General features: G+C 73.9%; 52 protein-coding genes and 1 tRNA gene (1 of these 53 running past the window's edge). 27 read left to right on the top strand and 26 right to left on the bottom strand.

What is annotated here, in order from left to right; all coding sequences use genetic code 11:
* The 3 genes in view from narI to ACZLMO_RS15215 are tightly spaced (each overlapping or abutting the next) and all read left to right on the top strand, a layout consistent with a single transcriptional unit that may run on beyond the window.
* Positions 1-469, top strand: partial view of a respiratory nitrate reductase subunit gamma gene (narI, locus tag ACZLMO_RS15225; protein WP_463654201.1) — the 3' portion only. Its footprint begins 257 nt before the window's first position; only the last 469 of its 726 coding nucleotides appear in the window; its start codon lies off the left edge, out of view; it ends in the stop codon at positions 467-469.
* Positions 469-1,389, top strand: a complete 921-nt coding sequence (locus ACZLMO_RS15220; protein WP_463654200.1) for an NTP transferase domain-containing protein — start codon at positions 469-471, stop codon at positions 1,387-1,389. Before narI ends, ACZLMO_RS15220 begins: the two co-directional genes overlap by 1 nt.
* The gene (locus tag ACZLMO_RS15215) at positions 1,386-2,711 is read left to right on the top strand and encodes a molybdopterin molybdotransferase MoeA (protein ID WP_425715879.1); all 1,326 of its coding nucleotides are present in this window, start codon (positions 1,386-1,388) and stop codon (positions 2,709-2,711) included. The genes ACZLMO_RS15220 and ACZLMO_RS15215 overlap by 4 nt, the downstream gene beginning before the upstream one ends.
* Before the next feature lie 33 nt (positions 2,712-2,744).
* On the opposite strand, the gene ACZLMO_RS15210 is transcribed toward ACZLMO_RS15215, so the two are convergent.
* Entirely contained in the window at positions 2,745-4,568 is a 1,824-nt protein-coding gene (locus ACZLMO_RS15210) for a glycoside hydrolase family 15 protein (RefSeq protein ID WP_463654199.1), read from the bottom strand.
* 315 nt (positions 4,569-4,883) lie between these two features.
* On the opposite strand from ACZLMO_RS15210, the gene ACZLMO_RS15205 reads away from it, so the two are divergent.
* The 4 genes from ACZLMO_RS15205 to ACZLMO_RS15190 all read left to right on the top strand — a co-directional run bounded on the left by ACZLMO_RS15205 (position 4,884) and on the right by ACZLMO_RS15190 (position 6,823).
* The gene (locus ACZLMO_RS15205) at positions 4,884-5,450 is read left to right on the top strand and encodes a hypothetical protein (protein ID WP_463654198.1); all 567 of its coding nucleotides are present in this window, start codon (positions 4,884-4,886) and stop codon (positions 5,448-5,450) included.
* A 143-nt stretch (positions 5,451-5,593) separates the two neighbouring features.
* Positions 5,594-6,076, top strand: a complete 483-nt coding sequence (locus ACZLMO_RS15200) for a hypothetical protein (protein ID WP_425715882.1) — start codon at positions 5,594-5,596, stop codon at positions 6,074-6,076.
* Positions 6,069-6,287: a helix-turn-helix transcriptional regulator gene (locus ACZLMO_RS15195; protein WP_425715884.1), complete on the top strand. Its 219-nt coding sequence runs from the start codon at positions 6,069-6,071 to the stop codon at positions 6,285-6,287. Before ACZLMO_RS15200 ends, ACZLMO_RS15195 begins: the two co-directional genes overlap by 8 nt.
* Before the next feature lie 131 nt (positions 6,288-6,418).
* The gene (locus tag ACZLMO_RS15190) at positions 6,419-6,823 is read left to right on the top strand and encodes an antitoxin (protein WP_425715885.1); all 405 of its coding nucleotides are present in this window, start codon (positions 6,419-6,421) and stop codon (positions 6,821-6,823) included.
* 146 nt (positions 6,824-6,969) lie between these two features.
* Here ACZLMO_RS15190 and ACZLMO_RS15185 read toward each other — a convergent pair.
* A tRNA-Leu gene (locus ACZLMO_RS15185) sits at positions 6,970-7,054 on the bottom strand.
* 494 nt (positions 7,055-7,548) lie between these two features.
* Between ACZLMO_RS15185 and ACZLMO_RS15180 the strand changes: the two genes are divergently transcribed.
* The 14 genes from ACZLMO_RS15180 to ACZLMO_RS15115 all read left to right on the top strand — a co-directional run bounded on the left by ACZLMO_RS15180 (position 7,549) and on the right by ACZLMO_RS15115 (position 22,218).
* Complete coding sequence (locus ACZLMO_RS15180; protein WP_463654197.1) at positions 7,549-8,790, top strand: substrate-binding domain-containing protein; 1,242 nt, start codon at positions 7,549-7,551, stop codon at positions 8,788-8,790.
* Between the two features lie 79 nt (positions 8,791-8,869).
* Positions 8,870-9,682, top strand: a complete 813-nt coding sequence (locus ACZLMO_RS15175; RefSeq protein ID WP_463654196.1) for an ABC transporter ATP-binding protein — start codon at positions 8,870-8,872, stop codon at positions 9,680-9,682.
* A complete protein-coding gene (locus ACZLMO_RS15170) occupies positions 9,679-10,452 on the top strand; it encodes an ABC transporter ATP-binding protein (RefSeq protein WP_463654195.1) in 774 nt (257 codons plus the stop codon). Before ACZLMO_RS15175 ends, ACZLMO_RS15170 begins: the two co-directional genes overlap by 4 nt.
* Complete coding sequence (locus ACZLMO_RS15165; RefSeq protein WP_425715769.1) at positions 10,449-11,324, top strand: branched-chain amino acid ABC transporter permease; 876 nt, start codon at positions 10,449-10,451, stop codon at positions 11,322-11,324. The genes ACZLMO_RS15170 and ACZLMO_RS15165 overlap by 4 nt, the downstream gene beginning before the upstream one ends.
* The gene (locus ACZLMO_RS15160; RefSeq protein WP_425715770.1) at positions 11,321-12,586 is read left to right on the top strand and encodes a branched-chain amino acid ABC transporter permease; all 1,266 of its coding nucleotides are present in this window, start codon (positions 11,321-11,323) and stop codon (positions 12,584-12,586) included. Before ACZLMO_RS15165 ends, ACZLMO_RS15160 begins: the two co-directional genes overlap by 4 nt.
* Positions 12,586-14,229, top strand: coding sequence for a class I adenylate-forming enzyme family protein (locus tag ACZLMO_RS15155; RefSeq protein ID WP_425715771.1), 1,644 nt, complete (start codon positions 12,586-12,588; stop codon positions 14,227-14,229). Before ACZLMO_RS15160 ends, ACZLMO_RS15155 begins: the two co-directional genes overlap by 1 nt.
* Entirely contained in the window at positions 14,226-14,894 is a 669-nt protein-coding gene (locus tag ACZLMO_RS15150; protein WP_425715772.1) for a TetR/AcrR family transcriptional regulator, read from the top strand. Before ACZLMO_RS15155 ends, ACZLMO_RS15150 begins: the two co-directional genes overlap by 4 nt.
* Entirely contained in the window at positions 14,891-15,637 is a 747-nt protein-coding gene (locus ACZLMO_RS15145; RefSeq protein WP_425715773.1) for a 3-hydroxybutyrate dehydrogenase, read from the top strand. Before ACZLMO_RS15150 ends, ACZLMO_RS15145 begins: the two co-directional genes overlap by 4 nt.
* Positions 15,634-16,536 carry an alpha/beta fold hydrolase gene (locus tag ACZLMO_RS15140; RefSeq protein WP_425715774.1) on the top strand — a complete coding sequence of 301 codons (903 nt, stop codon included), beginning with the start codon at positions 15,634-15,636 and terminating at the stop codon, positions 16,534-16,536. Before ACZLMO_RS15145 ends, ACZLMO_RS15140 begins: the two co-directional genes overlap by 4 nt.
* Entirely contained in the window at positions 16,533-17,585 is a 1,053-nt protein-coding gene (locus tag ACZLMO_RS15135; protein ID WP_425715775.1) for an alpha/beta fold hydrolase, read from the top strand. Before ACZLMO_RS15140 ends, ACZLMO_RS15135 begins: the two co-directional genes overlap by 4 nt.
* Positions 17,586-18,525: 940 nt before the next feature.
* A complete protein-coding gene (locus ACZLMO_RS15130) occupies positions 18,526-19,581 on the top strand; it encodes an ABC transporter ATP-binding protein (RefSeq protein WP_425715776.1) in 1,056 nt (351 codons plus the stop codon).
* The gene (locus ACZLMO_RS15125) at positions 19,578-20,342 is read left to right on the top strand and encodes an ABC transporter permease (protein ID WP_425715778.1); all 765 of its coding nucleotides are present in this window, start codon (positions 19,578-19,580) and stop codon (positions 20,340-20,342) included. The genes ACZLMO_RS15130 and ACZLMO_RS15125 overlap by 4 nt, the downstream gene beginning before the upstream one ends.
* Positions 20,339-21,616, top strand: coding sequence for a sensor histidine kinase (locus ACZLMO_RS15120; protein WP_425715780.1), 1,278 nt, complete (start codon positions 20,339-20,341; stop codon positions 21,614-21,616). Before ACZLMO_RS15125 ends, ACZLMO_RS15120 begins: the two co-directional genes overlap by 4 nt.
* Positions 21,613-22,218 carry a response regulator transcription factor gene (locus ACZLMO_RS15115; protein WP_425715782.1) on the top strand — a complete coding sequence of 202 codons (606 nt, stop codon included), beginning with the start codon at positions 21,613-21,615 and terminating at the stop codon, positions 22,216-22,218. The genes ACZLMO_RS15120 and ACZLMO_RS15115 overlap by 4 nt, the downstream gene beginning before the upstream one ends.
* 46 nt (positions 22,219-22,264) lie before the next feature.
* On the opposite strand, the gene ACZLMO_RS15110 is transcribed toward ACZLMO_RS15115, so the two are convergent.
* The 10 genes from ACZLMO_RS15110 to ACZLMO_RS15065 all read right to left on the bottom strand — a co-directional run bounded on the left by ACZLMO_RS15110 (position 22,265) and on the right by ACZLMO_RS15065 (position 35,613).
* A complete protein-coding gene (locus ACZLMO_RS15110) occupies positions 22,265-23,020 on the bottom strand; it encodes a hypothetical protein (protein WP_425715783.1) in 756 nt (251 codons plus the stop codon).
* Between the two features lie 12 nt (positions 23,021-23,032).
* Positions 23,033-24,250, bottom strand: a complete 1,218-nt coding sequence (locus ACZLMO_RS15105; protein ID WP_425715784.1) for a gamma-glutamylcyclotransferase family protein — start codon at positions 24,248-24,250, stop codon at positions 23,033-23,035.
* A gap of 387 nt (positions 24,251-24,637) precedes the next feature.
* Complete coding sequence (locus ACZLMO_RS15100; protein WP_463654194.1) at positions 24,638-25,960, bottom strand: hypothetical protein; 1,323 nt, start codon at positions 25,958-25,960, stop codon at positions 24,638-24,640.
* 125 nt (positions 25,961-26,085) lie between these two features.
* Entirely contained in the window at positions 26,086-26,565 is a 480-nt protein-coding gene (locus ACZLMO_RS15095; protein ID WP_425715786.1) for a hypothetical protein, read from the bottom strand.
* A 114-nt stretch (positions 26,566-26,679) separates the two neighbouring features.
* Positions 26,680-27,903 (bottom strand): MFS transporter, encoded by a 1,224-nt coding sequence (locus ACZLMO_RS15090; protein ID WP_425715787.1) that lies wholly within the window; start codon positions 27,901-27,903, stop codon positions 26,680-26,682.
* Positions 27,904-27,985: 82 nt separating this feature from the next.
* Complete coding sequence (locus ACZLMO_RS15085; protein ID WP_463654193.1) at positions 27,986-31,489, bottom strand: error-prone DNA polymerase; 3,504 nt, start codon at positions 31,487-31,489, stop codon at positions 27,986-27,988.
* Between the two features lie 225 nt (positions 31,490-31,714).
* Positions 31,715-32,338: a hypothetical protein gene (locus ACZLMO_RS15080; RefSeq protein ID WP_425715789.1), complete on the bottom strand. Its 624-nt coding sequence runs from the start codon at positions 32,336-32,338 to the stop codon at positions 31,715-31,717.
* Positions 32,339-32,451: 113 nt separating this feature from the next.
* Complete coding sequence (locus tag ACZLMO_RS15075) at positions 32,452-32,685, bottom strand: ribbon-helix-helix protein, CopG family (RefSeq protein ID WP_425715790.1); 234 nt, start codon at positions 32,683-32,685, stop codon at positions 32,452-32,454.
* Positions 32,686-32,785: 100 nt separating this feature from the next.
* Positions 32,786-34,675 carry a Y-family DNA polymerase gene (locus ACZLMO_RS15070; protein ID WP_463654192.1) on the bottom strand — a complete coding sequence of 630 codons (1,890 nt, stop codon included), beginning with the start codon at positions 34,673-34,675 and terminating at the stop codon, positions 32,786-32,788.
* On the bottom strand, positions 34,672-35,613 hold the full coding sequence (locus ACZLMO_RS15065) for a hypothetical protein (RefSeq protein WP_463654191.1): 942 nt from the start codon (positions 35,611-35,613) through the stop codon (positions 34,672-34,674). Before ACZLMO_RS15065 ends, ACZLMO_RS15070 begins: the two co-directional genes overlap by 4 nt.
* Positions 35,614-35,790: 177 nt before the next feature.
* Between ACZLMO_RS15065 and ACZLMO_RS15060 the strand changes: the two genes are divergently transcribed.
* Together ACZLMO_RS15060 and ACZLMO_RS15055 are read left to right on the top strand one after the other, a co-directional pair.
* A complete protein-coding gene (locus ACZLMO_RS15060) occupies positions 35,791-36,318 on the top strand; it encodes a YbhB/YbcL family Raf kinase inhibitor-like protein (protein WP_425715793.1) in 528 nt (175 codons plus the stop codon).
* A 223-nt stretch (positions 36,319-36,541) separates the two neighbouring features.
* Complete coding sequence (locus ACZLMO_RS15055; protein WP_463654204.1) at positions 36,542-36,955, top strand: tRNA (cytidine(34)-2'-O)-methyltransferase; 414 nt, start codon at positions 36,542-36,544, stop codon at positions 36,953-36,955.
* A gap of 40 nt (positions 36,956-36,995) precedes the next feature.
* Here the strand turns inward: ACZLMO_RS15055 and ACZLMO_RS15050 are convergent, their stop codons facing one another.
* From ACZLMO_RS15050 to glgA, 8 genes are all read right to left on the bottom strand, one after another.
* Complete coding sequence (locus ACZLMO_RS15050; RefSeq protein WP_425715795.1) at positions 36,996-37,841, bottom strand: TrmH family RNA methyltransferase; 846 nt, start codon at positions 37,839-37,841, stop codon at positions 36,996-36,998.
* A 53-nt stretch (positions 37,842-37,894) separates the two neighbouring features.
* Entirely contained in the window at positions 37,895-38,935 is a 1,041-nt protein-coding gene (locus tag ACZLMO_RS15045; protein ID WP_425715796.1) for an LLM class flavin-dependent oxidoreductase, read from the bottom strand.
* A 174-nt stretch (positions 38,936-39,109) separates the two neighbouring features.
* The gene (locus tag ACZLMO_RS15040) at positions 39,110-41,068 is read right to left on the bottom strand and encodes an ABC transporter ATP-binding protein (RefSeq protein WP_425715797.1); all 1,959 of its coding nucleotides are present in this window, start codon (positions 41,066-41,068) and stop codon (positions 39,110-39,112) included.
* A complete protein-coding gene (locus tag ACZLMO_RS15035; RefSeq protein WP_425715798.1) occupies positions 41,065-42,804 on the bottom strand; it encodes an ABC transporter ATP-binding protein in 1,740 nt (579 codons plus the stop codon). Before ACZLMO_RS15035 ends, ACZLMO_RS15040 begins: the two co-directional genes overlap by 4 nt.
* 211 nt (positions 42,805-43,015) lie before the next feature.
* Positions 43,016-44,431: an SPFH domain-containing protein gene (locus ACZLMO_RS15030; RefSeq protein WP_463654190.1), complete on the bottom strand. Its 1,416-nt coding sequence runs from the start codon at positions 44,429-44,431 to the stop codon at positions 43,016-43,018.
* Positions 44,432-44,479: 48 nt separating this feature from the next.
* A complete protein-coding gene (locus ACZLMO_RS15025; RefSeq protein ID WP_425715800.1) occupies positions 44,480-45,034 on the bottom strand; it encodes an NfeD family protein in 555 nt (184 codons plus the stop codon).
* 45 nt (positions 45,035-45,079) lie between these two features.
* On the bottom strand, positions 45,080-45,865 hold the full coding sequence (locus ACZLMO_RS15020) for an ABC transporter ATP-binding protein (protein WP_425715801.1): 786 nt from the start codon (positions 45,863-45,865) through the stop codon (positions 45,080-45,082).
* A 126-nt stretch (positions 45,866-45,991) separates the two neighbouring features.
* Complete coding sequence (gene glgA, locus ACZLMO_RS15015; protein WP_425715802.1) at positions 45,992-47,218, bottom strand: glycogen synthase; 1,227 nt, start codon at positions 47,216-47,218, stop codon at positions 45,992-45,994.
* A gap of 109 nt (positions 47,219-47,327) precedes the next feature.
* Between glgA and glgC the strand changes: the two genes are divergently transcribed.
* Entirely contained in the window at positions 47,328-48,569 is a 1,242-nt protein-coding gene (glgC, locus tag ACZLMO_RS15010) for a glucose-1-phosphate adenylyltransferase (protein WP_425715803.1), read from the top strand.
* Positions 48,566-49,633 (top strand): phosphoserine phosphatase SerB, encoded by a 1,068-nt coding sequence (gene serB / locus ACZLMO_RS15005; protein WP_463654189.1) that lies wholly within the window; start codon positions 48,566-48,568, stop codon positions 49,631-49,633. The genes glgC and serB overlap by 4 nt, the downstream gene beginning before the upstream one ends.
* Before the next feature lie 85 nt (positions 49,634-49,718).
* Here the strand turns inward: serB and ACZLMO_RS15000 are convergent, their stop codons facing one another.
* From ACZLMO_RS15000 to fabG, 3 genes are all read right to left on the bottom strand, one after another.
* Complete coding sequence (locus tag ACZLMO_RS15000; RefSeq protein ID WP_425715805.1) at positions 49,719-50,222, bottom strand: SixA phosphatase family protein; 504 nt, start codon at positions 50,220-50,222, stop codon at positions 49,719-49,721.
* Positions 50,222-50,989 (bottom strand): enoyl-ACP reductase FabI, encoded by a 768-nt coding sequence (fabI, locus tag ACZLMO_RS14995; protein ID WP_425715806.1) that lies wholly within the window; start codon positions 50,987-50,989, stop codon positions 50,222-50,224. Before fabI ends, ACZLMO_RS15000 begins: the two co-directional genes overlap by 1 nt.
* Before the next feature lie 87 nt (positions 50,990-51,076).
* Positions 51,077-51,802 carry a 3-oxoacyl-ACP reductase FabG gene (gene fabG, locus ACZLMO_RS14990; RefSeq protein WP_425715808.1) on the bottom strand — a complete coding sequence of 242 codons (726 nt, stop codon included), beginning with the start codon at positions 51,800-51,802 and terminating at the stop codon, positions 51,077-51,079.
* Positions 51,803-51,940: 138 nt separating this feature from the next.
* Between fabG and ACZLMO_RS14985 the strand changes: the two genes are divergently transcribed.
* Entirely contained in the window at positions 51,941-52,354 is a 414-nt protein-coding gene (locus ACZLMO_RS14985; protein ID WP_463654188.1) for a DUF3099 domain-containing protein, read from the top strand.
* The gene (locus ACZLMO_RS14980; protein WP_425715811.1) at positions 52,351-53,400 is read left to right on the top strand and encodes an SURF1 family protein; all 1,050 of its coding nucleotides are present in this window, start codon (positions 52,351-52,353) and stop codon (positions 53,398-53,400) included. Before ACZLMO_RS14985 ends, ACZLMO_RS14980 begins: the two co-directional genes overlap by 4 nt.
* Here the strand turns inward: ACZLMO_RS14980 and ACZLMO_RS14975 are convergent.
* The 3 genes from ACZLMO_RS14975 to ACZLMO_RS14965 all read right to left on the bottom strand — a co-directional run bounded on the left by ACZLMO_RS14975 (position 53,373) and on the right by ACZLMO_RS14965 (position 56,623).
* Complete coding sequence (locus ACZLMO_RS14975) at positions 53,373-54,989, bottom strand: ABC-F family ATP-binding cassette domain-containing protein (protein WP_463654187.1); 1,617 nt, start codon at positions 54,987-54,989, stop codon at positions 53,373-53,375. The two genes, ACZLMO_RS14980 and ACZLMO_RS14975, sit on opposite strands and share 28 nt — an antisense overlap.
* A 252-nt stretch (positions 54,990-55,241) precedes the next feature.
* Complete coding sequence (locus tag ACZLMO_RS14970; RefSeq protein ID WP_463654186.1) at positions 55,242-56,186, bottom strand: cation diffusion facilitator family transporter; 945 nt, start codon at positions 56,184-56,186, stop codon at positions 55,242-55,244.
* Entirely contained in the window at positions 56,183-56,623 is a 441-nt protein-coding gene (locus ACZLMO_RS14965) for an ArsR/SmtB family transcription factor (protein ID WP_463654203.1), read from the bottom strand. Before ACZLMO_RS14965 ends, ACZLMO_RS14970 begins: the two co-directional genes overlap by 4 nt.
* Positions 56,624-56,939: the final 316 nt, after the last annotated feature.

The raw sequence follows: 56,939 nt of genomic DNA, 5'->3' as shown, positions 1-56,939 counted from the left end.
CGCCTACCACCTCATGGCGATCACCATCGGGCTCGCGGCGGCCGTCGCCTGCGTGGGAGGGCTGTTCCTGCTCATCTACCGGCGACGCACGAACCGGCGGGTCTTCGGCGCGACCACCGTGATGGACAAGGTGATGTACCTGCTCCTCACGGTGACGATCCTCGCCGGTGCGGCCGCGACGATCTTCGACTCCGCGCTCGGCGACTACGACTACCGGCAGGGTGTGTCGATCTGGTTCCGCCAGTTCTGGACGCTGCAGCCCGACGTCGAGCTGATGTCCGCCGCCCCGGTGCTGTTCCAGACCCACGTGTTCTCGGCCGTCCTGCTGTTCGCGCTGTGGCCGTTCACGCGGCTCGTCCACGTCTTCAGCGTGCCGCTCGGCTACCTCACCCGCCCCTACATCGTCTACCGCTCGAAGTCCGGCGCCGCCCCGCAGGGCCGCCGGGGCTGGGAGAAGGTGAACTTCTGATGCCGGCCGCGATCGTGCTCGCGGGCGGCGAGGGCCGGCGCCTCGGGGGTGTCTCGAAGCCGGACGTCACCGTGGGCGGGCGCCGCATGCTCGACCTCGTGCTCGACGCCCTCGCCGGGGCGCACCCACGGGTGGTGGTCGCGTCCGACGCGGTCGAGGTACCGGCAGGCGTGCTGCGCACCCTCGAGGACCCGCCGCTCGGAGGGCCGGCCGCGGGGATCGCCGCCGGCCTGCGCGCGCTCGACGGCGGGGCGAACCGCACTCTCGGCAACGAAGGCTCGGCGACGCCCGACACGGCTCCCAACCGCACTCTCGACGACGAGGTGCTGGTCCTCGCGTGCGACCTGCCCGGGGCCGCGGCGGTCGTGGCCACGCTCGAGGCAGCGGGGCCGTTGCCCGACGGCGTCGACGGCGTGGTCCTCGAGCGACCCGACGGCCGCCGGGAGTGGCTCGCCCTGCGCGCCCGTACGGCGTCGCTGCGCCGGGCGGTGACCGAGCTCGGCTCCCCCCATGACAGGTCGGTGCGCGACCTGCTCGCCCCCCTCGTGCTCGCCGGCGTCCCTGCCCCGGGGGCACAGGCCGACGACGTCGACACCCCCGCGGACCGTCGCACGTGGGAGCGTCGCGCGCGCGGGTCCGGCCGTCCGCCGGTGACCGAGCAGGAGGACTGGGACACGCACCTGCGTCCGTGGCTCGAGGCGGCATGCCGCGAGCTCGGCCTATCCACCGCCGGGGAGGCCCCGCTCGTCGACCCGGCCGGCGACGTCGACACCGTCCACGTGCTGACCGGCGAGGTCGCCGAGGGCGTCCAACGCTCGATGGCCCCGGTCTCCTCCTACCTCGTCGGGATCGCGGTGGGGCGGGGCGCCGCCCTGCCCGACGCGATCGACGCCGTCCGGCGCACCCTGGAGCGGTCGTGAGCACCTCGACGTGGGGGCGGGCCAAGGTCGCCGAGCAGGACCACGACCACGACGCGTGCGGGTCGGGCCCCGCGGTCCCGGTGGAGCAGCACCTCGATCTCCTCCTCCGCCTCGGCCGCGACGCCGTCGCCGCCCGCGGACCCGTCGCGGCGGAGCACGTCTCCCTCGCGGACGCGCCGGGCCGGGTCCTCGCGGGCGAGGTGGCCGCCGTCGTCGCCGTGCCGCCCTTCACCGCGTCGGCGATGGACGGCTTCGCGGTGCGCACGTCCGACGTCGACCTGCTGCCGGACGGCGCGCTCGAGCTCGTCGTCGCCGGGGACCTTCCCGCCGGCTCCGGCCCGGCCGTGCTGCCGCCGGGAACGGCGATGCGGATCATGACCGGGGCGGCGCTGCCGGCGGGCGCGGACGCCGTGGTCCCGGTCGAGTGCACCGACCACCGCGCGGGTGCCGGGCCGGCGCCGGCCCGGGTCCGTCTCGACGTCCGGCCGGGCGCCTGGGCGCACGTGCGCCCCGCCGCCGAGGACGCCCGGGTCGGGGACGTCGTGCTGCCGGCGGGCGAGCGCGTGACCCCCGCCCACGTCGCTGCCGCCGCGTCGGTCGGCCACGCGACCCTCGCCGTCGTGCCCCGCCCGCGGGTCCTCGTCGTCGCCACCGGGGACGAGCTGGCCGAGCCCGGCACGCCACCCGGACCGGGCGAGGTCCCCGACTCGGGCGGGCCGCTGCTCGCCGCGCTCGTCGCGCAGGCCGGCGGGATCCCCACCCTCGCGCGCTGCGCCGACGACGTATCGGCGCTCCGTGCCCTCCTCGCCGGCGCGCACGCCGATCTCGTGCTCACTGCCGGCGGGGTGTCGCAGGGCGCCTACGAGGTGGTCCGGGAGGCACTGGGGGACGACCTCGTGCTCGAGGACGTCGCCATGCAGCCCGGCCGCCCGCAGGGCGCGGGCGCGGTCGAGGTCGGTGGCCGCGCGGTGCCGCTCGTCGCGCTGCCCGGCAACCCCGTGAGCTCGTTCGTCGGGTTCCACGTGCTCGTGCGCCCCCTGCTCGCGCTGCTCGCGGGCACCGAGGCCCCCACGCGCACGCTGCCGGTCGTGGCGGGCCGAGCGTGGCGGGCCCGCGCGGGTCGACGCCAGTACACGCCGGTCGCGCTGCGCCGCACGGGCGACGAGCTCGTCGCCGAGCCACCGCACCCGCTCGGCGCCGGCTCGCACCTCGTGGCGAGCCTCGCCCGCGCGGAGGCCCTGGCGATCGTTCCGGCGGAGGTCGACGGGGTACGCGCGGGTGACCGACTCGAGGCGCTCCCGGTCCGCGACTGGACCGCCTGAGCCGCCCGAGCCGCCCGAGCCGCCCGCGCGAGCTCAGTCGTCGTCGGCGTCGTCGCTCTCGCGCGGGGTCGCGGGTGCCCGGGGCGTGAGCGCGTCGGCCGCGCGCACGAGCCCGAGGTGGCTGAACGCCTGCGGGTAGTTGCCGGCGAGGCGCCCCGCGCTCGTGTCGTACTCCTCGGCGAGCAGCCCGAGGTCGGACGAGACCGCCACGAGGGCGTCCATCGTGCGCCGCGCGTCGTCCGTGCGCCCGGAGCGGGCGTACTGCTCGACCAGCCAGAACGAGCAGATGAGGAACGGGTACTCGTCGCCCGCGAGGCCGTCGAGTCCCGAGGCCGTGCGGTAGCGGTGGAGGAAGCCGTGCTCGTCGAGCAGGTCGGCCTCGATCCGCGCCACCGTCGAGAGCATCATCGGGTCGTCGTAGGCGACGAACCCGATGTGCGCGAGCTGGAGCAGCGAGGCGTCGACCTCGCGCGAGCCGTAGGTCTGGGTGAAGGAGCCGATCTCGGCGTTCCAGCCGTGGGCCAGGATCTCCTCGCGCATGAGGTCACGGCGCTCGCGCCACGTCTCGACATCGCCGTCGAGCCCGTACCGCTCGACCGCGCGGACGCCCCGGTCGAACGCCGCCCACATCATGGCCCGGCCGTGCGTGAAGAACGCGGGCTCGCCGCGCATCTCCCAGATGCCGTGGTCCTCGTCGTCCTTCCGCTCCCACGCGTAGTCGAGCAGCGCGCGCTGGAGCCCCCAGGAGAACTCGGTCTCCTCCAGCCCGGCCTCGCGCGCGAGCTCGAGGGCCACCATGACCTCCCCGACGACGTCGGCCTGGAACTGGTGGGCCGCCCCGTTGCCGATCCGGACGGGGCGGGACCCCTCGTAGCCCTCGAGGTGCGTGAGCTCCAGCTCGGGCAGGTGCCGCGAGCCGTCGAGCCCGTACATGATCCGCAGGTCGTGCGGGTCGCCGGCCATGGCGCGCAGGAGCCAGGTGCGCCAGGCGCGGGCGCCGGTGACGAAGCCGTGGCTGAGCAGGGCCTCGATCGTCAGCGCGGAGTCGCGCAGCCACACGAACCGGTAGTCCCAGTTGCGCTCGCCGCCGAACTCCTCCGGAAGCGAGGTGGTCGGGGCCGCGACGATGCCGCCGGTGAGCCTCTCGGTGAGCGCGCGCAGGACGAGCAGGGACCGGCGCACCTCGGCGGCGTAGGGGCCGCTCGCGTCGATCCGCCGCGCCCACGCCCGCCAGTAGGCGATCGTGGCGACCGGGGTGAGGGTCTCGGGCCGCGGCTGGGCGTCGGGCAGGTAGGACGGCGACCAGGACAGGACCCAGGTGAGCGTCTCGCCCTCGCTCATCGCGAAGGTGCCTCGGCACGAGCCGTTGACCTGGGCGAGCGACGGCCCGCGCAGGGCGAGCGAGTCGGGGCCGGCGATCGCGTGGATCTCGGAGGCGCCGTCGACCTCCACGGTCTGGAGCCAGGGGGTCGCGGCGCCGTAGTCGAAGCGGAGCCTGAGGTCGTGCTCGACCTCGACGTGCCCGGACGTGCAGGTCACGGAGCGCACGAGGTCCGCCGTCGGGGCGGCGGGGTCCTCGTCGATCGGCAGGAAGTCCGTGACGGTGAGCGTGCCGGTCGGCGTGGTCCAGTGAGACTCGAGCACGAACGTGTCCTCGACGTACTCGCGCGAGTCGAGCTCGCCGCCCGGCGGGAAGAGCCGCCACCGGCCGTCGCCCGGCGTCCCGAGGATCGCGGTGAACACCGCGGAGGAGTCGAAGCGGGGGAAGCAGAGCCAGTCGATGCTCCCGTCCCGAGACACGAGAGCGGCCGTGCGCTGGTCGGACAGCAGGGCGTAGTGCTCCAGGGGTGTACTCACGGGTCAGGCCTTCTGGGTCGGGGGCGTGTCGGGCTGATCGACGGGAGTGTCCTCGTCAGCGTGTCGCGGCTACGGCCACGACCTGCACCGGGACCGGAGCGGGAGCGGACCGGCGGCACGGCGATCGTCCAGGCTAGCCGCATGCCCGGGTGCGCGGCGCAGGACGGGGCCCGCGCGTCGGGCGGTTCGGTCGATGAGGTCACGATCCGACGACCGCCGGTCACCGATGCGCCACGAGGCGCCCGCCGCGCCGGGCAGGCAGCCATCATGGTGGGCACCGCCCCGGCCCGGGCGGTCCGTGACCTGGAGGGCACCGTGCGACGACCGACCACCACGTTCGCCGCCCTGGCCGGCGCGAGCCTGCTCGCCGGATGCTGGTCCGCACCGGTCACGGACGGGACCGCTCCCCCGGACGGCTCGCCCTCAGCCGGGGCCACCTCCGACGGCTCGCCAACGGACGACCCGGTAACGGACGGACCGACAGCCGACGGCTCGCCATCGGAGGGAACCGGGTCCGACGGCTCTGACGCATCCGACCAGGACACCTTCGCCGTTCCCACCTGGGCGCACTCGCCGGGACAGATGGTGATGGAGGCGCTCATCATCGGCGACCTCGTCGCGTCGCCGGAGGGATGCCCGGTGATGACGGGCGAGCACGGCTACGACGGGGACGGGACAGGGATCATGCTCCCCAACGCCGTCGGGCGTCGGACCGAGGACGGCCTCGTGGTCGAGTACGAGATGGAGGGCGAGCACCACGTGGCCCGGCTCGACGGCAGCGAGCAGAGCTTCGGCGGCGGGGGCGGCACCCCGGAGAACGAGGCCGAGTGGGAGCGGGTGTGCCCGCACACTCCTGTCAGCGACATCTGGCAGGGGTACTGACCGGCGTGGGATCGCTCACGCACGGAGACATCAGCCCACCGGCCTTCTCGACCAACCGTCCACGCTCTTGTCCGCCACACGCGACATGATGTACATTCTGTTTGTCATTCTGTTGAATGCGCTGGACACGAGGAGCTGGGGCCATGTCCTACCGGAGCAAGCGGTCGATCGCCTACATCGTCGGCGTCGTCGCACTCGTCGCGGCCTACGTCGTCGTCGCGCTGGGACGGAGCGGGACGGGCGCCGACCTACGGTCGTGGGCCACACTCATGCTGATCTTCGCCGGCCTGTGGGTGGTGGTCCTCGTCGTCGTGCAGATGGTCTTCCACGTCGGGCTCGCCGTGGGGGTCGCCGCCACGGAGGCCCGCGAGGACACGTCGCAGGTCGAACGCATCATGCGCGCATCGATGGCGGACGACGAGCAGAACTCGCTCATCGAGCTGCGCGCGGGGAGGGTCGACGCGATCGTCGTCGGGCTCGGACTTGTCGTCGCGCTTGCCGCGATGGCGCTCGGGGCGTCCGCAGTGGCTGGGCTGCACGTCCAGCTGGCGGCGGTCGCGGTCGGCTCTCTCGCCGAGAACGTGTGGACGATCGTGGCCCACGAGGGCGGGGGCGCTCGTGGCTGAGCGGCTGCGCATCACGAACAACATCCGGCGCCTGCGATTCTTCGCCGACGAGATGACGCAGCTCGAGCTCGCCGAGCGGATCGGCGCCTCTCGGCAGACGATCGTCAACCTCGAGGCGGGGAAGTACTCGCCGTCGCTCGAGCTGGCCTTCCGGATCGCCGACGCGTTCGGCGTGCCGATCGGCGAGGTGTTCGCGCACGAGCCGGCCTGAGCACCGCGGCGCCCGGCCGGATCGCCGCGAGCGGGCGTCATCCGTCAGACTGTCTCCCCGACCGTCGACCGGCCCCGCGGACGCGGCGCCAGGTCGAGGAGCACGCAGGACACGACGACGAGGAGACCGGCATGGGGCTCGACAAGTACCTCAACAAGGCCAAGGACGCGCTGCGGGGCGAGCAGGGCGAGCAGCTGCTCGACAAGGTCGAGGGGGCGGCGCGCAAGGCCACCGGCGGCAAGCACGACGGCATCATCGACAAGGCGCGCGATGCCGCCGGGAACGCCCTCGGGCACGACGGCGACGCGCAGGACGCGGCGGCCGACCGCGCGCCGGAGGGCGGCGACCGCGACCGGGAGGCAGGCGACCGCGCGCCGGACTCCCCCGGCGCCGGCACCTCAGGCGGCGCCGCGGCGGGCGGTTCCGAGGCCGGTGGTTCCGGGGCCGGTGGTTCCGGGGCCGGCACGGATGCGACTGGCACCGACTCCGGGACTGCGGAGACGCGCACCCAGACGGAGCCCGGGACCCGCAGCTGAGCGGCCGTCGGGGTCGACCAGGGCCCGGGACCCGCAGCTGACCGGCCGTCGGGGTCGACCAGGGCCGACAGTCGGCGGCCGACCGGCCCTGACGCGCGAACCGACGAGAACGGCCGGCCCCCTCGAAGGGGGCCGGCCGCATTCTGTGTCCGGAGGGGGACTTGAACCCCCACGCCCTAATACGGGCACTAGCACCTCAAGCTAGCGCGTCTGCCATTCCGCCACCCGGACAGGGTGTCTGTTCGGCTTCCGGAAGGCTCCCGGTCACCTGAACAACGACGGAAACTCTAACACGCAGCCCCCGCCGTTCCGACGCCCGATCGACCTCCTCGAACGTGAGTCGCGGCACGCTCCGGCGAGGTGCCCGACGAGCTACCAGGCGAGCCGCGGCGGCCGTCGCGCGACAAGTCGCGATGTCGACGGACCTGAGCCGCACTCTCGACCAATGCGTGGCGACCTCGGCAGCCCCCCGCCGCACGGCCGACCGATCCACGCCGCACGCTCGGCAGTTCGCCGCCTCTCACCCGCACGCTCGACCAGTCCCCCGCTCCCAACCGTAATCTCGGTGAGCACCAACCGCAATCTCGACGAACGGGGCGGTCGGCGGGTCGGGCTTGACACGCGGGCTCGCCGTCCGCACCATACTGACACCTGAATCACTCGTCAGGTTCTGCGGTCGGACAGCCCCCGTCGGTCCGCACCTCTCCACCAACGAAGGCGGAATCATGCGAGTAGGCACGAAGATCCTGGCCCTGGCTGCGGGCGTCGCGACCGCGACCGCTCTCGCCGCGTGCGCCCCCAGCGAGGACGACGCCGAGGCGGACGGCGGTTCCGAGTCCGGCGGCGAGTCGGGCTCCGGCGGCGGCGAGGCCACGGGCGACCCCGTCCCCGTCGCGCTCATCACCTCGACCACCGGCCCCCTGGCCGCCTACGGCGAGGCGTTCGTCGACGGCTTCGAGGCCGGCCTCGACTACGCCACCGACGGCACCGGCGTCGCGGGCGGCCACGAGATCGAGGTCGAGATCCTCGACGACGCCGGCGTGGTCGACACCGCGCTCGGTCACACCCGCGACGTCATCGGCGCGGGCACGCAGATCATCACCGGCACGGCGTCGTCGGGCATCGCCCTCGCGCTCGCCGAGCAGGCCGAGCAGAACCAGATCCTCTACGTCTCCGGCCCTGCCGCGGCGGACCCCGTCACCGGCATCAACGAGTACACCTTCCGCTCGGGCCGCCAGTCGCTGCAGGACGTGGCCACGGCCGGCCAGTTCACGGACGTCGACGGCCAGACCGTGGTCGTGCTCGCCCAGGACAACGCGTTCGGACAGGGCAACGTCGCCGCCGTCGAGGCCGTGCTCGGCGAGCAGGGCGCAGAGGTCGTGCCCGTGCTCGTGCCCGAGGACGTCACCGAGTTCACGCCGTTCACCACGCAGATCCAGGGCGAGGAGCCGAACATGGTGTTCGTCGCCTGGGCGGGCGCCACCTCCGGCGCCATGTGGCAGTCGCTCTCGCAGCAGGGCGTCCTCGAGTCGACCACGGTCGTCACGGGACTCGGCGACGTCTCGACCTACAACGCGTTCGGCGAGGGCTCGGGCGAGATCGACTTCCTCAACCACTACTTCGCGGGCGCCGGCGGCAACGACATCGAGGCCGCGATGATCGAGCACGTCGAGGCGGCCGGCGGCACCGTCGACCTCTTCACGCCGGACGGCTTCACGGCCGCCCAGATGATCGTCCAGGCCATCGAGGAGGGCGCGGCCGACGACGTCGACGCGATGGTCTCCGCCCTCGAGGGCTGGGAGTTCGAGGGCCCGAAGGGCGACTACTCGATCCGCCCGGAGGACCACGCGCTGCTGCAGCCGATGTTCCACGCCCACCTGGTCGACCAGGACGGCGAATGGGTCCCCGAGCTCGTCGACACGATCTCCGCCGAGGACGCGGCCCCGCCCGTGGCCGAGGGTTCCTGACCGACCGCGTCGGGGGCGGCGCAGCACAGCGCGCCGCCCCCGTCCCGCGCCCTCCCCGTACCCGCCAGAGAGGCAGCCGATGAGCACCCCCACGGACACCGGTCCGGACACCGATCCGTACGCCGCACCGACCACCCCGGACGACGTCGCCCTGCGCGTGGCCGGCCTCTACTTCCAGGTCGGCGGCGCGAAGATCCTCACGGACATCGACCTCGACGTCCCGCGCGGCCAGATGCTCGGGGTCATCGGCCCCAACGGCGCCGGCAAGACCACGCTGTTCAACATGATCTCGGGGATCCACCGGCCCACCGCGGGCCGGATCCTGCTCGACGGCACGGACATCACCCGCGCCCGCGTCCACACCCGCGCCCGGGCCGGGATCGGCCGGACCTTCCAGACCTCGAGCCTGTTCCCCGCGCTCACCGCACTGGAGAACGTGCGCCTCGCGGCCCAGACGTCGATGGGTGGCGGCCTGTCGGTGCTGCGCTTCCCCACCCGGAACGACGCCGCCACGAAGGTCGCGCTCGACCGCCTCGACGAGGTCGACCTCGGGCACCGCTCGGCGGTCCCCGCCGGCGGCCTGTCCCACGGCGACAAGCGCAAGCTCGAGATCGCCGTGCTCCTCGCGATGGAGCCGAAGGTCATCCTGCTCGACGAGCCGATGGCCGGCGTCTCCCGCTCCGACGTCCCCTCGCTGGTGGAGGTCATCCGCCGGCTGCACCGCACGCGCTCGACCACGGTCCTCATGGTCGAGCACCACGTCGACGTCGTCATGGGCCTCGTCGACCGCGTCGCGGTCCTCCACCAGGGCTCGGTGCTCGCCGTCGACGAACCGGAGACGATCATGAACGACCCCCGAGTGAAGTCCGCCTACCTCGGAGGTGCCGCATGAGCGCGGTCCTCACGGTCGAGAAGCTGCGCGCCCACATCGGCGGCCAGCAGGTCGTCGAGTCCGTCTCCTTCGAGGTGCCCGCCACCGGCGTGACGGCGGTCCTCGGCCGCAACGGCGTCGGCAAGACCTCGACGATCAAGGCGGTCATGGGCCTCATCGAGCGCAGCGGCACCGTGACCTTCGCCGGGGAGCGGATCGACCGGCTGCACACGCACGCGATCGTGCGGCGCGGCATCGGCTACGTCCCCGAGGACCGCGAGGTCTTCGGCACCCTGACCGTCGCCGAGAACCTGCGCCTCGCCGAGCGCGACGGCGGCAACCCCGAGCGCCGCGAGCTCGTCGACGAGCTGTTCCCCGACCTCGTGGCCCGCGCCGGCCAGCGCGCCGGCACGCTCTCGGGCGGCCAGCAGCAGATGGTCTCCCTCGCCCGCGCCCTGCTCAACGACAACCGCCTCCTCCTCGTCGACGAGCCGACCAAGGGCCTCGCCCCGCGGATCGTCAACGAGGTGGCGGACGCCCTGGCGATCGCCGCGCGGACCGTCCCGGTCCTGCTGGTCGAGCAGAACCTGCCCGTCATCGAGCAGCTCGCCACGGACGCGATCGTCATCGACGCCGGGCACGTCGTCCACACCGGCCCCGCCGCCGAGCTCCTCGCGGACCCCGACGCCGTCTCCCGCCTCCTCGGGGTCGGCTCGCACGAGCAGCCCGCCACCGCCGGCGCCGGAGCAGGCGCCGGCGCCACCCACGACCGGGCGGAGGCCCCCCGATGAGCACCCTCGTCCTCCTGCTGTTCACGGGCCTCGGCCTGGGGGCGCTGTACTTCCTCGCCGCCTCGGGGCTCTCCCTCATCTACGGCCTCATGGGCGTGCTCAACTTCGCCCACGGCGCGTTCCTCTCCCTCTCGGGCCTCGTCGGCTGGGAGGTCGCCAAGATCGTCGGCGCGGGCACGTGGGGCGGCTTCCTCGTCTCCCTGCTCGCGGGCGTCCTCGTCGGCGCCGTGTTCGCCACGCTCACCGAGCTCCTGCTCATCCGGCCCCTGTACAACCGCCACATCGAGCAGGTCCTCGTCACCGTCGGCCTCGGACTCGGCGGGATCGCCCTCTTCGAGGGCATCTGGGGCTCGAACGCCGACTTCTCGCTCACCTCGCCCGCGTGGATGACCCGCACGACGTCGATCCTCGGCGCGAACGTCCCGAACTCGATGTTCGTCTTCATCGTGGCCGCGGGCCTCGTCCTCGCGGCCCTCGCCCTGTTCCTGCGCTACACCCGGTACGGGCTCATCATCCGCGCCGGCGTCGAGAACCGGTCGATGGTCACGGCGCTCGGCATCGACGTGCGCCGCTCGTTCACCCTGATGTTCGCGATCGGCGGCGCCGCGGCCGGGCTCGGCGGCGTCCTCGCCTCGCACTTCTACCAGTACACGTCCGCGCACCTGGGCCAGACGATGCTCATCTTCGCCTTCATCGTCACCGTCATCGGTGGCATGGGCTCGCTCCTGGGCGCGGCGATCGCCGCCGTCCTCGTCGGGGTGCTCCAGCAGCTGGCCAACGCCTACCTCGGCGTGGGCGACCTCGTCGCGGTGCTGCTGCTCGCCGTGGTGCTTCTCGTCCGACCGGCCGGCCTCATGGGGAGGACCGCATGACCACCGATCCCACCGCCACCGGCGGCACCACCGGAGCCACCGCGGCCACCACCACCCGCGACCGCGGCGAGGACGCGTCCGCCACGACCGGACCGGCGACAGCGCCCACGACCGGCCCCGACGGCGCCACCCGCTCCGGCGCCACCGCCGCCACGCCCACCAGCGTCCCGCCGCGCACCGGCGTGCGCCGTAGTTGGGTGGCGCCCGCGGTCGTCGGGGTCGTCCTCGTCGTCTTCGCCGGCCTGCTGCCGCTGCTCAACATCAGCGTCCCCGGCGTCCTGCCCGGGCCGACCTACCTCCCCGGCGCCCTCGGCCTGCTCGCGCTGTGCTTCCTCTACGCCGCGCTCGCGCTGAGCTACCACCTCGTCTACGGGGTGGCGGGCATGCTGAGCTTCGGCCACGCCCTCTACTTCGGCGCCGGCGCCTACGGGCTCGCCCTGCTGCTCAAGTACGAGATCGACTTCGCCGTGGCCATCGTCCTCGTCGTCCTCGGCGTCGCGGTCCTCGCCCACGTCGTCGGCGCGGTCTCGCTGCGCGTGGCCGGCGTGTCCTTCGCGATGGTCACCCTCGCGTTCGCCCAGGCCGGCAACGTCGCGGTGCGTCGCGGCTCCGCGATCACCGGCGGCGAGGAGGGCCTGCGCCTCGAGACCGCCGACGTGCCCGACCTGCTCGTCGGGGTGCTCAACACCAAGCACATGTTCTGGCTGGCGCTGGCGATCCTCGTCCTCGTCTACGTGGTCGTCACGTGGTTCCAGTCCTCACGCGCCGGCCACGTCGTCGAGGCCACCCGCGAGAACGAGACCCGCGTGCGCGTCATGGGCCAGGGCCCCTACCCGATCCGCGTCCTCACCTTCGGCCTCGCCGGCGTGCTCGCCGCGATCGTCGGCATGGCGTACGTGCTCCTGCAGTCCACGGCGACCCCGCACACCACGAGCGCGGACATGACGATCTCGGTCCTCATCATGGTGGTGCTCGGCGGCGTCGGGTCCCGCTGGGGCGCGATCACGGGCGCCATCGTCTACACGCTGCTCGTCAGCCGGCTCTCGACCCTCGCGGCCACGGAGTCGATCCAGTCCCTCCCGGCCTGGCTCGAGATCCCGCTGTCCGAGCCGAACTTCATCCTCGGGGCGCTGTTCATCCTCGTCGTCCTGTTCACCCCCGGCGGCATCGCGGGCGGTCTCACGCGCCTGTGGGCCCGCCTGACGGGTCGCCGCACCGGCGGCGCACGCGCCTCCCGCGCCCGGCTGGAGGACGTGGCCTGATGCCCACCCGCCCGCTCGACCACACGCGCGCACCCGCGCCCGGCGGACACACCGTCGGCCGCTGGGTGAGCGCCTCGGCGCGCCTCGCGCCGGGGCGCATCGCGGTGGACGAGCGGGGCCGGCTGCTGACGTACCGCGAGCTCGACGACCGCTCGAGCGCCCTGGCCGAGGCGCTGCGGGCGGCCGGCTACCGGCGGGGCGACCGGGTCGCCACGCTCACCCGCAGCTCGACCGACCACGTCGTCGCGTTCTTCGCCTGCGCGAAGGCCGCCCTCGTCCTCGCGCCGCTGTCCTGGCGGCTCGCCGGCGCGGAGCTCGCCGACCTCGTCGCGCACTGCCGGCCGGCCCTCCTCCTCGCCTCCGCCGAGCTCGAGGGGGCGGCGCGGGCCGCGGCCTCGGCCTCCCCGACTCCCCCGCCGCTCGCGCTGCTGGGACCGGACGGCGTCGAGTCCGCCGTCCCGGCGCGGGGAGCCTCGGTCGGTCCGGCCGGCGCGGACGCTCCCACGCCCGACGACGACGAACCCCGCACGCCCGACGACGAACCCCCCGGCGCGTCCGTCCCCGCCGACGAGGACCCCGTCCTGCTGCTGTACACCTCGGGCTCGACGGGCCGCCCGCGCGGCGTGCTGCTCACCCACGCCAACTGCTACTGGACGAACGCGTCCCTCGGCGACGCCACCGGCATGACCAGCCAGGACGTCGTGCTGGGGATCATGCCGCAGTTCCACTCCGGCGGCTGGAACGTGCAGCCCCTGCTCGCCTGGCGCACGGGCGCCACCGTCGTCCTCGAGCCCGACTTCGACCCCGGCGCCGTCATCGACCTGCTCAGTCGCCGCCGCGTGACGACGATGATGGGCGTCCCGGCGCACTACCGGATGCTCGCCGAGCACCCCGACTTCGCCTCGGCCGACCTCCACGGGCTCACCCATGCGATCGTCGGCGGCGCCCCGATGCCGCACGACCTGCTCGCCGTCTGGCAGTCGAGGGGCGTGCGCGTGTTCCAGGGCTACGGGCTGACCGAGGCCGCGCCGAACGTGCTCGTGCTGCCCGCCGAGGAGGCGGGCGACCACGTCGGGTCCGTCGGGCGCCCCTACGCCCACGTCGAGGTCGCGCTGCTCACCGGCGGCGAGGTCCACCACGGCGCCGGGACCGGGGAGCTGCTCGTGCGCGGCCCCGCCGTGTTCGCCGGCTACGCGGACGACCCCGAGGCGACCCGGGCGGCGTTCCACGACGGCTGGCTGCGCACCGGCGACCTCGCCGAGCGCGACGACGCCGGGTACGTGCGGATCGTCGACCGCCGCTCGGCCATGTACATCACGGGCGGGGAGAACGTCTCCCCCGCCCAGGTCGAGTCCGTCCTGCGCGCGCACCCGGGGATCGCGGACGTCGCCGTCGTCGGGGTCCCGGACACCGACTGGGGCGAGGTCGGGCACGCTGTCGTCGTCGCCCGTCCCGGCGCGGACCTCGACGCACGGTCCGTGGTCGCGCACGCCCGGGAGAGCCTCGCGGCGTACAAGTGCCCGAGGTACGTGACGTTCGTCGACGAGCTGCCCCGCATCACGCTGCTCAAGGTCGACCGCGCACGACTTCCCCTGCCGTCCGGCGACCCGGTCGGCCCCCGAGAGACGAGGAGCGACGCATGAGCACCCGCCCGACCACCGCCCGCGGCACGCGCACCCGGGCCGCGATCCTCGCCGCGGCGACGGACGTGTTCGCCGAGCACGGTTTCCACGACGCCTCCGTCGCACGCATCACCGACCGCGCGGGCGTGGGCCAGGGGACGTTCTACCTCTACTTCGACACCAAGCTCGCGGTGTTCGAGGAGGTGGTGCGCGACCTCAACTCGCGCGTGCGCCGCGCGATGTTCACCGCGTCCTCCGAGCACACCGACCGCATCGCCGCCGAGCGCGCCGGGTTCGCCGCGTTCTTCCGGTTCACCGCGGAGAACCCGGCCCTCTACCGGATCATGCGGCAGGCCGAGTTCGTCGCCTCGGACGTCCTCCACATGCACTACGAGACCATCGCCCGCGGCTACACGACCGGGCTGCGCGCCGCCCAGGAGGCCGGCGAGGTCGCCGAGGACCTCGACCCGGAGGCCGTGGCCTGGGCCCTCATGGGGGTCGGCGAGCTCGTCGGCATGCGCTGGGTGATGTGGGAGCGCGAGACCACCTCCGACGACGAGGAGCGGTCCGTCGAGCACGGGCTGCCCGAGAAGATCTTCGACTCGACCATGGCCATGGTCGAGCGCGGGCTCCGGCCTCCCGCCGGGCCCGGCACCACCCCCGACACGCAAGGAGACACCCCGTGAGCAGCATCAACGGCAAGCGCGCAGTGGTCACCGGCGGTGGCTCCGGCATCGGTGCCGCGGTCGCCCGCCGCCTCGCCTCCGACGGCGCGACCGTCGTCGTCGCCGACCGGGACGAGGCCGCCGCCGAGCGGGTCGCCGGCGAGATCGGGGGCGAGAGCTGGGTCGTCGACCTCGACGACACGCGCGCCCTCGACGACCTCTCGCTCGAGGCGGACATCCTCGTCAACAACGCGGGCATCCAGGTGGTCCGGCCCATCCACGAGTTCGACCCCGAGGCGTTCCGCCGCATCCAGCGGATCATGCTCGAGGCGCCCTTCCTCCTCGTCCGCGCCGCGCTGCCGCACATGTACGCCGCCGGCTGGGGCCGGATCGTCAACCTCTCCTCCGTCCACGGGCTCGTCGCCTCCCCGTTCAAGAGCGCCTACGTCACCGCCAAGCACGGGCTCGAGGGCCTGAGCAAGGTGACCGCGCTCGAGGGCGCCGAGCACGGCGTGACGTCGGTGTGCGTGAACCCGGGCTACGTGCGCACCGCGCTGGTGGAGAAGCAGATCGCCGACCAGGCCGCCACGCACGGCATCGGCGAGGACGAGGTGCTCGAAAAGGTCCTGCTCAAGGAGGCGGCGGTCAAGCGGCTCGTCGAGCCCGAGGAGGTCGCCTCGCTCGTGTCGTGGATCGTCGGCGCGGACGGCTCGATGGCCACCGGCGCCTCGTTCGTGCTCGACGGCGGGTGGCACGCGAAGTGAGCCGCAGCCCCGTCCGCAGCGACGTCGCCGTCACCGGCGGCGCGCTCGCGGTCCACACGTGGGAGGCGCCGTCGAAAGCCCCCACCGTCGTCGCCGTCCACGGCGTCACGTCCTCGCACGCCGCCTGGGCGTGGCTCGCCGACGCCCTGCCGGACGTACGGGTGGTCGCCCCCGACCTGCGCGGACGGGGACGCTCCTCGGGCCTCGGTGGCCCCTACGGGATGGCCGCGCACACCGACGATCTCGCCGCCGTGCTGCGGGGGCTCGACGACGGGCCGCACCTCGTCGTGGGCCACTCGATGGGCGCCTTCGTCTCGCTCGTCCTCGCCCACCGGCACCCCGACCTCGTGGCGGAGCTCGTCCTCGTCGACGGCGGTCTCCCGCTGCGGGCGCCGGAGGGGATCGATCCCCAGGACGCGATGGACGCCACGCTCGGGCCGGCGGCCGACCGGCTGCGCGCCACGTTCGCCGACCGCGCCGGGTACCGCGACTTCTGGCGGGACCACCCGGCCTTTGCCGGGGTCGAGGACGAGCGGTTCGACGCCTACACCGACCACGACCTCGAGCCGACGCCGGACGGGCGTCTGCGGCCGGCGACCGCGGTCGAGGCGCTGCACGCGGACCAGGTCGAGCTCGTGGGCGGGACCTCGGTGCGCGAGGCCCTCGACGCGCTCGACCCCGCCGCGCGCCCGACGACCTTCGTCCACGCCCCGCGCGGGCTGCTCGACGCCGAGCCGCTCTACACCGCGGACGAGGTCCACCGCTGGTCCGCGGAGCTGCCGGGCGTCCACGTGGTGTGGAGCCTGGACACCAACCACTACACGGTCGTCATGTCCGACCGGGGTGCGACGGACCTCGCCGAGATCCTCCGCCCCGCCCTCGAGGGAGCCCTGCGATGACGATCCACGAGCACGACGTCGGTACGGCGCGGATCCGCGTCCACGTCCGCGACACCGACCCCGAGGGGGCGTCGGAGCACCTGCCCGTGCTGATGGTCCACGGCAACTGTTCGTCGTCGGCGTTCTTCCACCACCTGCTCGGCGCCCTGCCGGGCGGGCGCCGCGGCATCGCCCCGGACCTGCGCGGCTACGGGGACACCGAACCGGCACCGATCGACGCCACGCGCGGGATGCGCGACTTCTCCGACGACCTCGTGGCGCTGCTCGACGCGCTCGGGATCGGCCAGGTCGACGTCGTCGCCCACTCCGCCGGCGCCGGCGTGGTCATGCAGCTCGCCGTCGACCACCCGGGACGCGTGGGTCGCATGCTGCTCGAGGCCCCCGCCTCGCCCTACGGCTTCGGGGGCACGAAGGACGTCGCGGGCACGCCGCACTGGCCCGACTTCGCGGGGTCCGGCGGCGGCACCGCGAACCCGGACTTCGCCGCCGCGATCGCCGCCGGCGACCGGTCGACCGACACCCCCGTCTCCCCGCTCAGCGTGTTCCGCCAGACCTACGTGGCCGCAGGCGCACAGGTCGAGGACGAGGACCTCCTCCTGGACTCCGTGCTGTCCACGCGGATCGGCGAGGACCACTACCCCGGCGACACGACGACGTCGGAGAACTGGCCCGGCGTCGCGCCCGGCACCGCGGGCATGAACAACGCCCTCTCGCCGAGGTACTACGACCTCTCGACGTTCGCCGACGTGCGGGGCGTGGGGCCGGTGGCCTGGGTCCGCGGGGACGCCGACGTCATCGTCTCCGACACGTCCCTGCTGGAGTTCGGGCACCTCGGCAGCCTCGGCGCGGTCCCCGGCTGGCCCGGCCCGGAGGTCTACCCCGCCCAGCCGATGGTCGGCCAGACCCGGGCCGTGCTCGACGCGTTCGCGTCGAACGGCGGCAGCTACGAGGAGATCGTGCTGCCCGGGATCGGCCACAGCCCCCACCTGGAGGACCCGGAGCGGTTCCGCGCGATCCTCGCCGACCTGCTCGACCGGCCCGCCGCCTGACCGGCGCTCGCCCGACCGTAGGATCGGGGCATGCCCACCCCCGCGACGACGCCACCGGTGCGCGCCCGCGCGCTCCGGGCGCTCTGAGCCGTGCTGCCCGAGGAGATCGAGGCGCTGCGGGACGCCGACGGTCGGCGCGCGCGCCGGAACTGAATCGTCGTCGCCGTCCTCACGGTGCTGCTCGCCCTCGTCCCGATCGGCGTCTACGCGGCGGCCACCGGCAGCCTCGACCACCTGCTCGGCCGGAGCCAGGAGGTCACCGCGCGGGTGGAGCAGGTGACGACCGACGGCAGCTGCCGGGGGCGGTCGACCGACCGCCTCGACGTGACCGTGAGCTGGACGGTCGACGGCGTTCCCGGTCGCGACTCCTACTCCCGGTGCGACGACCCGCTCGCCGTGGGCGACCCCGTCCAGGTCTGGGTGGCACCCGACGGGAGCATGTCGCCCGACTCCCCCACCTCGATCCGGGTCGGTCTCGTGCTCGGCAGCGTCGCTCTGGCGCTGGCCGCCGCCGGGAGCGGTGCACTGACCATCGTCATGACCCGGAGGTGGCAACGGCGGCTGCTCGGCGCGCCGACCACGCCGCTCGGCCCACCCGTCCGCGTCCGGGTGAGGTCCGCGGGGCGCGGTCGGGCGCGCATGCACCTCGTCGATCCCGCGCCCGGGGTACCCGACCCGAGGCCGGGCGTCTCGCCGGTGGTCCGTTTCCGCGCCGGGCACGGGCCTCGACCGGCGCCACGGTGTCCTCGTCCGCGACGACGACCGCCTCTGGATCGAGCTCCGCGCCCGCGGGCCGAAGGACCGGTGATCCCAGCCCCGTCGGGACGACGCCGCAGCTCCCGGCACCGCGTCCCCCGACCGCCCCGACTGACAGGTGTCACACGGACCTCGTGACACGACCCCATGGTGGGAGCACGCGCGGTCCGGCGATGCTCGGGCCATGACCACACCTGGGACCGCCGTACCACCGGCCGTCGAGCTCGTCGGGCTGCGCAAGACCTTCGGATCGGGAGCCTCGACCGTCCGCGCCGTCGACGGGCTCGACCTGACGATCAGCCCCGGAGAGGTCGTCGCCTTCCTCGGCCCCAACGGCGCCGGCAAGACGACGACCCTCGACATCGTGCTCGGCCTGACCGAGGCGAGCGCCGGCTCCGCCACGGTGTTCGGGCGCTCCCCGCGCGAGGCCGTCGCCGCCGGCCGGGTCTCGGCGGTCCTCCAGTCCGGCGGCCTGCTGCGCGACCTCACGGTCCGCGAGACGGTCACGCTCATCGCCTCGACGTTCCCCACCCACGAGCCGGTCGACGACGTCATGGCGCGCGCCGGCATCGAGGGCATCGCGGGGCGACGGATCTCGAAGTGCTCGGGCGGCGAGCAGCAGCGGGTCCGGTTCGCGCTCGCACTCCTGCCCGACCCCGACCTCATCGTCCTCGACGAGCCGACCGCGGGCATGGACGTCTCCGCGCGACGCGAGTTCTGGGCCACCATGCACGCCGACGCCGACGCCGGCCGCACGATCGTGTTCGCCACCCACTACCTCGAGGAGGCCGACGCGTTCGCCGACCGCATCGTCATGGTCGCGCGCGGTCGGGTGGTGGCGGACGGCTCGACCGAGGAGATCCGGGCACGGGCGACCGGCCGGACGGTGAGCGCCGCCGTCGACCCGGCCCGCCTCGAGGCCGTGGCCGGGGACCTGCGGAAGCGGCCCGGCGTGCGCACCGTGACGACGTCCGGCAGCCGGCTGAGCGTCGCCGCGGCCGACTCCGACGCGGTCGCGCGCCTCCTGCTCACCGAGCTCGGCGGATCGGAGCTCGAGATCACGGCGGGCTCGCTCGAGAGCGCGTTCGTCGCGATCACCGGCGACGACGTCGCTGCGGCCGACGAGATCGACGACCTGTTCTCTCCCACCGGAACGACGAGCACGACGACGGCGCACACCGGCGCCTCCACCGACCCCGCCCCAGGGACCGCCACCACCTCGATCGGAGCGACCCGATGAACGCGACATACTTCCGGATCGAGATGACGCGGCTGAGCCGCGACGTGACGACGCTCTTCTTCGTCGGCATCCTGCCCGCCCTGCTCTACGTCATCTTCGGGGCGGTCCAGTCCTACGGGGAGGTCGAGCTCGCCCACGGCAACGTGGCGATGACCGTGATGATCGCGATGGCCGCCTACGGCGCCGTCACCGCCACGACCTCGCTCGGCGGCATGGCGGCGGTCGAGCGCATGCAGGGCTGGGGCCGCCAGCTCGGGCTCACACCGATGACCGACGCAGGGTTCGTCGCGGTCAAGGCCTCGGTCGCACTGGTGGTGGCGCTCGTCCCCGTCGCCCTCATCTACCTCCTCGGTGCGCTGACCGGCGCGTCGGGCGACCCCACGGCATGGGCGCTGTCCGCCGTGGTCATCGTCGTCGGGGCCGTGACGTTCGCGTTCTTCGGACTCGCCGTCGGCCAGATCTTCCGCAGCGAGGGATCGGTGGGCGCCGCGTCGGGCATGCTCGTCGTCGTCGCGTTCCTCGGCAACGTCTTCTTCCCGCTGTCCGGGATCATGCTGCAGATCGCGAAGTTCACCCCGATGTACGGCTACGTCGCCCTGGCCCGCCGCCCGGTCACCGACGGGGTTCCCCTGCAGACCGGGATCGGCGACCCTGGCCCCGCGGAGCCGCTCTGGGTCCCGGTGGTTAACCTCCTCGTGTGGACGATCGTGTTCGCCGCCCTGGCGGTGTGGAGCGTGCGCCGCGGACGGTCGCGGCAGTGACCGACGACCCGTTCGCGCGGTCCGGGACGGCGACCGCCCCGGGCCGCGGCCGCACGCCCGAGGCCGACGGCGCGGTGACGCCGGATCCCTCCGCCCGGCCGCACAGCGACGCCGGCACACGAGCCGCACCCGACGCCGGTGCGTCGACGGTCGCCGGAGGGCCGACCGACGCCGGCGCCGGTCCCTCGCGGGCCGTCGCCGCCTCCGGTGACCCGTGGGACCGGATCGGCTGGCTCATGGCCGCCATCTGGCTCGTCTTCCTCGCCTTCCCGATCGGGGCCCTTCTCGTGGAGGGCCACGCACCCTGGGTACAGGTGGCCGGCCTGGTGCTCATCGTCGCGTTCGCGCTGGTCTACGTCCACGCGTTCCGGAACCTGCCCGAGCGGGCCGGCCCGGAGCGCGTGCGGCACGGCCTCGTCCACCTCGCGATCCTCGTCGGGATCGGTGCCCTCGTGGCGATCCCGCTCGGCGTGGACGCGATCGCGATGGCGACCTACGTCGTCGCCCTCGTCACCTTCACGCTGCCGCCACTGGTCGCGTGGACCCTGACCGCCGTGACCATCAGCGCCGCGATGGTCGTGCCGTGGTTCTTCGGCGCGGCCGACGACGCCCCGTGGTGGCTCTACGGCCCGATCATCCTGCTCGTCGCGGTCGCGTGCTCGATCCCCGTGGCGCTCGACGAGCGCTCCGCACGCCAGCACGAGCTCGAGGCCGAGCTGGCGCTGACCGAGGAGCGCGACCGCGTGGCGCGCGACGTCCACGACGTCCTCGGCCACTCGCTCACCGTCATCACCGTGAAGTCCGAGCTCGCCGAGCGGCTCGTCGACCGGGACCCGGTGCGCGCGAAGGAGGAGATCGCCCAGGTGCGGTCCCTCTCCCGGCAGGCGCTGGCCGAGATCCGGGCGACGGTCGCGGGCCTGCGCGTCGCGCGGCTCACCGACGAGCTCGACGCGGCCGCGGTCGCCCTGTCCGGTGCCGGCATCGCCGCCGACCTCCCCGACGACCCGGACGTCGTCGACCCGAGGCACCGCATCACCATGGCGTGGGCGCTGCGGGAGGCCGTCACCAACGTCGTGCGGCACTCGGGGGCGGCCACGTGCACGGTGCGCTGGAGCGACTCCGGACTGACGGTCGACGACGACGGAAGAGGCGTCTCCGGGCGCGAGGGCAACGGCCTGCGGGGCCTGCGCGAGCGCGTCCGCCAGGCCGGCGGCACCGTCGAGGTAGGCGCCGGTCCGGACGGGGCCGGCACGAGACTGGAGGTCCACCTGTGATCCGGGTGCTGCTCGCCGACGACCAGGCGCTCGTCCGCGGCGCTCTCGCCGCCCTGCTCGACCTCGAGACCGACATCGAGGTGGTCGCCCAGGTCGGCCGCGGTGACGAGGTGGTCGACGCCGCCCGTGCCGCCGACGTCGACGTGTGCCTGCTCGACATCGAGATGCCGGGCCTCGACGGGATCGAGACCGCCAGGGAGCTCGCCGCCGGCCTGCCGGGCACCCGGTCGCTCGTGGTGACGACGTTCGGCCGGCCCGGCTACCTGCGCCGGGCGCTCGAGGCCGGGGCCAGCGGCTTCGTCGTCAAGGACACGCCGGCGGGCGAGCTCGCCGAGGCCGTGCGCCGCGTGCACGCCGGGCTTCGAGTGGTCGACCCCTCGCTCGCGTCGGAGTCGCTCGCCGCCGGGGCGAACCCGCTGACCGAGCGGGAGCGGGACGTCCTGCGGGCCGCGCTCGACGGCTCCCCGGTCGCCGAGATCGCCGCGTCCGTCCACCTCTCCCCCGGGACGGTGCGCAACTACCTCTCGAGCGCGATCGGGAAGACGTCGACGTCGACGCGCGCCCAGGCCGCGCAGGTCGCCCGCGAGCACGGCTGGCTATAGCGAACGGATCCGTGGCCGGCACACGGCCGGCCACGGATCCGTCTCGTCAGTACTCCCAGGCCCAGCCGCTGCCGGTGCCGGACGGGTCGTAGACGAGCGTGCCGGTCTCGGAGGCTACGTCGAGGACGACATAGCCGGAGTCCGTCTCCCCGGGCAGGAGCGACGGAGCCACGAGCTCGTCGATCGTGTAGCAGGACCACGACGCGTCGGTGAGCGTGCCGGGCTGCTCGGCGCCGTCGGGCCCGAGCACCGTGAAGAAGTCCGCCGCGAGCGGCAGGAACACGTCCTCGGGGTTCTCGGCGTCGGCGCCGGCGGCCTCCGCCATGGCGGCGGTGATCTCGACGACGAGGAAGTGCCCGTTGACCGGGTCGAACTGCTCGTCGACCCGGCTCGGGCAGGTCTGCGCCGTCTCGATCGACGTGACGACGAGCTCGACCAGCGGCTCACCGGCGTCGTCGGCCAGGCCCGCGACCTGGCCGACCTCGCGCAGCAGGTGGTCGCCCACCAGCTGGGGCGCGGCGTCGTCGGGCCCGGGGTCCGGCCCGTCGGTGCTCGAGTCGGTGGACGACCCGCTCGTGTCGGTCCCGGGCAGGGTGCCCGTGGTGGTGGCCACGCCGTCGGGCAGGAGCGAGCCGGCGTCGTCGGGCACCTCCTCGGCGAGCGAGAGCGGGACGGGGTCGCCCGCGGCGTCGACGGGCGTGGTGCGCGCGACGTCCACGTCGGCGGCGAGGGTGAACGTCAGGGGCAGACCGACGCCGAGGACGGCACCGCCCGCGAGCAGGGGCTTGATGATCGATCGCATGTCGTTCTCCTCTCAGTACCGGTTGACGTAGTCGCCGTTGCGGACGATCCACCCGATGTCGTGCGCGTAGGCCACGCGCCAGGGGGTGGCGACGTAGACCCACGCGTTCTGGCCGGCCACGTCGGTCCCCCGCAGCTGGCGGGTGTAGTTCATCCGGCTCAGGGGCAGCGCGGGGTCGTAGCCCTCCCAGCGGTCGACCTTGGCGATCATCCGGGCGTAGTCACCGCGGGCGAACCAGAAGGCCTCGGCGACGATGCCGCGCGTGTTCGCGCTGTTGGGGATCGCCCAGGGCCAGTCGAACTCGGTGCGCGGGGTGAGCCAGAGGTCGAACCCGGGCAGGCGCAGGGTGCGCTCGCGGACCGCGTCGGCATGGACGACATGGTGGGCCGGCTGACCCGTGCGCAGCGTCCCGTAGGACGCGATCGGGTACTGGGCGGGCGGGGGCGGCGGAGGCGGCGGGGCCGGGGGGCGTCGCACGCCGAGCGTGTCGGTGCCGTTGCCGTCCCAGTCGCCCACGAGCACCACGTCGTCGTCCCGGCCGTAGTTGACCTCGACGTCGGCGATGCCGCTGGTGATGGCGTTGCGCAGGTAGTACGCGTTCCCGCGGCGCACGCCGAGCGTGTCGAAGTTGTCGCCGTTCCAGTCGCCGACGAGCACCTCGTCGTTCGCCCGCCCGTAGGTGGCCTCGCGGTCGGCGGGGCCGCTGCCGGGCGAGGTGCGGAAGTAGTAGTGGTTGCCGCGGCGGGTCGCGACGTCGTCGCGGCCGTTGCGGTCCCAGTCGCCGATGAGCACCTGGTCCGAGGCGCGACCGTAGGCGAGCTCGGCGTCGTGGCCGCCGGAGCCGGCCGCGTTGCGGATGTAGAACACGTTGCCGCGGCGCACCGCGAACGAGTCCCGGCCGTCCCCGTCCCAGTCGCCCACGTACGTGGTGTCGCTGTCCCTGCCGAACGCCACCTGGGTGCCGGCGCCGCCGCTGAGCGAGTTGCGCTGGTGGTAGACGCGTCCCCGGCGGACGGCGAGGGAGTCGGCTCCGTCCCCGTCCCAGTCGCCCACGTAGAGGCGGTCGCCGGTCCGGCCGTAGGTGAACTCGATCTCGCCGACGGTCTGGATCGAGTTCGACAGGAAGTAGTCGTCCCCGGAGCCGCCGACCTCGCCGCCGGTGGCCCGTGCCGCTGCCGGGCCGACGGCGGCGCCGCCGAGCAGGGTCGCCCCCGCCAGTGCGGCCGCCATCCGGGCGGTCCAACGTCGTCGTCGGCGTGGGGTGCCGGGTGGGCCGCCCGGCTGGTCTCGTTCGGACATGGACTCGGAACTGGAACGCATCTGTGCGTCCACCTGCCTCGGTGTCGTGAGCCGGGCGCGCGGATCTCATGGTGATGGTCAGCGCGTGGTGCACTCGGAGTAAACCAGTGTCATAGAACCGGGGCAAGGGCATTCGCCGGACACGCCGTCCGGAATACCCGACGACGACGGACGGCCGGTGGTCTGCCACGACGACGGAGGGCGGGTGGTCCGCTACGACGACGGACGGGCGGTCCGGCGCGAGTGCGCCGGACCGCCCGTCCGGGTGGGAGCGTGCCCCCGAGGTGCTGGGTCGGGGCTGGCGTCAGGGGTGGTGGATCAGCCCTGGCCGTAGCCGCCGGGCTGGTAGCCGCCCTGCTGGCCGTAGCCGCCGGGCTGGCCGTAGCCGCCGGCCTGGCCACCGCCGTAGCCACCCTGCTGACCGCCGGGCTGGCCGTAGCCGCCGGCCTGGCCGCCGCCGTATCCGCCCTGCTGGCCGTAGCCGCCGCCCGCGCCGGCCGGCTGACCGGACGGGGTCTCGCCACCCTTGATGGTGCCGAGCGACGTGAGGGCGATCCAGGCGCCGACACCGAGCGCAGCGATCGCGAGGATCAGCATGAGGATCGCACCGAATCCGAGGCTCGCGCCGCCCGCGCCGGAGTCTCCGATCGCGTCGTTGGCGGTGCCGACGTCACCCGCGACGTCGATGAAGCCGATCAGACCGAGCAGGAAGATGAGCACACCGCCACCTGCCGCCGCGAGCGTGCCGATGGCCACCTTCTGCCGGATGGCGACGAGGACACCACCGGCGCCGGCGGCGAGCGCGGCCAGGAGGATGATGACCGCATAGCCGGTGTACTCGCCGAACCCGTTCCCGCTGTCGTTCGTCGTCTCGCCGAAGAACGAGTACTCCACGGATGCCCAGGGCAGAACGAGCGCGAGGATGGAGAGCACCGCGACGCCGAGCATCACCCAGCCGGAGATCGCCGGCGGGAAGAGCCTGAACGGCCCGATGGGCCCGCCGGCCTTGGCCGAGGTGGAGGTCGCCACGCCGTAGGCGCCGGCCTCTCCGTAGGAGCCCTGACCGCCCTGTGCGCCGTAGGCGTTGCCGCCGTAGCCGGCGGCCTGTCCGGCCGAGGCTGCCGACTCGTGCTGCGCGGGCGAACCGTAGGAGCTCGGCGAACCGCCGGCCGGGGAGCCGTAGCTGCCCTGCCCGTAGGCGGGCGAGGTCGACTGGCCGTAGCCCGCGGGCGCCTGGTCGGGCGACTGTCCGGACATCGGCTGCTGAGCCTGCTGCCCGTAGCCGCCCTGCTGGGCCGGAGGCTGCTGGCCGTAGCCGCCCTGCTGGGCCGGAGGCTGCTGGCCGTAACCGCCCTGCTGGGCCGGCGGCTGCTGGCCGTAACCGCCCTGCTGGGCCGGCGGCTGCTGGCCGTAACCGCCCTGCTGGGCCGGCGGCTGCTGCCCGTAGCCACCCTGCTGGGCGGGGGGCTGCTGCCCGTAGCCACCCTGCTGAGCGGGCGGCTGCTGCTGGCCGTAGGTCGGCATGGGGCGACGCGCGAGCATGGTCGCCTCGACGTCGTCCTCCGCCTCGGCGGGCTGGTTCTCGTCAGGCTGCGGAGTTCCGGGGTACTCGGGCGAGCCGGAGTTCGGCGGGTTCGTCATGACACGATCTAATCACGCGGCACCGACAGTACGTGCGACATTCTGGTGTCCGGGGAGAAGTCCCCATCGACCACGGGCGCCCGATCGGGATGGGTGCCGATCCCCCGGGCGACCGCGGGTGCGCGTCAACCCTGCGCGGCGGGCGGCTGCGGATCGATCTGCGTGAGCCCGGCGTCCTCGGCCTGCTCGCCGATGAAGGCGTCGAGGACCTCCGCCGCGAGGGTGTCGAGCTGGGCGCGCAGGGTCTTGGTCTGCGCCTTCCTGACCTTGGGGCTCATCGCCTCGAGCAGCGGCACGGCAGCCTCGATCTTCTCCAGCCGCCTGCGCCAGCCGGCCACGCGGGCGAGCTCGGCGTCGTCGTCGGCGGAAGCGACGAGGTAGTTGATCTGCTTGCGCACCACCTCGGCCTGGGTCGCGAGGTTGCCCGCGCCCGGCCGGACCGAGCCCGCGAGGCCCTTGACAGAGCCGGCGACCTTGTCGAACGCCGCGGGGTTCTTGTTGCGCAGGTCGATGAGGACGGGCCCGTACCGGGAGACGATCTTCCAGATGGCGGGGCCGGCGACGACGGCCACGTTGAGCAGCTTGGCGAGCGGGATGCGGGCCATGGACTCCCTTTCTGTGCGCGGCTCCAAGCGTCTCACGAGGAGGCGGGAGGGTGCGCGGCGGACGGCGCTCCGGCTGACGACCTGTGCCCCGCTGATGGTTCGCGCAGCGGCCGGTCAGGGGACGGGAGGGTGCGCGGCGGACGACGCACCCGCCGCGGGGCGGCGCGGCAGCAGGAGGGCGAGCACGCCGGCGAGCCCGAGCAGGACGACGGCGCCGACCACCGTCGCGCCCCACTGGCCCACGTCCCAGGCGAGACCGAGGACCACGCCGCCGACCGAGGAGCCCAGGTAGTAGAAGAGCGTGTACCGGCCGGACCCGTCGGAAGGCCTGGGGCTCAGGCGGGCGGCGTTGGCCGAGGCGAGCGCGTGGAGGACGAAGAATCCGCCGGCGAGGAGGAACAGGCCCGCCCAGATGAGGACCATCGGCGTCGCGAGCGTGAGGAGCACGCCGCCGACGCACACCGCCAGCCCGAGCAGGATCCCGGCCCTGATTCCCGTGCGCGCGGCCAGACGCCCGGCGTAGGCGGACGTGAACGTCCCGGCGATGTAGGACAGGTAGAACATCGAGCCGAGCCCCGCGCCCAGGGAGTAGGGCGGCAGCGAGGTGCGGAAGCTGATGACGTTGTAGACGCCGACGAAGGTCGCCATGCCGAGGAACGCGAGGCCGTAGAGGACGAGTCGGCTGCGCCGGGCCTCGGTGGTGTCCGGCCGGGCGGGGTTCGCCCGTCGGCCGCCGCGCGCGGGGGCGTTCCGGGCGGGCGGCAGGAGGAGGTGGGCGACGATCGAGAACACGGCGCCGAGGACGCACACGACGACGATCGCGCCGCGCCAGTCGACGAGCTCCGAGGCGAACCCGGCGAGCACGCGGCCACCCATGCCGCCGAGCGTGTTGCCGGCGATGTAGAGGCCTCCGACACGCGTGATGGCGTTCGGGTGGATCTCCTCGGCGACCCATGCGAGCGCGGCAGCAGGGACGCCCGCGAGCGCCGCGCCCTGGATCGCGCGGAGGACGAGCATGAGCGCGAAGCTCGGGGCGATCGCGCTCGCCACCCCGGTGACCACGGAGACGACGAGCCCGCCGATGATGATCGGCTTGCGCCCGAGGTGCTCCGAGAGGCGGGCGAGCGGGAGCACGGCGATCGCGAGGGCGAAGGTCGTGACGGTCATGAGCATCGTCGCCGACGTGGCCGAGACGTCGAGGTCCTGCGCCGCCACGGCCAGCAGCGGCTGGACCGAGTAGATCATCGCGAAGGTGGCGATGCCGATGGCGAACAGGGCGAGCAGCGCACGTCGGAAGGCCGGCTCACCGCTGCGGTGGCCGAGGAAGGCGCTGCTCACCCGGTCACCATAGGACGGCCGACGACCGGCTCGGCGTGGTCGACCACTCTCGCGCCGGGGCCGTCGACCACCGCCGTCCACCTCACCGGAAGTCGCGCGACGTGGTGGAGACGCTGAGGCTGAGCGGGGTGATCTGGTCGGCGACGAGGTTCGTCACGCCGTCCGCGCGCTCGACGATGCCGCGGATGACGAGGGCCGCGGAGGTGCGCGCGGCCTGCCGGTACCGCGCCCACACGCCGGCGGAGCACACGACGTTGGCGAGCCCGGTCTCGTCCTCGAGCGAGAGGAACGTGACGCCGCGCGCGGTGTGCGGTCGCTGCCGGTGGGTGACGACGCCGGCGGCGCGCACCCGGCGCCCGGACTCGGCCCGGGGCAGGTCGGCGAGGCGGAGCACGCCCGCATCGTCGAGGTCCGCGCGGCGGTACTGGGTGGGGTACGTGCCCGGGGAGACGCCGGTCGCCCACACGTCGGCGACGGCGGTCTCCACCTCCGTCATGCCGGGCAGCTCGGGGGCGCTCACCCCGGGGGTCGTCCCCGGCAGGGGCGGCTGGATCCACCTCTCGCCCGACGACGAACGGCGCGTGGTCCCGTGCGCGCCCGCGAGCGCCCCGGCCGTCCACAGGGCCTGGCGACGGTCGCCGCCGAGGTCGAGCGCGCCGGCGGTGGCGAGGGCCTCGAGCTGGGCGGTGGTGAGGTCGACGCGTCCGGCGAGGTCGGCGATGCTCGCGTACGGCCCGCCGTGGTCGCGCTCGGCGACGATCCGCTCCGCGGCCTCCTCCCCCACGCCCCGCACGGCGGCCAGGCCGAGGCGGATCGCCCGCCCGGGGTCGGGTCGCACGAGCCGAGCCACGGACTCGACGGGGGCGACGCCGCCGGGGGTGTCGTCGTCGGGCGTGGGGGTGTGCCCCTCGGGCGCGACGACGACGCTCGCGTGCACGGACGAGCCGTTGATGCTCGCCCGCTGGACGCGCACACCGTGGCGGCGGGCGTCGGCGACGAGGGTCTGCGGGCTGTAGAACCCCATGGGCTGGGCGCCGAGGATCGCGGCGTAGAACGCCTCCGGGTGATGGACCTTGAGCCAGGCGGACGCGTAGACGAGGTAGGCGAACGAGAAGGAGTGGGACTCGGGGAAGCCGAAGTCGGCGAAGGCCTTGAGCTTGTCGAAGATCTGCTCGCCGACGCCCCGGTCGATCCCGTTGCCGGCCATGCCCTCGATGAGCCGGGCGTGCAGGGCCTCCATCCGCTCCTCGGAGCGCTTGGCGCCCATGGCCTTGCGGAGCTGGTCGGCCTCGGCGGGGGTGAAGGAGGCGGCGTCCATGGCGATCTGCATGAGCTGCTCCTGGAAGAGCGGGACGCCGAGGGTCTTCTCGAGCGCGGGACGCAGCAGGTCGTGGAGGTAGGTGACCGGTTCCCGGCCGAGCCGGCGGTTGATGTAGGGGTTGACCGAGTTGCCCTGGATGGGGCCGGGGCGGATGAGGGCCACCTCGACGACGAGGTCGTAGAAGGTGCGCGGCCGCAGCCTGGGCAGGGTGGCCATCTGGGCGCGGGACTCGACCTGGAAGACGCCGACGGTGTCCGCGGCGCAGAGCAGGTCGTAGACGGCGTCGTCGTCCTGCGGGAGGTTGTGCAGGCCGAGCGGGCGGCCGTCGACGCCGCGGACGCCGCGGTCGGTGAGCTCGGTGAACGCCAGGCGGAGGGCGGTGAGCATGCCGAGGCCGAGGAGGTCGAACTTCACGAGCCCGGCGTCGGCGCAGTCGTCCTTGTCCCACTGCAGGACCGTGCGGCCGGGCATCGTGGCCCACTGGACGGGGCAGACCTCGATGACGGGGCGGGAACACAGGACCACCCCGCCGGAGTGGATGCCGAGGTGACGGGGCAGGCGCAGGAGCTGCTCGGCGATGTCCACGACCTCGCCGGGGATGCCGGAGACGTCGTCGGCGCCGGGGGCGGGCGCCGAGGGCGGTGCGGCCTCAGGGGCGATCACGGGGGCGACGCCGGAGCGGCCGACCTGCTCGACGTCCCACCAGGTGGTGCCCGGCCAGCGCGGGTCCTCGGGGGTGGCGGGGGCGGAAGAGGCAGCGGGCGCGGGGGTACCTGACGGTGCGTCCGGGACCTCGTCACCGGCGTCAGGAGTCCGGAGTGACCCCCACCGCTCGACGCTCTTCGCCCACGCGTCCTGCTGGCCGGTGCCGTGGCCGAGGGCGCGTGCGGCGTCGCGGACGGCGGAGCGGGGTCGGTAGGCGATGACGTTGGCGACCTGGGCGGCGTGCTCGCGGCCGTAGCGCTCGAACACGAACTGGATGACCTCCTCGCGGCGGCCGGACTCGATGTCGAGGTCGATGTCCGGCGGGCCGGAGCGCCCCGGCGAGAGGAAGCGCTCGAAGAGGAGGCGGTGGGTGACGGCGTCGACGGCGGTGATGCCGAGCGCGAAGCAGACGGCGGAGTTGGCGGCCGAGCCGCGGCCCTGGCACAGGATCCCGTTCTCGACGCAGAAGTCGACGATCTGGTGGACGATGAGGAAGTAGCCGGGGAAGCCCAGCTCGTCGATGATCTCGAGCTCGTGGTCGATCATGTCCCACGCGCCGGGGATGCGCTCCGCCCCGCGGGGCCCGTAGCGCCGCTCCGCCCCGCGATGGGTGAGCTCGCGCAGCCACGTGGCCTCGGTATGGCCGGGCGGAACGGGGTGGGGCGGCAGGTCCGGGGCGACGAGCCGCAGGTCGAACGCGAGCTCGGCCGCGAGGTCCGCCGCGGCGGTCACCGCGTGCGGGTGGTGCCGGTGGATGCTCAGCATCTCCTCCGCGGAGCGCAGGTGGGCGGGCGCGGCGGGCAGCCAGCCGTCGATCTCCTCGAGCGAGGCCCGGGCACGGGTGGCGGCCATGACGTGGGCGAGCGCCACGTCCTGCGGTCGCGCGCAGTGCACGCCGCCGGTGGCCACGAGGGGCAGGCCCGCGTCCTCGGCGAGCTGGGCGAGCGCGGCGGAGCGGACCTGGTCGAGCGGGTCGCCGGTGTCCGTGATCTCGACGGCCACGTTGTCCCGGCCGAACCTCTCGGCGAGGCGGGCGAGCTCGCGGGCCGCGGAGGCGGGTGCGAAGCGGCCGCGCTCGGGCTCGAGCGCGCGGCGGACGGCCCCCTTGCGGCAGCCGGTGAGGATCATCCACTGCCCGGCGGCGGTGTCGGCGAGCTCGGCGAGGTCGTAGCGCGCGCGGCCCTTGACGCCGGTGGCGAGATGGGCGCGGGAGATCGCGGCGGAGAGCCGGGCATAGCCCTCGCGGCCGCGGGCGAGGACGAGGAGGTGCTCGCCGTCCGGGTCGGCCGGGCCGCCGAGACCGTGGGTGCCGCCGCCGGCCGCGGCGGAGGTCCGTCCGGTGGAGCCGATCCCCAGCTCGGCGCCGATGACGGTGGGCAGGCCGAGGGTGCGGGCGGCCTCCGCGAGCCGGACGACGCCCGGCAGGCCGTCGTGGTCCGTCAGCGCGAGCGCCTCGAGGCCCAGGCGGGCGGCCTCGGCGGCGAGGTCCTCGGGCAGGTTGGCGCCGTCGAGGAAGGAGAAGGCCGAGTGCGCGTGCAGCTCGGCGTAGCGGGCGCCCACGGCCACCTCCCGGGTCTGCACGGCGGCGCCCGGATCTCGAACGCATGTTCGAGGATAGCGGCGGGGGCCGACAGCGGCGAGCGGGCACCACACGCTGCCCCACGCCACGAATGGGGGGCAAGCGACCAGAATCCTGCCGGAAAATGGTCGCTTGCCCCCCATTCGTGGAGGCGCGTGCTGACGAGGCCGCGTCAACGGGGGTGCCGGCGGCCGGAGACCGCCGGGTCAGCGGCTGGAGGTGACCCCGATCGCCGTGGCCGCGCCGGCCGCGAGGCCGAGGAGGGTGTGCGGCGCCGGGATACCGCGAGCGCCGAGGTACTTCGCGCTCTGGTGGCCGATCGAGTCGACGACGACGAGCGTCGCGAAAGCTGCGCCGCCGTAGACCGCGCGGCGGGCGATCGTCGCGCCGCGGGACTCGGGGTCCGGGGCGTGCGGGCGGGGCCGGTCGGCACCGAACTGCACGAGGCCCTTGGGGAGCTTCGCCTTCCGGGCACGGTCCTGGACGACGGCCCACGCCGTCACTCCCCCGAGGATCCCCAGCTTGAGCACCGCGCGGGCGCCGCGGCCGTGCAGGACGTCCGGCAGCGCCATCCAGGCCGCGACGGCACAGCCGGCGACGGCCGCGCCGGGCAGGTCGGAGAAGGGGTGAGCCTCCGCCGCTCCCCGCGCGTCCTCGATGCGCATGGGCGTGGCCGCCGAGGCCGGCGCCCACGCGGAGTTGGGGTCGGCGTTCGGGCCGGGCAGGGTCGGCCGGCCGGCCGCGTCGGGCGAGGAGGCATTCGGCAGACGGTCACCGCCGGGTCGTCCGACGACGGAGCCCGAGCGAGCGGTCGGAATCTGCTGGGTCATGGCACTCCTGTGACGCGACGGAAGACGGGCACCTGCGAGGCTATCGCTCCGACGCCGTCACGCGCGCGGGAGTCTGCGAGACGCACCGTGCTTGAGCGCACTGCTGTGGACCTTCATCCGGCAAAGTCAGCAAGGGCGGACCGGATGGCGTCCGACCTGCTCATGTGGTTCTCCCCCGCCTTGGCGTCGAGCGCGTCCAGCTCCTCGACCGTCAGACGAACGGCAACCACCTGCATCGGCACCGCACCACGCCCCGGGCGACCGCGTCCACGCCGCTTGAGCTCGTCGACGTCGCACCCTCGCTCGGCCTCGTCGACCCACTTCTGGATCTGCTCCTCGCTCGCCATCGCAATATCGTATGACGATAATCGCCAGCGGGCCAATGTGTGCTCGACAATCACGCCCCAGACGTCCGACCTGCTCATGCGGTTCGCGCACGACCGTCCGTCAGTCGTAGACCGCATCGAGCAGCCAGCCGTCGCTCGTGCCGACGAGGAGCACCGCCTGCGGCTGGTCGCCGACGAGGCGGGCCTGCAGGTAGACGCGGTCCCGGTCGGCCAGATCCTCGGCCGCGAGGTACTTCCCCCCGGCGCCACCCGGTGGTGTCGACGTCGTGCGTCCTTCCGGCCGTATCGACGCCGCGCGACCTCGCGGCGACCCCGACGTCGCGCCTCCTCCCGCGGGCCGTCGCCCACGCGCCCACCAGCGCTCGACCACCGGCCACGGCCCCGCCCAGCCGGCCACGCGCCGCGGCTCGGGCAGCAGGACGCTCGCCGGGTCGGCGTCGAGCAGCCCGCGCGCGCCGAGGCGGACGTCGGCGCCGTCGGCGTCGAGGACCCGCACCGGGCGGGGCTCGGCGAGAACGGTCGCGGGCCACGGGTCGGGCGTGGCCCCGGGCCAGGGGGCGTCCGGGCGGCGCAGCGGCGTGGCGTCGTCGCCCCAGGCGACCAGGCGGGTGGTCGAGCGCGGGTCGCGGCCGCCCTGGAGGACGGGGACGAGCACGGACTCGGGACCGAGCAGCCCCTGGACGCGCAGCGCGGCGCGCTCGGCCTGGAGCCGCCCCCGCCGGCCCGGCCCCCACAGCACGTCCTGCAGCGCGCCGGCGGGCGCGACCTCCTGGGCCACGAGGACGAGCTGGGTCAGCGGCGCCGACGGTGCCCGCCCCGAGCGGCCGGACAGCCAGCCCTCGAGCTGCCAGCGCACGCGGTCGGTGAGCTCGGCCGCCGTCGGCGGTCCGTCGAGCCCCCACGTGCGGGCGAGCTCGTTCCCGTCCTCGGTGCGGGCGCGGACCTCGAGGCGCCCGCAGACCACCCCGCGTCGGCGCATCCGCTCGGCGAGGTCCTCGGCGAGGGCGCGGGCGGCGAAGGCGGCGACGTCGCTGCGCTCGGCGGGCGGGTCGAGGACGCTCGACGCCGTGACGTCCTCGAGGGGGCGGCGTGCGGCGGGCGGTCGGGCGTCGAGGCCGCGGGCGAGGCGGTGGGCGGTGAGGCCGACGGGTCCGAACCGGGCGGAGACGTCGGCGGCGTCGAGGGCGGCGAGCGCCCCGAGGGTGCGCAGGCCGAGCCGGCGCAGGACGTCGACGAGCTCGGCGGTCGCCCGGGCGGCCTGCGCGCTCCGCGCGGCGTAGGCGAGCACCCCGACGTCCTGGGCCGCGAGGAACTCGAGCGTGGCGCGTTCGCCGGGGGCGACGACGACGCCGGCCCGCGCGGCGAGGGTGGCCGCGAGCGTGCCGTCGGCGAGGCCGACCTGGGACTCGGCGCCGGTGTCCATCGCGACGGCGGTGACGAGCCGCTCGGCGAGCGCCTCCTCCCCTCCGGCGTGCCGCGCGGGCCCGCGGGCGGGGAAGGTGAGCAGCCCGGGTCGCAGGACCTCGACGAAGGCGACGACGTCCTCGACGGACTGCGCGACGGGCTCGAACGCGCGGGCGTCGCGGACCGGGTCGGCGGCGATCAGGGTGATCCCGGGGCAGACCTGCTGGGCGCTGCGGCGGCGCATGCCGCGGCGCACCCCGGCGCGCCGGGCGGCCACGGACGTGACGACGACGGCGCGCTGGTCGTGCACGCCGACGGACTCGCCGACACCGACGAGCCCCTCCGTCACCGCGGCGGCCACCGGCCAGTCCGGTACCCACACGACGACCCGGCGCACGGCGGGCGGGCCGGAAGGCTCGGCGGCGTCCGGCCCGGAGGGCGCGGGCGCGCCGGTCCGGCCGGCGGAGTCGACGCGGACCCCCTCCGCGCCGAGGGCACCGTCCGACGGGACGGTGCTCGCGGACGCGTCGCCGCCGGCCGTGAGGTCGAGCGCCGCCTGCGTCGACGCGGGGGCCTCGGCACTCACGCGCCCACCGCCCGCAGCTCGGTCCGGCCGGCGGTCGCCCGCGCCCCGCCACCGACCTCCGCGCCCTCCACACCCTCCGCGTCCCCGGGCAGCGCGGAGACGCCGTCGGCGCCGAGGAGCACGCGGACGGACCCGCCCGCCGCGGCGCCGCGGCGGCCGTCGATCGCGACCTCGACCTCCTGGGCGGTGAGCAGCCCGCGCCCCGGCGCGAGCCCCTGCCACGAGCGCCCGCGCACGGAGAGCACGGCGTCCGCGCCCTCCCAGTCGTGCGCGGTCAGCAGGACCGAACCGCGCAGCCGGAGCCGGGACAGCAGCGAGCGCCGGTCCCGCGGCGCCATCGCGGTGCAGCGGCCGACGAGGAGCACCTCGACGCCGTCGACGAGCGCGCCGAGCACCGCGGGCGCGCCCGGTCCCGGGTCGGGCACGACGACGACCCGGTCGAGCGGGAGGCCGGCGGCCGCGGCGGCGTGCCACCCGACGTCGGGCATCGCGGTGAGTGCCGCCCAGCCCTCCTCGCCGCAGGCGGTGCCGGCGAGCGCCAGCAGGAGCGCGGCCGAGCCGGTCACGCGGGTCACCGTGCCGCGCGGCAGCCCGGCGGGCAGCAGCGGGGCGAGCGCGGCGGGCACGGGCAGGTGCTCGGCGTCCCCCGACGTCGTCCGCCGGCTCCCGGGGCGCGCCTCCCCCGCCCGGACCGCCACCGAGGAGGAGGCGTCCCCGCCCGGGTGAGCACCGCCGTCGGGGGCATTCCCGCCGAGATGAGCACCGCCGTCGGGGGCATTCCCGCCGAGGCGAGCACCGCCGTCGGGAGATGCCCCGGACTCGTGACCGGAGGCCTCGGAACCGCCGACCACCCGCAGGCGCGTGCGCAGCCCCGTCGCCGTCTCGGCGCGGGCCAGCGCGGCGCGCGCCGTCGCCAGCCGGTCCTCCTGCCCCTCCATCGCGCGCTCCTCCCACGACCTCGACCGAACATCTGTTCGAACATGATGGTAGGGCGGGGCACCGACACCGCACCAGGGGGCGTCGTCTCGCGTGCGCGTCGCTGGCCGCTCCCCCGGCCCGCGCCCCCTAGGTTGGAGATGCGCCTCGACGCGCGGCCCCGGAGGGAAAGGACCGTCATGAACCTCGACCGACCGCTCGCCCAGCACCCCTACGACAAGCTGCCCGCCGTGCCGGACTTCACGGTGACGTCCACGGACGTCACCGACGGGCAGCCGATGGACCCGCAGTTCTCCGGTGCGGGTGAGAACGTCTCGCCCCAGCTCGCGTGGTCGGGCTTCCCCGCCGAGACCCGCAGCTTCCTCGTCAGCTGCTACGACCCGGACGCGCCGACGCCGTCGGGCTGGTGGCACTGGACCGTGGTCGACCTCGACAGCTCCGTGACCGAGCTGCCCACCGGCTCCGGGGAGTCGGACCTCATGCTGCCCGGCGCCGCGTTCCACGTGCGGCACGACGGCGGCGAGCAGTCCTACTTCGGCCCGCTCCCGCCCGAGGGCGACCGGCCGCACCGCTACGTGTTCGCGGTGCACGCGCTCGACGTCGACACGCTCGAGGTCGAGGAGGACGCCACGCCGGCGGCGGTCGCGCTCCAGGCGACGTTCCACACGATCGCCCGCGCGATCGTCACGCCGACGTTCCAGCGCTGACACCTCTTCCGGGCCACGCGCCCGGCCGACGCCCCGGCGGTCCGACCAGGTCCGCCGGGGCGTTCGTCGTCGGTGACCGAGCACCCGCCGGACGGCCGGTCCACGACGTCGCAGCACCCGACGACGCGGACCGTGGAGTCGCCGACCCTGGCACGATGCACCGGTGCTGCACGTCGTCCTCGTCCACCCGCTCATCCCACCGAACACCGGCAACGCCATCCGCATGACGGCCGGCGTCGGGGCCCGGCTCCATCTCGTCGAGCCGCTCGGGTTCGAGCTCACAGACGCGCACCTCCGCCGGGCCGGCCTGGACTACCACGACCTCGCCGACACCCGCGTCCACGCCGACCTCGACGCCTGCCTCGCGGACCTCGAGGAGTCCGGGGCCGGGTCGCTGTGGGCGATGACCGGGCGGGGGGAGCTCGGCCTCGGCGAGGTGACCTTCGGGCCCGACGACGCGCTGATGTTCGGCACCGAGACCACCGGCCTGCCGGAGGAGATCCTCGCCCACCCGCGCGTGACGGGGCGCGTGCTCATCCCCATGCGGCCGGGGGTGCGGTCGATGAACCTGTCGAACTCGGCGGCCGTCGCGACCTACGAGGCATGGCGGCAGCTGGGGTACCCCGGCGGGGTCTAGGGGCGGGGACTCACGGGTGGCCGGCGCGATCCGTGCCGGATCACCGCACCCGGGTCGCCCAGAACAGCACCGCCGAGCTCGCGGCCACGTTGAGAGAGTCGACCCCGCCGCTCATCGGGATGACGACCTCGAGGTCGACCGCCCGCATCGTCGCCGGCTTGAGGCCGTGGCCCTCCGAGCCGAGGACGATCGCGAGCCGCTCGGGCGGCTCGGCGGCGAGCTCGTCGAGGGCGATCGACCGCTCGGACAGCGACGCCGCCGCCACCGTGAACCCCGCCTCCCGCAGCGCCCCCACGCCGCCGGGCCCGTGCGGCCAGGTGGGCAGCCGCGTCCACGGCACCTGGAAGATCGTGCCCATCGAGACGCGCACGGCCCGCCGGTAGAGCGGGTCGGCGCAGCTGGGGGTGACGAGAACGGCGTCGACGCCGAGGGCCGCCGCGCTGCGCACCACCGCCCCGACGTTCGTGTGGTCGACGATGTCCTCGAGCACCGCGATCCGCCGGGGCGCGGGACGGTCGGCGGGCTCGAGGATCTCGCTCAGCGGCGGCGGGACCGGCCGGTGCATCGCTGCGATCGCCCCGCGGTGCAGCCGGAAGCCGACGATCTCCCGCAGCAGCGGCTCCTCGGCGACGAACACCGGGACCTCTCCCCCGTCCGGCGCTCCCGTGGCGGTCTCGAGCACCGGTGCCAGGTCGTCGAGCCAGCGCGGCGCCGTGAGTACGGACCGCGGCCGGTGCCCCGCCTCGATCGCACGCGTGATGACGGTCGTCGACTCGGCCATGTACAGCCCCGCGGGCTCCTCCGTGCGCACGCGCAGCGCCACGTCGGTGAGGTCGCGGTAGTCGCTCAGGCGGGGGTCGGCGAGGTCGGGGACGGGTACGAGCACCGACACATTGTCCGACGCCGGAGCTCACCTCCGTGCATCGCGTCGCGTTCCGGTCAGGCGGCGGCCTCGGCGTCGAGCCCCCACGCCTCGGCGAGGAGGGCGAACGACCGCAGCCGGACCTCGGGGTCGTAGGCATAGGTGACGGTGATGATCTCGTCGGCGTCGGTGGCGTCCGCGATGCCCTCGAGCTTCTCGACGACCTGCTCGGGCGTACCGATCGCGGAGACGGCCTGCATGTTGGCGGTGGCGTCGAGGATGCGCTGCGGGACGACGCTCGTGATGTCGTCGACCGGCGGCTGCAGCAGCTCGCGGGCGCCGGTGACGATGCCCGCCGCCATCATCTGGTGGGTCGTGAAGATCCGCTTCGCCTCGGCCTCGGTGTCCGCGACGACCACGTTGACGCCGACCATGAGGCGGGGCGCGTCGATCTGCGCCGTCGGGGCCTCGGTGGAGAACTGCGCCCGGTAGACGCCGACGGCCTCGGCGAGCGCCTGGGGTGCGAAGTGCGAGGCGAACGAGAACGGCAGGCCGAGCTGGCCGGCGATCGAGGCCCCGTTGAGGGAGGAGCCGAGGACCCAGATCGGGACCTCGGTGCCGCCGGCCGGGACCGCCTGGACCCGGGAGCTCGGCGCCGTGTTGGCCTCGGAGAAGTAGCCGCGCAGCGCGAGGATCTCGCGCGCGAAGGACTGCGGGTCCGCCTCGCCGCGGCGCAACAGGGAGGCCGTGACCTGATCGGTGCCCGGCGCGCGGCCGAGGCCGAGGTCGACCCGGCCCGGCGCCACCTGGGCCACGGTGCCGATCTGCTCGGCCACCGACAGCGGCGGGTGGTTGGGGAGCATGACGCCGCCCGAGCCGATGCGGATACGGCGCGTGCGCTGGGCGGCGAGCGCCATGAGCACCATCGTCGCGGAGGACAGGAACGTCTGCGTGTTGTGGTGCTCGGCGAACCAGTAGCGGGAGTAGCCGAGCCGGTCGGCCTCCTCCGCGGCGCGCATGGCGTTCTCGATCGCCTGCTGCGGGGTGCTGCCGGCCGGGCGGCCCACGAGCTCGAGGACGGACAGATCGGGACGCTTGGCGGCTGATTCGGTGCTCACACCAGCGTCAGCGCGGCCGGGCGCGGGTCTATTCCCGGTCGGGTGCCCCCGTGCACCACGAGATCAGGTGAAACGTGCGAGATCAGGTGCAATAACCCCAGAGCTCGCCAACGTCACCTGATCTCGTGCGGGCGAGCCGACACGTCACCTGATCTGGTGCACCAACGGAAACCGCTACTGCCCCGAATCTTCCGCCCCGGCACCCTCACCATCAGCAGCATTCGCATCCCCCACCATCGCGCCCACGAACTGCGACTGGTAGAGCCGGAAGTACGCCCCCTCGGCAGCCAGCAGTTCCGCGTGCGCCCCCTGCTCGACGATCGCGCCGGCCTCCATGACGAGGATGACGTCGGCGTCGCGGATGGTGGACAGCCGGTGGGCGATGACGAACGCGGTGCGCCCCTCGCGCAGCCGCCCCATCGCCTCCTGGACGAGGACCTCGGTGCGGGTGTCCACGGAGCTGGTCGCCTCGTCGAGCACGAGGATCGCGGGGTCGGAGAGGAACGCCCGCGCGATCGTGATGAGCTGCCGCTCCCCCGCGGACACGCCCCCGCCGTCCTCCTCGATCATCGTGTCGTACCCCTGCGGCAGGGAGTGGACGAACCGCTCCACGCCGGCGGCGCGCCCGGCCTCCTCGACCTCCTCGCGCGTGGCCCCGTCGCGGCCGTAGGCGATGTTCTCCGCAACGGTCCCCTCGAACAGCCACGTGTCCTGCAGGACCATGCCGATGTGGCTGCGCAGGTGGTCGCGGGTCATCTCGCGGGTGTCCGCTCCGTCGACCAGGATCCGCCCCCCGCGCACCTCGTAGAACCGCATGAGCAGGTTGACGAGCGTCGTCTTCCCCGCCCCGGTGCGGCCGACGATCGCCACCGTCTGCCCCGGCCGGGCCCGCAGGTCGAGGCCGTCGATGAGCGGCACGTCGTCGACGTACCGGAAGGCGACGTCCTCGAAGTGCACGTCCCCGCGCACGTCCACCACCTCGCGCGGCTCCGAAGACTCCGGCTCCATCTCGTCGGCGTCGAGCAGCTCGAACACGCGCTCGGCGGACGCCCCGCCGGACTGGACGAGCGCCGCCATCCCGGCGAGCTGCCCGATCGGCTGTCCGAACTGCCGCGAGTAGGTGACGAACGCCTGGACCTCGCCCACGGTGATCCCGCCCTGGGACACTCGCAGAACCCCGAACACGGCCACGAGCACGTAGCTGATGTTCGAGACGAACTGCATGAGCGGCATCATCGTGCCGGAGAGGAACTGCGAGCGGTCGGCGGCGGCGACGAGCCGGTCGTTCTGCTCGACGAACCGGGTGCCGAACTCGTTCTCCGCGCCGAAGGCCTGGACGAGCTGGTGCCCGGTGAACGCCTCCTCCACGGTGCCGCCGACCTCGCCGGTCGCTGTCCAGTTCGCCACGTGGTGCGGCTGGGCGCGCTTGGCGACGATCGCCATGATGGCCGCCGAGACCGGCACGGTGACCACGGCGACGATCGCGAGCCGCCAGTCGATCCACACCATCATGGCGAGCACGCCGACGATCGTCAGCACCGAGGTGATGAGCTGGGACATCGTCTGGTTGAGCGCCTGGGTGATGTTGTCGATGTCGTTGGTCAGGCGGGAGAGCAGGTCGCCGCGCGAGCGGTGGTCGAGCTCGGCCAGCGGCATGGCGTCGACCTTGGCCTGGACCTTCGCGCGCAGCCGCACTCCGACCCGCTGGACCACGACGTTGAGGATGAGCATGTTGGCGGCCATCGCCATCGCGGCGCCCGCGAACACGCCGAGCGCCATCGCGAGGGCGCGGAGCAGCTCGGCACGGTCGAGGCCGGCGCCGGGCACGATGTCCCCCATCCCGGCGAGCATGTCCGCCACCTCGTCCTGCCCCACGGCGCGCAGCCCGCCGATGGCCTGGTCGAGCGTCACCCCCTCGGGGATGAGGCGGCTCGCGAACCCCTCGACCACCACGTCGGTCGCGTCGCCGAGGAAGCGCGGACCGAGGACGGACAGGAGCACGGAGAGAACACCGAGGAGCACGACGACGACGAGCAGCAGCCGCTCCGCCCGCATCTCGCCCAGCAGCCGCCTGATCGCGCCGCCGAAGTTCGCCGGCTTGTCCCCGGGCACGGGGCCGTGACGCTCGCTCATGCCGCCTCCTCCCGCGAGATCTGGGACAGGACGATCTCCCGGTACGTCGCGTTGCCGTCCATCAGCTCGGAATGGGTGCCGAGCCCGACGACGCGACCGGCGTCGAGCACGCAGATCTGGTCGGCGTCGCGGATCGTCGAGATGCGCTGGGCCACGACGAGGGTGGTCGCCCCGGCCGTCATCGTCGGCAGCGCGGCCCGCAGGCGGGCGTCGGTGGCCATGTCGAGCGCGGAGAAGGCGTCGTCGAAGACGTAGATCTCGCCGCCGCGGACGAGGGCCCGGGCGATGGCGAGGCGCTGCTTCTGGCCGCCGGAGAAGTTCGTGCCGCCCGGCTCGACGGCGGACTCGAGCCCGTCGTCGAGGTCCCGGACGAAGTCGGCTGCCTGTGCCACCTCGAGCGCCTGCCAGAGGCGGTCCTCGGGGACCTCGCTTGAGCCGAGCGACAGTGTCGAGCGCACGGTGCCGCCGAACAGGAACGCCTGCTGCGGGACGAGCGCGACCCGCGAGCGCACGTCGCCCAGCGCCGCGGCGCGCACGTCGACCCCGCCGATCCGCACGGAGCCCGCGGCCACGTCGAGCAGCCGCGGGAGCAGGTTGACGAGGGTGGTCTTGCCGGAGCCGGTCGAGCCGACGACCGCCGTCGTCGTGCCCGGTTCGAGCGTGAGCGTGACCCGGTCGAGGACGGGCTCCTCCGCGCCGGGGTAGCCGAAGGTCGCCTCGACGAGCTCGACCCGCCGGCCGGCCTGGCGCGGCCCGATCTCCTGCGGCTGCGCGGGCGGCGCGATCGCGGGCGTGATGTCGAGGACCTCGGTGATGCGGCGCGCGCAGACCTCGGCGCGCGGGATCATCATCAGCAGCATGACCGAGAACATCACGGACATGAAGATGAACATGAGATAGCTGAGGAAGGCGACGATCGAGCCGATCTCCATCTCCTGCGCGTCGACGCGCAGCCCGCCGAACCAGACGACGGCCACCTGCCCGCCCATGACGACCAGCTGGACGAGCGGGAACGTGATCCCGAAGATCACGCCGATGCGGCGCTGGGTGCCGGCGAGCTCGCGCGAGGCGGAGTCGAACGTGGCGCGCTGCGTCGACTGGCGGGTGAACGCGCGGATGACGCGGACGCCGGAGATCTGCTCGCGCATGAGCCGGTTGATGCGGTCGATGCGCTTCTGGACCACCTCGAACAGCGGACGCGCGAGGAGGATCGCGCCGAGCATGACGGCGAGGAGCACCGGCACCGCCGCGACGATGAGCCAGGACAGCGGCGGGTCCTCGAGGACGGCCATGACGATGCCGCCGACCATCATGAGCGGCGCCATGACGAGGAACATCGAGCCCATGAGGGTGACCATCTGGACCTGCAGGACGTCGTTGGTCGAGCGGGTGATGAGCGACGGAGCGCCGACCTGCGAGACCTCCGCGACCGAGAGCCGCTGGACGGTGGCGAACACCGAGCGCCGGATCTCGCCGCCGACCCGGGCCGCCATGCGCGCCGCGAGGAACGCCGTCGAGATCTGGGCGACCATCTGGATAGCCGAGATGCCGAGCATGACGAGCCCGATCCGGATGACGGCGTCGGAGTCGGCCGCGAGCAGGCCGTCGTTGATGACGTCCGCGGTGAGGCTGGGGAGCATCATCGCGGCGAGCGTCGAGACCAGCTGCAGCAGGAGGATGGCGCCCAGCGTGCGGGCGTGCGGGCGGAGGTAGAACCTCAGAAGGCGCAGAAGCACCCGGACATCCTGGCACCAAGCGGACAGGTCGTCGTCATCGGGTCGGGGCCCGGCGGGAATCCCGCCGCCGACCTGCACCGCGACCTGCCTCTCCGGGACGACGAGAGCCGGCCCTCGGCAGCGGGTGCGCTGCCGGGAGCCGGCTCTCGTTCAGGTCTCGCGTCGGTGGGCGGAACCTCCCGCCCGACGCCGAAGGGTCACCCCGGGTGGGTCAGCTCCCCTGCGGGGGCTGGCCGCCCGGGTTCCAGGCGCGCGTGGTGCCCGCCGGGCCGCGACCGGTCGCGGGGCCGCCGGGGCCGCCGGGGCCTCCGGGGCCTCCGGGGCCTCCGGGGCCTCCGGGGCCAGCCTGGCCGGCTCCCGGACCACCGACGACGGGTCCACCGGCCGCAGGACCGCCGGCCGCAGGACCGCCGGTGCTCGGCGCCGACGCGGCGCTCGCCTGCCCGGGACGGGCGGCCGCGGGGTCGGGCGAACCCGCACCCGCACCGCTCGCACCGGCACCGGACGCGGGGCTCGCGGCGGCACGTGCGCGCTGAGACCGGCGCCCACCACCGATGCCCGGGTCCTCGCTGGCCTCGCTCTCGGCGGTCTCGACCTCGGCGCGGGCCTCGCGCAGCGCCTCCTGCGGGTCCTGCAGGCTCACCGAGTTGAACGCGGTCGTCGGGGGCGGGCCGGAGCGTCGCGGCCCGGTCGGACCGTCGCCCTTCGGGGCGCGCGGCGGCGTCGGCGCCTTGAACCCACCGGTGGAGCCGTCCTCGGGACCGAACGCGCTGGACAGGGAGGCCATCGCGCCCGTGACCTCGGCGGGGATGAACCACATCTTGTTCGACGGGGTCTTCGCGATCTCCGGCAGCGTCTGGAGGTACTGGTAGGACAGCACCTTGTCGTCGGCATCGGCGGTGTGGATGGCCTCGAAGACCTCGTGGATGGCGCGGGACTCACCCTGGGCGCGGAGGACGGCGGCCTGGGCCTCACCCTCGGCGCGGAGGATCTGGGACTGCTTCTCACCCTCGGCCGTGAGGATCGCGGACTGCTTGACACCCTCGGCCGTGAGGATCGCGGCGCGGCGGTCGCGCTCGGCGCGCATCTGCTGCTCCATCGCGCCCTGGACGGACTGGGGCGGGTCGATCGCCTTGAGCTCGACGCGGTTGACGCGGATGCCCCAGCGGCCGGTCGCCTCGTCGAGGACGCCGCGGAGCTGGCCGTTGATCTGGTCGCGCGAGGTCAGCGTCTGCTCGAGGTCCATCGAGCCGATGACGTTGCGGAGCGTGGTGACGGTCAGCTGCTCGATACCGGTGATGTAGTTGGCGATCTCGTAGACCGCGGCGCCCGGCTCGGTGACCTGGAAGTAGATGACCGTGTCGATCGAGACCACGAGGTTGTCGGACGTGATGACGGGCTGCGGCGCGAAGGAGACGACCTGCTCGCGGAGGTCGACCCGGGCGCGGACCTTGTCGAAGAACGGGACGAGGACGTGGAAGCCGGCGAACATCGTCGAGTGGTACTTGCCGAGTCGCTCGACGATGAGGGCCCCGGCCTGGGGGACGATGACGACCGCCTTGCTGAGGATCACCACCACCGCGACCACGATGACGCCGAGGATGATCCACTGCGTGAGGTTGTCCACGTATCTCTCCTGTGTCGGTGCTGCGACGGCCCGGTCGGGGCGCCGGGGTCAGTAGCGGGGCTCGTGGCCGCCGGGGGCGGAGCCCGGGCGGTAGCTCGGCGGTCCCTGGTGCCCGGGGCCGAACCCGGTCGTCCACGGCTGCGCAGGGGGCCGGGTCCCGTAGGGATCACCCTCCACGTCGAGCGGGGCGACGACGGCGAACGCCCCGTCGATCTCGACGACCCGCACGTCCTCCTCGGGCGGCCGCGGCAGGACGTCGGGCGCGGTGCGGGCCGACCAGATCTCTCCGGCGAGCTTGACGCGGCCCTCGCGCTCGTTCACCTCGGTGACCGTGCGCGCCACCTGGCCGACCAGGCCGCGGACGTTCATCGGGGTGTCGGGCGTGGAGCGCGCGAGCATCTCCTTGACCCAGGGGCGCACGACGGCGAGCAGCGTGATGGCGACGAGCGCGGCGACGAGCGCCTGCACCCAGATCGGCGCGCCGGTGAGGGCGACGAGCGAGCCGGCGGCGGCGCCGCCGGCCAGCATGAGGAAGATGAGGTCGACGGTGAGCATCTCGACGATGCCGAGCACGATCGCCGTGACCAGCCAGATCCACCACATGGCCGGGCCTCCTCCCAGTAGGTGGGGCCAGTCTACCGGCGCGACCTAGTCCTTCCGGCGGGAGTGGTACCTGCCCTCGTCGACCGTGAGGGTGAGCGGCATGCGGTAGAGGGAGGAGATCGCCTCGGCCGTGAGGACCTCGTCGATCGGCCCCGCGGCGACGGCCGCGCCGTGGTCCATGAGAAGCGCGTGGGTGAACCCGGGCGGGATCTCCTCGAGGTGGTGGGTCACGAGGACCATGACCGGCCCGTGCGGGTCGCGGGCGAGCCGCGCGAGCGAGGCGACGAGCTCCTCGCGTCCGCCGAGGTCCATGCCGGCGGCGGGCTCGTCGAGGACGAGCACCTCGGGGTCCGGCATGAGGGCGCGCGCGATCTGGACGCGCTTGCGCTCGCCCGTGGACAGGGACCCGAAGGTCCTCTCGCGCAGGTCCTTCGCACCCACGTAGCTGAGGAGCGCACGGGCCCGGCCCGTGTCGAGGTCCTCGTAGGCCTCGCGCCAGCGGCCCGACATGCCGTAGGCGCCGGTGAGGACGACGTCGAGGACCGTCTCGGAGGCGTACAGTCGGCGCTCGTTCGCCGAGGAGGCGAAGCCGACGACCTGGCGCAGCTCGCCGACGTCGACCCGGCCGAGCCGCTCCCCGATGACCTCGACCGACCCGGTGGTGGGGAAGATCTGGCCCACGAGCAGCGAGACGAGCGTGGTCTTGCCCGCCCCGTTCGGGCCGACGATCACCCAGCGCTCGCCGTCGTCGACGGACCAGTCGACCCCCGCGAGCAGCTCGGAGGTGCCACGGCGCACGCGCACGTCGGACAGCGTCAGGACATCACCCATGGGCCCCAGCGTAGGTCGCGCGCGGAGGGCCCGCGGCCCGACCCGCCCGGCCCGGGCGTAGTGCCGGCCGGGTGCGGCCGCCCCGGCCGACGTGCCCGAAGAAGCCTCCGATGCCGGTCCCCGCGCCTACTGCCCGGCCAGCACGCTCTCGTAGACGGCGATCGTGCGCTCGGCCACCGCGGTCCAGGCGAAGTGCTCCTCGACGCGGCGGCGGGCGGCGGCGCCCTGGGCCCGCGCCTTCTCCCGGTCCGTCGCGAGCGCGGTGAGCGCGGCGGCGAGGTCGGCGTGGAACCGCTCGGGGTCCGTCGGCGTGCCGGTGCCGTCCTGGAGCTGGTCGATGGGGACGAGGGTGCCGGTCTCGCCGTCGACGATGACGTCCGGGATGCCGCCGGTGGCCGAGCCGACGACGGGGAGGCCCACCGCCATGGCCTCGAGGTTGACGATGCCGAGGGGCTCGTAGACGGACGGGCACACGAAGACGTCGCTCGCGGCGAGGACGGCGACGAGCTGCTCGCGCGGCAGCATCTCCTCGATCCACACGATGCCGGTACGGCGCTTCGCGAGCTCGGCCACGGCGCCGGAGACCTCCGCGGCGATCTCCTGGGTGTCCGGGGCGCCGGCGCACAGGACCACCTGGATCTCCTCGGGGAGCTGCTCGATCGCCGCGAGCAGGTGCGGCAGGCCCTTCTGCCGGGTGATGCGGCCGACGAACACGACCGTGGGCCGGTCGGCGTCGAGCCCGTAGCGCTCGCGGGCGGCCGCGATCGCGGCCTCGCCGTCGGGCCCCGTGGGACGTGCCCACTCGTCGAGGTCGATCCCGTTGTGGACCACGTGGACCTTGTCCGGGTCGACGCTCGGGTAGGCGCGCAGGATGTCGGACCGCATGCCGTTGGACACGGCGATGACGCCGGCCGCGCCCTCGTAGGCGGTGCGCTCGGCCCAGCTCGACAGGGCGTAGCCGCCGCCGAGCTGCTCGGCCTTCCACGGGCGCATCGGCTCGAGCGAGTGTGCGGAGAGCACGTGGGGCGCGCCGTGGAGCAGCCCGCCGAGGTGGCCGGCGAGGTTGGCGTACCAGGTGTGGGAGTGGACGAGGTCGGTGCCCTCGAGCCGGTCGGCGATCTGCAGGTCCACCCCGAACGTGCGCAGGGCGGCGTTCGCGCCCTCGAGCTGGGGCACCTCGTCGTAGCCGGTGACGGGCACGCCGCCGGGGCCGTCCTCGGTGCGCGGGCCGTCGAAGGCGTGCACGCGCACGTCGAGGTCCGGCCGCAGGACGCGGGCCAGCTCCGAGACGTGCACGCCGGCGCCGCCGTAGATGTGCGGCGGGTACTCGCGGGTGATCAGGTCGACTCTCACGGTGCTCTCCTCGGCATCGTCGCGCGTGCGTGCTGGGGCCCACTCTGCCGGGGCCGTGCGGCGGCGGCAACGCGTGCTGCGGGTCACAGGTTCGGCTTAGGGTGTCCCCATGGCATCCCCACGCGTGCTCGCGATCGTCCTGGCCGGCGGCGAGGGTAAGCGGCTCATGCCGCTCACCGCGGACCGCGCCAAGCCCGCCGTCCCCTTCGGTGGGACCTATCGCCTCATCGACTTCGCCCTGTCGAACATCGTCAACTCCGGGTACCTCAAGATCGTGGTGCTCACGCAGTACAAGTCGCACTCCCTCGACCGCCACATCACCCAGACCTGGCGGATGTCCAACCTGCTGGGCAACTACGTGGCGCCGGTGCCCGCCCAGCAGCGCAAGGGGAAGAACTGGTTCCTCGGCTCCGCCGACGCGATCTACCAGTCGCTCAACCTCATCGACGACGAGCGGGCGGACATCGTGGTGGTGGTCGGTGCCGACAACATCTACCGCATGGACTTCTCCCAGATGGTCGACCAGCACATCGAGTCCGGGTTCCCGCTCACGGTGGCCGGGATCCGGCAGCCGCTGTCGCTGTCCGACCAGTTCGGCGTCATCCAGGCCTCGGCCGACGACCCGCACAAGATCGAGAGCTTCCTCGAGAAGCCGAAGGACGCCGTGGGCCTGCCCGACGCGCCCGACCAGATCCTCGCGTCGATGGGCAACTACGTGATGGACGCCGACGCCCTGCGCGAGGCCGTCATCGCCGACGCGGACGACTCCGGGTCGAACCACGACATGGGCGGCAACATCGTGCCGAGCTTCGTCGCCGAGGGCCGGGCGGGGCTGTACGACTTCACGTTCAACGAGGTCCCCGGGGCCAGCGACCGGGACAAGGCGTACTGGCGCGACGTCGGAACCGTGGACGCGTTCTACGAGGCCAACATGGACCTCATCTCCGTGGTCCCGGTGTTCAACCTCTACAACGATCAGTGGCCCCTGCACACCGGCTACCACGGGCTCGCCCCGGCGAAGTTCGTCTACGGGCACCAGGAGCGCCTGGGCCACGCGCTCGACTCGATCATCTCCCCCGGCGTCATCATCTCCGGCGGCGAGGTCGTCGGCTCGATCCTCTCCCCCGGCGTCCGGGTGAACTCGTGGTCCTCGGTGCGGGACTCCGTCCTCTTCGACGGCGTCCAGGTCGGCCGCAACGCCACGGTGAACAAGGCGATCCTCGACAAGAACGTCGTCGTCGAGCAGGGCGCAACCATCGGCGTCGACCACGAGCACGATCGTGCGCGCGGCTACACCATCACCCCGGGGGGCATCACCGTCGTCCCCAAGGGGAAGACGGTCACGAGGTGACGGCGGGCCCCTCGTCCGCCGGCCTGCGGCCGGTTCCGACCGTCCCCGCCGGGGGCGGCACGGCGCTGCGCGTCACGCTCGTCTCCCCGCGGCCCGTGCCGGTCTCGCTCGTCACGCACGTCGGTGACCTGCTCGCCGGCCGGTCCGACGACGTCGCGGCCGCCCACGGCATGCTCGGCCCGCTGCGCACCGTCGGCTGGGCCCTCCGCCTCCCCGCCCCCGTCGGCCGCGAGGGGGATTCGTCGTCGTCGGTGGTCGAGGGTGCGGGTCAGGACGAGGTGCACGACGACGAACGACCCACCGACGGACCCTCGTCCTTCGCCCGCACGGCGCTCGCGCTGCGCGACGAGATTCGCGGTCCGGCCACGGCCCTCGGCGTCGACGTGGCCGTCACCACCGGCGACCTGGCCGAGGACGGGCCCGGGCTCGTCCTCACCGACGTCGACTCCACGCTGTTCGCGAACGAGGTCATCGAGCTCGTCGCCGCGCACGCCGGGGTCGAGGCCGAGGTCGCGGCGGTGACCGAGCGGGCGATGCGCGGCGAGCTCGACTTCCGCGAGTCGCTCGACGCTCGGGTCGCGCTGATCGCCGGGCTCGAGGCGGAGCCGGTCCTCGAGGCGGTGCGCGGCGCCGTCGAGCTCTCCCCCGGCGCCGCGGACATGTTCCTGCGCGCGCGGGACGCGGGCGTTCCCACGGGCGTGGTCTCGGGCGGGTTCGTCGAGGTCGTCGGTCCCCTGGTCGAGGAGCTCGGCGTGCGGTTCGTCGCGGCCAACCGGTTCGAGATCGAGGACGGGAGGCTGACCGGGCGCACGGTCGGCGACGTCGTCGACCGGTCCGCGAAGGCCACGCACGCCCGCGCCTGGGCCGCCGGGGCCGGCGTGCCGATGAGCCGGCTGCTCGCCGTCGGCGACGGCGCGAACGACCTCGACCTGCTCGGCGCGGCCGGGCTCGGCGTGGGCTACGGGAGCAGGCCGGTCGTGCGCGAGAACGCCGACGCGTTCATCAGCAGCGACCGGCTCGACACCGCGCTCGCCCTGACGGGTGTGGCCGACCCGGTCGACTGACCGAGCCTCTCCGGTCGAGAGTGCGGGTCAGCTCGTCGACTGGTCGAGAGTGCGACTCAGCTCGTCGACTGGTCGAGAGTGCGGCTCAGGCCGAGGGCCGGACGAGTGCCCGCAGGTGGGCGGTCCGCGCGTCCAGGTCGGACCACGTGGTGGGGACGTCGAGCACGCAGGCGGTCGCCGTCGGGACCCCGAGGGAGACCTGGAGGGCGAGGGAGTCCTTGCGGTCGTCGTGCAGGTGGGCGGCGAGCGAGGAGATCGTCGGCTCGTGGCCCACGACGAGCAGCACGCCGGGGTCGCCCTCCGTGTCGCGCACGAGGTCGAGCAGGCCGCGCGCGGCGTACTGGTAGATCTCCGGGACGTCGCGCCGCTCACCGACCTCGACCCCCTCGCGCAGGAGCGTGGCGGTGGAGGCCGCACGCGCCGCGGTCGAGACGAGCGCGACGTCGATCGCCCCCACCTCGGCCGCGAGCAGCGGACCGAGCGCCCGCGCCTGGCGCTCGCCGCGCCCCGAGAGCTCGCGGGAGGCGTCCCCCGCCCGCCCGTGCTGGGCGGCCTTCGCGTGCCTGAGCAGGATGAGCGTCCGGGTCATCACTGACCCATGGCGTGCACGCCGCCGTCCGCGTGCACGATCTCGCCGGTGGTCGAGGGCAGCCACTCCGAGCACAGGGCGACCACGGTGCGCGCGGTCGGCTCGGCGTCGGTGACGTCCCAGCCGAGGGGGGCGCGCTCGTCCCAGGTCGACTCCATCTGGTCGAAGCCGGGGATCGACGTGGCGGCGGTCGTCCGCACGGGGCCGGCGGAGACGAGGTTGACGCGGATGCCGTCCGGCCCGAGGTCCCGGGCGAGGTAGCGGGCGGTCGCCTCGAAGGCGGCCTTGGACACGCCCATCCAGTCGTACACGGGCCACGCGTAGGAGCCGTCGAACGTCAGGCCCACCACGGCGGAGCCCGGCGCCATGAGCGGCTTCGCGGCCACGGCGAGCGACTTGAGCGAGTACGCGGAGACCTCGAGTGCGGTGGCGACGTCCGCCCACTCCGCCTGGAGGAAGTTCCCGCCCATCACCGACTGCGGGGCGAACCCGATCGAGTGGACCACGGCGTCGAGGTGGTCGACGTGCTCGCGCACGCGCGAGTCCAGCGCGGCGAGGTCGTCCGCGTCGGTGACGTCGAGCTGGACGACCGGCGCCTCGGTGGGCAGGCGACGCGACGTGACCTCGGTCAGCCGCATCTGGCGGCCGAAGGACGTGAGCACCACGGTGGCGCCCTGCTCCTGCGCGAGCCGCGCCACGTGGAAGGCGATGGAGTTGTTCTTCAGCACGCCGGTGACGAGCACCGTCTTGCCCTCCAGCAGTCCCATGGGAGTCCTCTTCTCGTTCGGGGGGAGTGACCGCGCGGACGCGGCCGGGGTTCGTGGGGCCGGTGCCCCGTGGTCAGCGGCCCACGGTCAGTGCCCCATGCCGAGTCCGCCGTCGACGGGGATGACCGCGCCGGAGACGTAGCCGGCCGCCGGGGAGGCGAGGAACTCGACGACGCCGGCGACGTCGTCGATGTCCCCGAACCGGCCCGCGGGGATCGCGCCGAGGTAGGTCTCCTGCTGGGCCTCGGGCAGCACCCGGGTCATCTCGGTGTCGATGAATCCCGGGGCCACGACGTTGGCCGTGATCGAGCGCTTGCCGAGCTCGCGGGTGATCGAGCGCGCCATGCCGACGAGCCCGGCCTTGGCGGCCGAGTAGTTGACCTGGCCCGGCCCGCCGTAGAGGCCGATGACCGAGGAGATGAGCACGATCCGACCTCGGCGCAGCCGGATCATCCCCTTGGACGCCCGGCGGGCGATCTTGAAGGCCCCGCCGAGGTTGGTCTGCAGGACCTCGTCGAAGTCCTCGTCGCTCATCCGCATGAGCAGCTGGTCGCGGGTGATCCCGGCGTTGGCCACGACCACCTCGACCGGGCCGTGGGCCTCCTCGGCCGCCGAGAAGGCAGCGTCGACGTCGTCGGTGCTCGCCACGTCGCCCGCCAGGGCGAGCGTGCCCTCGGGGCCGCGGCCGGAGCGGGAGAGCACCGCCACCTTGTCCCCCAGGTCGACGAACCGGCGGGCGATCGCCTCGCCGATCCCCTGGGACGCCCCGGTGACGAGCACGCTGCGGGGTTCGTACGTGTTGCTCGCGGTCACGTCATCTCCTCGATGCTTGCCGTACGCACCCGGGACACGCTAGCCGATGAGCTCCGGGGCTTCGCGCCACCGTCCGGTGCGCGGCCCCGGTCGCGCAGGTGGCAGCCGTGCCCCGGGAGGTCGGCGTAGCCTGGTGGGATGACCAGGGTCCGGCGCGCAGGAGCCGCACCCGCGACCCACTCCTCGGCGCGCGTGCGGGGGCGTCGGCGTGCCGAGCCCGTGACGATCACGGGGGCCGCCCCGTCCCTGCAGGACGACCTCTCCGGCCGGATGCGCCGCTACTGGCTGCTCATGGGCGTCCGGATCGCGTGCCTCGCCTCGCTCGTCGTCGTCCCCCGCCAGTGGTGGTGGGTGTCCATCGGCCTCGCGCTCGCCGCTCCCCTGCTCGCCGTGCTCGTCGCCAACTCGGGCCGCGAGGGCGGGGGGCCGAGCGCCGGACGCACGGGTCGGGAACTCGTCACGCTCCAGCCCGACGACGACGCAGCCTCGCCGTCCGCCGACGCCCGGCGCGCCCCGACCTATCACGTGCGCCCCGGGGAGTTCCTGCGGTGACCGGCCAGGACATGCCGGGGCCGCGGGGCGTCGGCCGGTGGGCCTTCCTGCGCACCCCCCGCTGGCTGGGGCTCATGGCCGTCAGCGTGCTGGCCGCCCTCACCTGCGTGTGGCTCGGGACCTGGCAGCTCGACCGGCACGAGGAGAAGGTCGAGCGGCGCGACGCCGTCGAGCAGGCCGAGGCCGCCGCGCCGGTACCCGCCGAGGAGCACGTCGGCGACCTGCTCGTCGACGAGTCCGACACCTGGCGGTACGTCACCGTCACCGGCGAGTGGGTCGAGGGCACCACGCTCGGGCTGCGCAACCGGCCGGTCGAGGGCACGCCGGCCGTCCACGTGGTCGACCTGTTCGCCACCGAGCTCGGCGGGCAGGAGGTCGTCCTGCCGGTGGACCGGGGCTGGCTGCCCTCCGAGGTCGACATGACGCCCGCCGACCTGCCGCGCCCGCCGGACGGGGAGGCCACGCTGACGGTGCGGCTGAGGCCGGCGGAGCACGGCTCGACCCGCGAGCCGGCCCCGGGGTGGCTGTACTCGATCGAGGAGGACGCGCTGCGCCGCTCGCTCGCGGCCCTCACCGATCCCGCGCCCGGGGCGATCGCGGTGGCGGACGGGGGTGTCGGCGTCGTCTCGGGGTTCGGGGAGCTCATCGACTCCGAGCCCGCGGCGGCGGACGGCCTCTCCGGGCTCCCGCGGCCGGACGTCTCGCTGCGCAACCACCTCAGCTACGCGTTCCAGTGGTTCGTGTTCGCGATCGGGTCGCTCGCGATCGTGCCGCTGCTGGCGCGCCGCGAGGTCGACGAGGCCGACGAGGAGCTGCTCGCCGGCACGCCCTACGCGCGCGGGGGCGCCCTGTCCGCGCGCGCCGGGAAGAAGGTCTCCGACGCCGAGGAGGAGGACGCCTGGCTCGACGCCGCAGAGTCGGCCGAGGGTGCCGGTGCGGGTGCGGGTGTCACGGCGGACGATCAGGGCGCGAGCCCGGATCAGGACGGGTGCCCGGATCAAACCGCGCAGGCCGGCGGTCAGGCCAGCGTGACGAGCTCGAGGTAGTCGGCCGACCAGAGGTCCTCATCGCCGTCGGGCAGAAGGAGGACCCGCTCGGGGTTGAGCGACTGGACGGCGCCCTCGTCGTGGGTCACCAGCACGACCGCGCCAGTGAAGGTCGCCAGCGCGCCGAGGATCTCCTCGCGCGAGGCCGGGTCGAGGTTGTTCGTGGGCTCGTCGAGCAGCAGCACGTTGGCCGATGAGACGACGAGGACCGCGAGCGCGAGCCGGGTCTTCTCGCCACCGGACAGCACGCCGGCGGGCTTGTCGGCGTCGGACCCGGAGAAGAGGAACGACCCGAGGACCGAGCGGACCTGCGTGTCCGTGAGGTCCGGCGCCGAGCTGCGGAGGTTCTCCACGACCGTGCGGTTCGTGTCGAGGGTCTCGTGCTCCTGCGCGTAGTAGCCGATCTTCAGGCCGTGGCCGGGGATGACCTCGCCGGTGTCCGGCTGCTCCACGCCGCCGAGGATCCGCAGGAGGGTGGTCTTGCCGGCGCCGTTGAGGCCGAGGATGACCACCTTCGAGCCGCGGTCGATCGCGAGGTCCACGCCCGACAACACCTCGAGCGACCCGTACGACTTCGACAGGTCCTGCGCGGTGAGCGGGGTGCGGCCGCAGGGGGCGGGATCCGGGAAGCGGAGCGCCGCGACACGGTCCTGGACGCGGGTCGCCTCGAGTCCCGAGGTCAGGCGCTCGGCGCGGCGGATCATGTTCTGCGCGGCGACGGCCTTCGTGGCCTTCGCGCGCATCTTGTCCGCCTGCGCCATGAGGGTCGAGGCCTTCTTCTCGGCGTTGGCGCGCTCGCGGCGGCGGCGCTTCTCGTCGACCTCGCGCTGCTTGACGTAGGCGTCCCAGCCGAGGTTGTACGTGTCGAGCTCGCCGCGGTTGGCGTCGAGGTGCCACACGGTGTTGACGGTCTCGCGCAGCAGGTCGACGTCGTGGGAGATGACGACGAAGCCGCCCTGGTAGCTCTTGAGGTGCTCGCGCAGCCAGACGATCGAGTCGTGGTCGAGGTGGTTCGTCGGCTCGTCGAGCAGGAGCGTGTCCGCGCCGGAGAAGAGGATCCGGGCGAGCTCGACGCGGCGGCGCTGACCGCCGGACAGGGTGTGCAGCGGCTGGTCGAGGATGCGGGTCGGCAGCGCGAGTGCCGACGTCATCGCCGCCGCCTCGGACTCCGCGGCCCAGCCGCCGAGGGCCTCGAACTCGGCGTCGAGACGGACGTAGCGCTCGGTGGCCTTCGCGGCCTTGTCCGGGTTCGACAGGTCGCCCATCTCGCGCTCGGCCTTGCGCAGGCGCCCGAGCAGGGTGTCGATGCCGCGGGCGGACAGGACGCGGTCGCGCGCGTGGACGTCGAGGTCGCCGGTGCGCGGGTCCTGCGGGAGGTAGCCGACGGTGCCGGAGCGCGTGAGGTCACCGGTGTGCGCGACGGTCGAGCTCGTGGCGTCGGCCCCGGCGAGGAGCTTGGTCAGCGTGGTCTTGCCGGCGCCGTTGCGTCCGACGAGCCCGATCTTCATGCCGGTGTCGATGCGGAACGTGCCCGAACGGAGCAGCTCGCGGTCGCCGATGGACATGGAGATGTCGCGGGCGGTGATCATGGGGGCCTTTCGTGGGGCGGGCGTGCCGGCGGAGGACATGTGGTGCGCGGTGGGCCGGACGCAGGGCCACCAGCCATCGTAACGGCGGGCGCACGCGATTTCCGGGCGGCACCTGTTCCGTCGAGCACCCTCCGTCGCGTTCGCCGAGATTGCGGTTCGTGCTCGTCGAGATTGCGGTTGGTGCCCGCCGAGATTGCGGTTGGTGCTCGCCGAGATTGCGGTTGGGGCCCCAACCGCAATCTCGACGACGAGCTACGCGTGGTGCATGTCCGCGCACGAGCGCTCGCGCGTGGCGGCGGTCTCGAGCTGAATCGTCGCGTGGTCGAACGACACGGGGAAGTGTTCGCGCACGCACGCGCGGATGGTCTCGAGGATCTCGGGGGCGTGACCGGAGGCGAAGCAGTGGTCGTCGACCACCACGTGCGCGGAGATCACGGGCATGCCGGTGCCGATCTCGGAGGCGTGCAGGTCGTGCACCTCGCGGACGTGCTCGAGCTCGAGGAGATGAGTCCGCACGTCGTCGAGGTCCACCCCGCGCGGCGTGTACTCGAGCAGCACCCGCCCGGTGTCCCGCACGATCCGCAGCGCGCGCGGCACGATGAGCGCCACGATCACCAGGCCCGCGATCGTGTCGGCCCGCTCGAAGCCGGTAAACCGGATGACGACCGCACCGACGATGACGGCCACCGACCCGAGCGCGTCAGCAAGCACCTCGAGGAACGCGGCCCGCATGTTGCGGTTGGCCTCCCGCCCACCGCCGAGGACCGCGAGGGCGGCGAGGTTCGCCACGAGCCCGACGACGCCGAACACCACCAGCTCGGTGGCCGCGATCTCGGTCGGAGCGGCAAGACGGCGCACCGCCTCGACCGCCGCGTAGACGCCGACGGCGAGCAGGAGCACCGCCTGGCCGAGCGCGGCGATCACCTCGGCGCGGGCGAAGCCCCAGGTCCGCTCGCTCGTCGCGGGCCGGGCCATCATCGTGGCGGCAAGGACGGCGACCACGAGGCCGACCGCGTCCGCCGCGGCGTGCGCCGTGTCGGTGAGCAGGGCGAGGCTGCCGGTCACCGCGCTGCCGACGAGCTGGGCGAGAACGATCCCGACCGTGAGGACGAGGGCGACGATCAGGCGGCGCCGCAGCCTCGGGTCGGCCGACGCCGCGGCCGGGTCGACGCCGTGCGCGTGGCCGTCGTGGCTCATGGGGCCGCCCCGGCACTCCCCCGGCCCCGCTCGGCGGTGCCGGCGTCGTCGTAGGGGTTCGGTGCCACTATGTCGTCAGGGCTCGGTGCCGCCTCGTCGTCGTGGCTGTGTTGCACCGCGCCGGGCGTGATCCCGGCCGCGACGAGCAGCGCGTCCGCCCGCGCGCGCAGGTCGGCGAGCCGCTCCGGGTCGGCGATCGCGAACCACGACGCCCGCCCCTCGGCGCGGACGGTGACGAGCCCGCAGTCGCGCAGGCACGCGAGGTGCTTGCTCACGGTGGACTGCGCGAGGTGCATGTGGTCGACGAGGTCCCGCACGCGGTGCTCGCCGGTGGTCAGGTGGTCGAGGAGAGCGAGTCGCGCGGGCTCGGCGAGCGCGTGGAAGAGCAGGGCGTGCGCACCGGTGGCGCTCGTCGTCGTCGGACCCTCGTCTTTCATCGCCACATGACGATGCTAGCGCTTTCAAGCGATACTGGCCAGGATCCGAGCCGTGCAGCAGACCCTTCGTCGAGATTGCAGTTGGGGCCCCAACCGCAATCTCGACGAGCACCAACCGCAATCTCGACGAGCACCAACCGCTGTGAGTGTGGGGGTGGCTGGTCTGGGACTGGCTGGCAGGGTGGTGGCTGGTCGTTCCGCTCGTGGGTGTGACTCGGCGAACCGCAGACCCCTTGTTGGGGGTGTCTGGAGATTGATCTGTCCGCCCATGGGTGGGGTGGCCGGCACCGTCCTGGCCCATCTCGGAGACCTGATC

Source organism: Georgenia sp. G2120 (assembly GCF_055326485.1).
The sequence above is the reverse complement of the archived record's forward strand: the minus strand, read 5'-3'. Positions and strand labels throughout refer to the sequence as shown.

Bases quoted from the DNA above. Each gene is read 5' to 3' on its own strand.
- ACZLMO_RS15190 (WP_425715885.1), top strand. From the start codon at position 6,419: ATGGGGCTCGACAAGTACCTCAACAAGGCCAAGGACGCGCTGCGGGGC.
- ACZLMO_RS15000 (WP_425715805.1), bottom strand. From the start codon at position 50,222: ATGACCCGGACGCTCATCCTGCTCAGGCACGCGAAGGCCGCCCAGCAC.
- ACZLMO_RS15020 (WP_425715801.1), bottom strand. From the start codon at position 45,865: ATGGGTGATGTCCTGACGCTGTCCGACGTGCGCGTGCGCCGTGGCACC.
- ACZLMO_RS15170 (WP_463654195.1), top strand. From the start codon at position 9,679: ATGAGCGCGGTCCTCACGGTCGAGAAGCTGCGCGCCCACATCGGCGGC.
- ACZLMO_RS15180 (WP_463654197.1), top strand. From the start codon at position 7,549: ATGCGAGTAGGCACGAAGATCCTGGCCCTGGCTGCGGGCGTCGCGACC.
- ACZLMO_RS14965 (WP_463654203.1), bottom strand. From the start codon at position 56,623: ATGAAAGACGAGGGTCCGACGACGACGAGCGCCACCGGTGCGCACGCC.
- ACZLMO_RS15110 (WP_425715783.1), bottom strand. From the start codon at position 23,020: ATGCGATCGATCATCAAGCCCCTGCTCGCGGGCGGTGCCGTCCTCGGC.
- ACZLMO_RS15160 (WP_425715770.1), top strand. From the start codon at position 11,321: ATGACCACCGATCCCACCGCCACCGGCGGCACCACCGGAGCCACCGCG.
- ACZLMO_RS15220 (WP_463654200.1), top strand. From the start codon at position 469: ATGCCGGCCGCGATCGTGCTCGCGGGCGGCGAGGGCCGGCGCCTCGGG.
- ACZLMO_RS15125 (WP_425715778.1), top strand. From the start codon at position 19,578: ATGAACGCGACATACTTCCGGATCGAGATGACGCGGCTGAGCCGCGAC.
- ACZLMO_RS15165 (WP_425715769.1), top strand. From the start codon at position 10,449: ATGAGCACCCTCGTCCTCCTGCTGTTCACGGGCCTCGGCCTGGGGGCG.
- fabI (WP_425715806.1), bottom strand. From the start codon at position 50,989: ATGGGACTGCTGGAGGGCAAGACGGTGCTCGTCACCGGCGTGCTGAAG.
- ACZLMO_RS15175 (WP_463654196.1), top strand. From the start codon at position 8,870: ATGAGCACCCCCACGGACACCGGTCCGGACACCGATCCGTACGCCGCA.
- ACZLMO_RS15065 (WP_463654191.1), bottom strand. From the start codon at position 35,613: ATGGAGGGGCAGGAGGACCGGCTGGCGACGGCGCGCGCCGCGCTGGCC.
- ACZLMO_RS15135 (WP_425715775.1), top strand. From the start codon at position 16,533: ATGACGATCCACGAGCACGACGTCGGTACGGCGCGGATCCGCGTCCAC.
- ACZLMO_RS15040 (WP_425715797.1), bottom strand. From the start codon at position 41,068: ATGAGCGAGCGTCACGGCCCCGTGCCCGGGGACAAGCCGGCGAACTTC.
- ACZLMO_RS15200 (WP_425715882.1), top strand. From the start codon at position 5,594: ATGTCCTACCGGAGCAAGCGGTCGATCGCCTACATCGTCGGCGTCGTC.
- ACZLMO_RS15100 (WP_463654194.1), bottom strand. From the start codon at position 25,960: ATGACGAACCCGCCGAACTCCGGCTCGCCCGAGTACCCCGGAACTCCG.
- ACZLMO_RS15075 (WP_425715790.1), bottom strand. From the start codon at position 32,685: ATGGCGAGCGAGGAGCAGATCCAGAAGTGGGTCGACGAGGCCGAGCGA.
- ACZLMO_RS15150 (WP_425715772.1), top strand. From the start codon at position 14,226: ATGAGCACCCGCCCGACCACCGCCCGCGGCACGCGCACCCGGGCCGCG.
- ACZLMO_RS14970 (WP_463654186.1), bottom strand. From the start codon at position 56,186: ATGAGCCACGACGGCCACGCGCACGGCGTCGACCCGGCCGCGGCGTCG.
- glgC (WP_425715803.1), top strand. From the start codon at position 47,328: ATGGCATCCCCACGCGTGCTCGCGATCGTCCTGGCCGGCGGCGAGGGT.
- ACZLMO_RS14985 (WP_463654188.1), top strand. From the start codon at position 51,941: ATGACCAGGGTCCGGCGCGCAGGAGCCGCACCCGCGACCCACTCCTCG.
- ACZLMO_RS15130 (WP_425715776.1), top strand. From the start codon at position 18,526: ATGACCACACCTGGGACCGCCGTACCACCGGCCGTCGAGCTCGTCGGG.
- ACZLMO_RS15025 (WP_425715800.1), bottom strand. From the start codon at position 45,034: ATGTGGTGGATCTGGCTGGTCACGGCGATCGTGCTCGGCATCGTCGAG.
- ACZLMO_RS14975 (WP_463654187.1), bottom strand. From the start codon at position 54,989: ATGATCACCGCCCGCGACATCTCCATGTCCATCGGCGACCGCGAGCTG.
- ACZLMO_RS15080 (WP_425715789.1), bottom strand. From the start codon at position 32,338: ATGACCCAGCAGATTCCGACCGCTCGCTCGGGCTCCGTCGTCGGACGA.
- ACZLMO_RS15155 (WP_425715771.1), top strand. From the start codon at position 12,586: ATGCCCACCCGCCCGCTCGACCACACGCGCGCACCCGCGCCCGGCGGA.
- ACZLMO_RS15105 (WP_425715784.1), bottom strand. From the start codon at position 24,250: ATGGCGGCCGCACTGGCGGGGGCGACCCTGCTCGGCGGCGCCGCCGTC.
- ACZLMO_RS15060 (WP_425715793.1), top strand. From the start codon at position 35,791: ATGAACCTCGACCGACCGCTCGCCCAGCACCCCTACGACAAGCTGCCC.
- ACZLMO_RS15055 (WP_463654204.1), top strand. From the start codon at position 36,542: ATGACGGCCGGCGTCGGGGCCCGGCTCCATCTCGTCGAGCCGCTCGGG.
- ACZLMO_RS15095 (WP_425715786.1), bottom strand. From the start codon at position 26,565: ATGGCCCGCATCCCGCTCGCCAAGCTGCTCAACGTGGCCGTCGTCGCC.